53 protein-coding genes are annotated in these 57,373 nt (G+C 62.4%); 32 read left to right on the top strand and 21 right to left on the bottom strand.

The window, feature by feature from the left end:
* Window positions 1-79 precede the first annotated feature (79 nt).
* Window positions 80-898 carry a sugar phosphate isomerase/epimerase family protein gene (locus J2857_RS26665; RefSeq protein WP_210013112.1) on the top strand — a complete coding sequence of 273 codons (819 nt, stop codon included), beginning with the start codon at window positions 80-82 and terminating at the stop codon, window positions 896-898.
* Between the two features lie 39 nt (window positions 899-937).
* Here the strand turns inward: J2857_RS26665 and J2857_RS26660 are convergent, their stop codons facing one another.
* Complete coding sequence (locus tag J2857_RS26660) at window positions 938-1,630, bottom strand: GntR family transcriptional regulator (RefSeq protein ID WP_210013111.1); 693 nt, start codon at window positions 1,628-1,630, stop codon at window positions 938-940.
* 247 nt (window positions 1,631-1,877) lie between these two features.
* Between J2857_RS26660 and J2857_RS26655 the strand changes: the two genes are divergently transcribed.
* Window positions 1,878-3,155: a cysteine desulfurase-like protein gene (locus tag J2857_RS26655; protein WP_210013110.1), complete on the top strand. Its 1,278-nt coding sequence runs from the start codon at window positions 1,878-1,880 to the stop codon at window positions 3,153-3,155.
* Between the two features lie 145 nt (window positions 3,156-3,300).
* On the opposite strand, the gene J2857_RS26650 is transcribed toward J2857_RS26655, so the two are convergent.
* From J2857_RS26650 to J2857_RS26640, 3 genes are read right to left on the bottom strand one after another with little or no spacing between them, the layout of a single operon-like run.
* On the bottom strand, window positions 3,301-3,810 hold the full coding sequence (locus J2857_RS26650; protein WP_210013109.1) for a flavin reductase: 510 nt from the start codon (window positions 3,808-3,810) through the stop codon (window positions 3,301-3,303).
* Window positions 3,807-4,901, bottom strand: a complete 1,095-nt coding sequence (locus J2857_RS26645) for an LLM class flavin-dependent oxidoreductase (protein WP_210013108.1) — start codon at window positions 4,899-4,901, stop codon at window positions 3,807-3,809. The genes J2857_RS26650 and J2857_RS26645 overlap by 4 nt, the downstream gene beginning before the upstream one ends.
* Complete coding sequence (locus J2857_RS26640) at window positions 4,898-5,605, bottom strand: GntR family transcriptional regulator (RefSeq protein WP_210013107.1); 708 nt, start codon at window positions 5,603-5,605, stop codon at window positions 4,898-4,900. Before J2857_RS26640 ends, J2857_RS26645 begins: the two co-directional genes overlap by 4 nt.
* A 195-nt stretch (window positions 5,606-5,800) precedes the next feature.
* Here J2857_RS26640 and J2857_RS26635 point away from each other — a divergent pair, with 195 nt between their 5' ends.
* Together J2857_RS26635 and J2857_RS26630 are read left to right on the top strand one after the other, a co-directional pair.
* Window positions 5,801-6,556 (top strand): HpcH/HpaI aldolase family protein, encoded by a 756-nt coding sequence (locus J2857_RS26635; RefSeq protein WP_210013106.1) that lies wholly within the window; start codon window positions 5,801-5,803, stop codon window positions 6,554-6,556.
* Between the two features lie 28 nt (window positions 6,557-6,584).
* Window positions 6,585-7,511, top strand: coding sequence for an NADP-dependent oxidoreductase (locus J2857_RS26630; protein WP_210013105.1), 927 nt, complete (start codon window positions 6,585-6,587; stop codon window positions 7,509-7,511).
* A 6-nt stretch (window positions 7,512-7,517) separates the two neighbouring features.
* On the opposite strand, the gene J2857_RS26625 is transcribed toward J2857_RS26630, so the two are convergent.
* On the bottom strand, window positions 7,518-8,324 hold the full coding sequence (locus J2857_RS26625; protein WP_210013104.1) for an aspartate/glutamate racemase family protein: 807 nt from the start codon (window positions 8,322-8,324) through the stop codon (window positions 7,518-7,520).
* 98 nt (window positions 8,325-8,422) lie between these two features.
* Between J2857_RS26625 and J2857_RS26620 the strand changes: the two genes are divergently transcribed.
* Entirely contained in the window at window positions 8,423-8,965 is a 543-nt protein-coding gene (locus J2857_RS26620; RefSeq protein ID WP_210013103.1) for a winged helix DNA-binding protein, read from the top strand.
* On the opposite strand, the gene J2857_RS26615 is transcribed toward J2857_RS26620, so the two are convergent.
* The 6 genes from J2857_RS26615 to J2857_RS26590 all read right to left on the bottom strand — a co-directional run bounded on the left by J2857_RS26615 (window position 8,944) and on the right by J2857_RS26590 (window position 14,700).
* Window positions 8,944-9,735 carry a cyclase family protein gene (locus J2857_RS26615; RefSeq protein WP_210013102.1) on the bottom strand — a complete coding sequence of 264 codons (792 nt, stop codon included), beginning with the start codon at window positions 9,733-9,735 and terminating at the stop codon, window positions 8,944-8,946. The two genes, J2857_RS26620 and J2857_RS26615, sit on opposite strands and share 22 nt — an antisense overlap.
* Entirely contained in the window at window positions 9,732-10,976 is a 1,245-nt protein-coding gene (locus tag J2857_RS26610; RefSeq protein WP_210013101.1) for an SDR family NAD(P)-dependent oxidoreductase, read from the bottom strand. Before J2857_RS26610 ends, J2857_RS26615 begins: the two co-directional genes overlap by 4 nt.
* Window positions 10,973-12,151 (bottom strand): thiolase family protein, encoded by a 1,179-nt coding sequence (locus J2857_RS26605; RefSeq protein WP_210013100.1) that lies wholly within the window; start codon window positions 12,149-12,151, stop codon window positions 10,973-10,975. The genes J2857_RS26610 and J2857_RS26605 overlap by 4 nt, the downstream gene beginning before the upstream one ends.
* Entirely contained in the window at window positions 12,151-12,576 is a 426-nt protein-coding gene (locus J2857_RS26600; protein ID WP_210013099.1) for an organic hydroperoxide resistance protein, read from the bottom strand. Before J2857_RS26600 ends, J2857_RS26605 begins: the two co-directional genes overlap by 1 nt.
* Window positions 12,577-12,647: 71 nt before the next feature.
* Entirely contained in the window at window positions 12,648-14,261 is a 1,614-nt protein-coding gene (locus J2857_RS26595) for an AMP-binding protein (protein ID WP_210013098.1), read from the bottom strand.
* Window positions 14,262-14,271: 10 nt separating this feature from the next.
* Window positions 14,272-14,700 (bottom strand): hypothetical protein, encoded by a 429-nt coding sequence (locus J2857_RS26590; protein WP_210013097.1) that lies wholly within the window; start codon window positions 14,698-14,700, stop codon window positions 14,272-14,274.
* A 402-nt stretch (window positions 14,701-15,102) separates the two neighbouring features.
* On the opposite strand from J2857_RS26590, the gene J2857_RS26585 reads away from it, so the two are divergent.
* The 5 genes from J2857_RS26585 (at window position 15,103) to J2857_RS26565 (ending at window position 21,662) form a co-directional block, all read left to right on the top strand.
* Entirely contained in the window at window positions 15,103-16,638 is a 1,536-nt protein-coding gene (locus J2857_RS26585; protein ID WP_210013096.1) for an ABC transporter substrate-binding protein, read from the top strand.
* Window positions 16,639-16,714: 76 nt separating this feature from the next.
* Window positions 16,715-17,731 (top strand): ABC transporter permease, encoded by a 1,017-nt coding sequence (locus J2857_RS26580; protein ID WP_210013095.1) that lies wholly within the window; start codon window positions 16,715-16,717, stop codon window positions 17,729-17,731.
* Between the two features lies 1 nt (window position 17,732).
* Entirely contained in the window at window positions 17,733-18,608 is an 876-nt protein-coding gene (locus J2857_RS26575; RefSeq protein WP_210013094.1) for an ABC transporter permease, read from the top strand.
* 1 nt (window position 18,609) lies between these two features.
* A complete protein-coding gene (locus J2857_RS26570; RefSeq protein ID WP_210013093.1) occupies window positions 18,610-20,487 on the top strand; it encodes a dipeptide ABC transporter ATP-binding protein in 1,878 nt (625 codons plus the stop codon).
* A complete protein-coding gene (locus J2857_RS26565; RefSeq protein WP_210013092.1) occupies window positions 20,484-21,662 on the top strand; it encodes an alpha-hydroxy acid oxidase in 1,179 nt (392 codons plus the stop codon). The genes J2857_RS26570 and J2857_RS26565 overlap by 4 nt, the downstream gene beginning before the upstream one ends.
* 16 nt (window positions 21,663-21,678) lie before the next feature.
* On the opposite strand, the gene J2857_RS26560 is transcribed toward J2857_RS26565, so the two are convergent.
* Window positions 21,679-22,383 carry a hypothetical protein gene (locus J2857_RS26560; protein ID WP_210013091.1) on the bottom strand — a complete coding sequence of 235 codons (705 nt, stop codon included), beginning with the start codon at window positions 22,381-22,383 and terminating at the stop codon, window positions 21,679-21,681.
* A 377-nt stretch (window positions 22,384-22,760) separates the two neighbouring features.
* Between J2857_RS26560 and J2857_RS26555 the strand changes: the two genes are divergently transcribed.
* Entirely contained in the window at window positions 22,761-23,558 is a 798-nt protein-coding gene (locus tag J2857_RS26555) for an ABC transporter substrate-binding protein (protein ID WP_210013386.1), read from the top strand.
* 79 nt (window positions 23,559-23,637) lie between these two features.
* Complete coding sequence (locus J2857_RS26550; RefSeq protein ID WP_210013090.1) at window positions 23,638-24,312, top strand: amino acid ABC transporter permease; 675 nt, start codon at window positions 23,638-23,640, stop codon at window positions 24,310-24,312.
* A gap of 17 nt (window positions 24,313-24,329) precedes the next feature.
* On the opposite strand, the gene J2857_RS26545 is transcribed toward J2857_RS26550, so the two are convergent.
* Entirely contained in the window at window positions 24,330-24,842 is a 513-nt protein-coding gene (locus J2857_RS26545; protein WP_210013089.1) for a MarR family winged helix-turn-helix transcriptional regulator, read from the bottom strand.
* Between the two features lie 436 nt (window positions 24,843-25,278).
* On the opposite strand from J2857_RS26545, the gene J2857_RS26540 reads away from it, so the two are divergent.
* The 3 genes from J2857_RS26540 to J2857_RS26530 all read left to right on the top strand — a co-directional run bounded on the left by J2857_RS26540 (window position 25,279) and on the right by J2857_RS26530 (window position 28,254).
* Window positions 25,279-26,061 (top strand): cyclase family protein, encoded by a 783-nt coding sequence (locus J2857_RS26540; protein ID WP_007758445.1) that lies wholly within the window; start codon window positions 25,279-25,281, stop codon window positions 26,059-26,061.
* Between the two features lie 64 nt (window positions 26,062-26,125).
* Window positions 26,126-27,715 (top strand): phytoene desaturase family protein, encoded by a 1,590-nt coding sequence (locus J2857_RS26535; protein WP_210013088.1) that lies wholly within the window; start codon window positions 26,126-26,128, stop codon window positions 27,713-27,715.
* A gap of 29 nt (window positions 27,716-27,744) precedes the next feature.
* Window positions 27,745-28,254, top strand: coding sequence for a MarR family winged helix-turn-helix transcriptional regulator (locus J2857_RS26530; RefSeq protein ID WP_210013087.1), 510 nt, complete (start codon window positions 27,745-27,747; stop codon window positions 28,252-28,254).
* Window positions 28,255-28,259: 5 nt separating this feature from the next.
* Here the strand turns inward: J2857_RS26530 and J2857_RS26525 are convergent, their stop codons facing one another.
* Together J2857_RS26525 and mprF are read right to left on the bottom strand one after the other, a co-directional pair.
* Window positions 28,260-29,630, bottom strand: a complete 1,371-nt coding sequence (locus J2857_RS26525) for a virulence factor family protein (RefSeq protein ID WP_281068652.1) — start codon at window positions 29,628-29,630, stop codon at window positions 28,260-28,262.
* Window positions 29,627-32,209, bottom strand: coding sequence for a bifunctional lysylphosphatidylglycerol flippase/synthetase MprF (gene mprF, locus J2857_RS26520; RefSeq protein WP_210013086.1), 2,583 nt, complete (start codon window positions 32,207-32,209; stop codon window positions 29,627-29,629). The genes J2857_RS26525 and mprF overlap by 4 nt, the downstream gene beginning before the upstream one ends.
* Here mprF and J2857_RS26515 point away from each other — a divergent pair.
* Window positions 32,185-32,451, top strand: coding sequence for a hypothetical protein (locus J2857_RS26515; RefSeq protein ID WP_210013404.1), 267 nt, complete (start codon window positions 32,185-32,187; stop codon window positions 32,449-32,451). The two genes, mprF and J2857_RS26515, sit on opposite strands and share 25 nt — an antisense overlap.
* 80 nt (window positions 32,452-32,531) lie before the next feature.
* Window positions 32,532-33,179 (top strand): hypothetical protein, encoded by a 648-nt coding sequence (locus J2857_RS26510; protein ID WP_210013085.1) that lies wholly within the window; start codon window positions 32,532-32,534, stop codon window positions 33,177-33,179.
* Between the two features lie 80 nt (window positions 33,180-33,259).
* On the opposite strand, the gene J2857_RS26505 is transcribed toward J2857_RS26510, so the two are convergent.
* The gene (locus tag J2857_RS26505; protein ID WP_210013084.1) at window positions 33,260-34,807 is read right to left on the bottom strand and encodes an indolepyruvate oxidoreductase subunit beta family protein; all 1,548 of its coding nucleotides are present in this window, start codon (window positions 34,805-34,807) and stop codon (window positions 33,260-33,262) included.
* A gap of 3 nt (window positions 34,808-34,810) precedes the next feature.
* Entirely contained in the window at window positions 34,811-36,967 is a 2,157-nt protein-coding gene (locus tag J2857_RS26500) for an indolepyruvate ferredoxin oxidoreductase subunit alpha (RefSeq protein WP_210013083.1), read from the bottom strand.
* 385 nt (window positions 36,968-37,352) lie between these two features.
* Between J2857_RS26500 and J2857_RS26495 the strand changes: the two genes are divergently transcribed.
* The 15 genes from J2857_RS26495 (at window position 37,353) to J2857_RS26425 (ending at window position 54,260) form a co-directional block, all read left to right on the top strand.
* Complete coding sequence (locus J2857_RS26495) at window positions 37,353-39,701, top strand: bifunctional salicylyl-CoA 5-hydroxylase/oxidoreductase (protein ID WP_210013082.1); 2,349 nt, start codon at window positions 37,353-37,355, stop codon at window positions 39,699-39,701.
* A gap of 10 nt (window positions 39,702-39,711) precedes the next feature.
* Complete coding sequence (locus tag J2857_RS26490) at window positions 39,712-40,509, top strand: SDR family NAD(P)-dependent oxidoreductase (RefSeq protein ID WP_210013081.1); 798 nt, start codon at window positions 39,712-39,714, stop codon at window positions 40,507-40,509.
* 44 nt (window positions 40,510-40,553) lie between these two features.
* The gene (locus J2857_RS26485; protein ID WP_210013080.1) at window positions 40,554-41,000 is read left to right on the top strand and encodes a cupin domain-containing protein; all 447 of its coding nucleotides are present in this window, start codon (window positions 40,554-40,556) and stop codon (window positions 40,998-41,000) included.
* Window positions 41,001-41,059: 59 nt separating this feature from the next.
* Entirely contained in the window at window positions 41,060-41,902 is an 843-nt protein-coding gene (locus J2857_RS26480) for an enoyl-CoA hydratase family protein (RefSeq protein ID WP_210013079.1), read from the top strand.
* Window positions 41,902-43,077 carry an acyl-CoA dehydrogenase family protein gene (locus J2857_RS26475; protein ID WP_210013078.1) on the top strand — a complete coding sequence of 392 codons (1,176 nt, stop codon included), beginning with the start codon at window positions 41,902-41,904 and terminating at the stop codon, window positions 43,075-43,077. The genes J2857_RS26480 and J2857_RS26475 overlap by 1 nt, the downstream gene beginning before the upstream one ends.
* An 8-nt stretch (window positions 43,078-43,085) precedes the next feature.
* Window positions 43,086-43,517, top strand: a complete 432-nt coding sequence (locus tag J2857_RS26470) for an acyl-CoA thioesterase (RefSeq protein WP_210013077.1) — start codon at window positions 43,086-43,088, stop codon at window positions 43,515-43,517.
* Window positions 43,495-43,890, top strand: a complete 396-nt coding sequence (locus J2857_RS26465; RefSeq protein ID WP_210013384.1) for a RidA family protein — start codon at window positions 43,495-43,497, stop codon at window positions 43,888-43,890. Before J2857_RS26470 ends, J2857_RS26465 begins: the two co-directional genes overlap by 23 nt.
* A 7-nt stretch (window positions 43,891-43,897) precedes the next feature.
* The gene (locus J2857_RS26460) at window positions 43,898-45,859 is read left to right on the top strand and encodes a 3-hydroxyacyl-CoA dehydrogenase NAD-binding domain-containing protein (protein WP_210013076.1); all 1,962 of its coding nucleotides are present in this window, start codon (window positions 43,898-43,900) and stop codon (window positions 45,857-45,859) included.
* A gap of 319 nt (window positions 45,860-46,178) precedes the next feature.
* Window positions 46,179-47,786 (top strand): ABC transporter substrate-binding protein, encoded by a 1,608-nt coding sequence (locus J2857_RS26455; protein ID WP_210013075.1) that lies wholly within the window; start codon window positions 46,179-46,181, stop codon window positions 47,784-47,786.
* On the top strand, window positions 47,786-48,940 hold the full coding sequence (gene argE, locus J2857_RS26450) for an acetylornithine deacetylase (RefSeq protein WP_210013074.1): 1,155 nt from the start codon (window positions 47,786-47,788) through the stop codon (window positions 48,938-48,940). The genes J2857_RS26455 and argE overlap by 1 nt, the downstream gene beginning before the upstream one ends.
* A gap of 13 nt (window positions 48,941-48,953) precedes the next feature.
* Window positions 48,954-49,922, top strand: a complete 969-nt coding sequence (locus tag J2857_RS26445; RefSeq protein ID WP_245363934.1) for an ABC transporter permease — start codon at window positions 48,954-48,956, stop codon at window positions 49,920-49,922.
* Window positions 49,919-50,863: an ABC transporter permease gene (locus J2857_RS26440; protein WP_210013072.1), complete on the top strand. Its 945-nt coding sequence runs from the start codon at window positions 49,919-49,921 to the stop codon at window positions 50,861-50,863. The genes J2857_RS26445 and J2857_RS26440 overlap by 4 nt, the downstream gene beginning before the upstream one ends.
* A complete protein-coding gene (locus tag J2857_RS26435; protein ID WP_210013071.1) occupies window positions 50,860-51,849 on the top strand; it encodes an ABC transporter ATP-binding protein in 990 nt (329 codons plus the stop codon). The genes J2857_RS26440 and J2857_RS26435 overlap by 4 nt, the downstream gene beginning before the upstream one ends.
* The gene (locus tag J2857_RS26430; RefSeq protein WP_210013070.1) at window positions 51,846-52,853 is read left to right on the top strand and encodes an ABC transporter ATP-binding protein; all 1,008 of its coding nucleotides are present in this window, start codon (window positions 51,846-51,848) and stop codon (window positions 52,851-52,853) included. Before J2857_RS26435 ends, J2857_RS26430 begins: the two co-directional genes overlap by 4 nt.
* Window positions 52,854-52,871: 18 nt before the next feature.
* Window positions 52,872-54,260 (top strand): M20 family metallopeptidase, encoded by a 1,389-nt coding sequence (locus J2857_RS26425; RefSeq protein WP_210013069.1) that lies wholly within the window; start codon window positions 52,872-52,874, stop codon window positions 54,258-54,260.
* A gap of 17 nt (window positions 54,261-54,277) precedes the next feature.
* Here J2857_RS26425 and J2857_RS26420 read toward each other — a convergent pair whose 3' ends face one another.
* The 4 genes from J2857_RS26420 to J2857_RS26405 form a co-directional block, all read right to left on the bottom strand.
* Window positions 54,278-54,994 carry an anti-sigma factor gene (locus tag J2857_RS26420; protein ID WP_210013068.1) on the bottom strand — a complete coding sequence of 239 codons (717 nt, stop codon included), beginning with the start codon at window positions 54,992-54,994 and terminating at the stop codon, window positions 54,278-54,280.
* Window positions 54,991-55,533, bottom strand: a complete 543-nt coding sequence (locus J2857_RS26415) for a sigma-70 family RNA polymerase sigma factor (RefSeq protein ID WP_210013067.1) — start codon at window positions 55,531-55,533, stop codon at window positions 54,991-54,993. Before J2857_RS26415 ends, J2857_RS26420 begins: the two co-directional genes overlap by 4 nt.
* A gap of 156 nt (window positions 55,534-55,689) precedes the next feature.
* Window positions 55,690-56,913: an MFS transporter gene (locus J2857_RS26410; protein ID WP_210013066.1), complete on the bottom strand. Its 1,224-nt coding sequence runs from the start codon at window positions 56,911-56,913 to the stop codon at window positions 55,690-55,692.
* A gap of 162 nt (window positions 56,914-57,075) precedes the next feature.
* Complete coding sequence (locus J2857_RS26405; protein WP_245363909.1) at window positions 57,076-57,288, bottom strand: DUF899 family protein; 213 nt, start codon at window positions 57,286-57,288, stop codon at window positions 57,076-57,078.
* Window positions 57,289-57,373 lie beyond the last annotated feature (85 nt).

Below are 57,373 nucleotides of genomic sequence, written 5' to 3'. Positions count from 1 at the left end.
TTCTGACATGGAGGCCTGTGCGTGGATTTTCTTCCGGCGCATTCCCCTCCCCACATTTCTTTGTTCAATGGAGTTTTCCATGTCCTCCCTTCCCGTGATCGGCGCCGCCATGACGCTTGGCGAGCTCGAAATTCACCGCAACTGGCTTTTCGACAAGCAGCGCGATCTCGAACTCCAGGATTTCACCACGGGTGACGTTCTGAACGGCGACTGGACGCCGCTAGCCGAGCGCGCCAGGAAGCTGCTGGATGGTTTTGAAGGCCGTCTCGGCATCCACGGTCCGTTCTGGGGCTTCACCATCGCCTCCCAGGATCCGGATATCCGCGCCGTCGTTGCCAAGCGCCTGAAGCAGGGCCTCGACGTCTGCGCCTCGATCGGCGCGACGCAGATGGTCGCCCACAGCCCCTACACGACCTGGTCCTACAACAATCTCGACAACAACAAGGGCGAGGGCGAGCGCCTCATCGAGCACGTGCATCTCACGATGCGTGATGCCGTCAAGCAGGCCGAGGATATCGGCGCCGTGATCGTTCTGGAAAACATCGAGGATATCGACCAGCATATCCGCGTGGCGCTCGCCGACAGCTTCAATTCGCCGGCGGTCGCCGTGTCGATCGATACCGGCCATGCCCATTACGCGCATGGCTCCACCGGCGCTCCGCCGGTCGATTACTTTGTGAAGGCAGCAGGCAACCGCCTGCAGCACGTGCATCTGCAGGATGCCGACGGTTACGCAGACCGCCACTGGGCGCTCGGCGAAGGCAATATCCTCTGGCCGTCAGTCTTCCAGGCGCTCGCCGAGCTCACCAGCAACCCGCGCCTGATCGTCGAGATCAAGGACAAGTCGAAGATCCCGGCTTCGGTCGAATATCTCGCTTCGCTCGGCCTCGGCCAGTAAGCATTCCCTGGACGAAGACTCCGGCGCCCGGCGCCGGGGTCACCGCAATTCCGGGGACATCTCCCGCAGGTGCGATTGCGTGGCGAGGATATCCCCCACCATCATGTCCCGCGCGAGCGCGCCGTTGCGCTCGCGAAGTGCGGCGACGATCCGGAAGTGATAGGACGAGAACGGGTGCACGACGCCCTTGTCGAATTCCTTTTCCACATACTTGGTCAGCATCCGCATATAGGGGCCGAACCGCAGCCAGAGCATCTCGATATGCTGCGGCAGCACTTCGGAGCGCGACGCTTCGTAGATGCCGAAATGGAACTCCTGGTTCTTGCGCAGCATCCCATAGACGTCGCCGGCCTTGCCGGTTTCCTCGTGCTCCCGGGCAAGCGCCTCCGAACGGTCGATATCCTCGTCAGTCATGTGGACGGCCGCAAGTTCCGTTGCCAGGCCCTCGAGCGCGATGCGCGCCTGGCAGAGATCGTCGAGCCGCTCGCGGGAGACTGCCGGCACGCGGGCCGAACCGTTATGGCCGATCTCCAGCCCGTTTTCCGCCGCAAGCCTTCTCAGCGCCTCGCGCACCGGCATGTGGCTGGTACCGAACTCGGTTGCCAGCGACGAAATGGTGATCGCCTGCGATGGCGCAAACGAACCCCACATCAGCGCCCGGCGCAGCTGTTCGTAGACCGTGTCCTGAACGGTCACGCGCGACGTGACCTTCAAAAGCCCGCTATCCGCCATCCTTGCCCTCAGATCCCATTCAAATCACAACCAGGCCTCGCATAACGGGCCGCGCTCTTCAAGTCTCCTCGCGTCGGGTCATCCACTGCTTCCGACGCAATTCCCCTTGATCAAATGCCGACCGCACAATAGAACATTTGAAAGTTTGATCAAATGCTCATTTGGCAGCTGGGCCAAACATAAACACGGGGAGGCTCGTTGTCACCTGCATCCCTCCTCATCAATCCACGACATCTGGGAGAAATCCATGAACACGCATGTGACGGCAGGCGATAATCTCGCCAAGGCTTTTCCGGTCGATGAACTCAGGCTGAAATTTCCGGCTCTCCAGAAATACAAGGACTTCATCTTCTTCGAAAACGCCGGCGGCGCCCAGGTGCCCCAGGCCGTCGTCGATGCGGTCGCGGCCCATCTCGTCGATTGCAACGTTCAGCGCATGGCGCCCTATCTGCACAGCCAGGGCGTCGATCGCACGATTGCCGAAGCCCGCGTTTCGGTTGGCCTCTTGGTCAACGCCTATCGTCCGGAGGAAATCTCGTTCGGCCTCAATGCCACGTCCTTCATTCGCCTCGTCAGCCTGGGCATCGCCAAGATGCTGCAGGAGCGCAACGAGATCATCGTCACCGACATGGACCACGACGCCAACATCGCCACCTGGACGGCGCTGGAAGCCGACGGCGCCAAGATTGTCTGGTGGAAGATGCGTGAAGACGGCATGCTGCATACCGACGACCTGAAGCCGCTCCTGAACAACAAGACCCGCCTCGTCGCCTGCACCGTGACAGCCCATTCGATCGGCACGATCGTCGACGTGGCGACCGTGGGCAAGCTGGCGCACGCGGCCGGCGCCGAAGTCTTCCTCGACTGCGTGCATTACGGCCCGCACGCGCTGATCGACGTTCAGGCCTGGGATTGCGATTATCTTGTCTGCTCCGGCTACAAGAACTTTTCCCCGCATATGGGATTCCTCTGGGGCCGCTATGATGCGCTCGTAAAGCTCCCCACCTTCAAGGAAGACTTCATTCCGGACGTTCCGCCCTACAAGATCGAGGTCGGCACCTTCACCTATGAAAACGTCGCCGGCATGAACGCCGCCGTGCTTTACCTCGAGGACCTCGGCCGCAGGTTCCTTCCCGAAGGCGAGCATTCGCGCCGCAATGCGCTTGCCGCTGCCATGGGCGCCATCCGCGCCTACGAGCAGACGCTGTCGAAGAAGATGCTGTCGGTGCTGAAGAAGCACGGCGCCACGATCTACGGGGTTTCGGACGAAGCCCAGGTGGAAAAGCGCGTTCCGACCATCTGCTTCAGCATTCCGGGACTGACGCCGCAATATCTCTCGGCCGAGCTCGGCAAGAACGGCATCGGCAGCCGCGACGGCCACATGTTCGCCCCGCGCCTGATGAAGCGCCTCGGGCTGACCATGGAAACCGGCTGCATGCGCGTCTCGATGGTCCACTACAACAAGGTGGAAGAGATCGACCGTTTCGACACGGTGCTCGGCGAGATCATCGCCAAGGCGAAGTAGACGAGAAGCCTCCGCCAGAGGCCAGTTGATTTCTCGACGTCATGCTCGGACCTGTCCCGTGCATCTGCCGACATCAACGTTTGCAGATGCTCGGCACAAGGCCGAGCATGACGAGCGAACAATCAAGCTCGGCTATCAAGCCAGCTCACTTGAGACGATGATAGCGGCGCCGGAAATAGACGAGCGCCTCTTCGTCCTCCGGACCATGGGCGATCCCGACGACCCGGCAGAACAGCACGTGGTGCGTGCCGCTCGCGACCGCATTTTCCACTTCGCAATCGAACGAGACGATTGCATCGGTCAGCCTCGGCGATCCCGTTGCGCCAAGTACCCAGTCACCCGCCGCAAACCGATCGTCCTGCGGCGTCGAACCGCCGAACAGTCTCGACATCGCTTCGTGATTGGAAGCGAGCGTGTTGACGCAGAGCACCCGGTTCCTCTCGAACATGCCGGCAACCGAGCTCGACCGGTTGAGGCAGACGAGAAGCGTCGGCGGCCGGTCCGTCACGCTGCACACGGCAGACGCGGTAAATCCCGCAAGTCCGCCCGGCCCGTCGGTGGTGACGATATTCACCGCCGCCGCCAGCCGCGCCATGCCTTCCCGGAACGCGAGTCGCGTCGCTTCCCCTTCGTCGTTCAGCATATCCACCGTCATTCCACCCTCAGTCCCGCTTCTCTCAACAAAGGCATGACGCGATCGCAGAAGAAAGGCAGCTCATAGGTGTAGTTCACGAAGGACATGGCAATACCGGAATACCCCTGTTCGGATATGGCGATCATGTCTTCGACGATTTTTTCGGGCGTGCCGATCAACGGATAACCGCCCGCGCCGCCTGCAAACCGCTTGCGGTAGAGATCATAAGCGCTCTTATCATGCGATTGGGTGAATTCCTTCTTGCCTGCCATATGCGCGTCGACCGCAGCGTGATCGGCCATGGTCACCGCGTAACGCTCGTAATAATCCTCCGCCTCCTGTTGGGTTTCGCGGCAGACGACATGGCAGACCGTATAGGCCCCGACATCGCGGCCGAGTTTTTCCGCCCGGCCCTTGATATCCTCGACGTGTTTTCCGGCTTCGGCAATCTCGGTGAAGGTCGTGAACAGATATTCGCAGTTCCTGGCCGCGAAATCCCGGCCCGGCCCACCGAAGGCGGCGTTCATGGTGACCGGCCGCGGCGATTGCAGGCTGGCGGGACGGCTTACGACATCCTTCAGCTTATAATAGGTGCCGTCATAGTCGAATGGCGCATCGGATGTGTAGGCCCGCTCCATGATCTCCAGCCATTCGTCGGCCTGGTCGTAGCCTTTTTCGACCAGCGGCACGCCGAACATGCCGAATTCCTTCGGATTCCAGCCGCAGACGATGTTGAGACCAGCCCGGCCGCTGCTGATATGGTCGACGGTGGCGAGCGCCTTTGCGGCATAGAGCGGGTGCACGAGCGGCACATGCACGGTCATGAACAACCCGATCCGTTCGGTGACCGAGGCGAGGCCCGCCGCCCAGGTGAAGGTCTCGAACGACCATTCGCGCACCCGGTTCTTGCCGCCGAACCCCTTCCATCGCGCGATCGGCAGGAAGAAATCCAGCCCGCCGCGATCGGCGATCTGCACCGCGTTGAGATTGTCTTCCCAGCGCGCCTGCCAGCGTTCCGGCACGTCGGTAATCGCAAGGCCCCCGTCTGCATTCGGCGAAAACACGCCGAGTTTCAGTTTGCTGGGACCTTTCAGCGGATGCGGCTTGATCATGCTGTTCCTCTCTTTCGTGTTCTTCTGCGGGCGGGGCGCGCAGTCTCCGCCTCTTCCAACTGGCGCCGCCGCACGGAGAGATAGGCCTCCTCCGCTGCGAACATGAAAAGCGTCATGCGGTCCTGCACCATCAGCGGATCGTGCGCCAGGAATGCCGCGTGAATGCGGGAGAGACCGTCGATATACTGATAGACGGCGCCCGGATCGGCGAACGTGCCGAGCCGCACCGACTGGAAATAGTCGATGAAGCGCGAAATCGTTGCCGCCATATGCGGATTGTTGACCGCCTTCAACCAGGCATTGCGGAAATCGACATTGGCCGCCAGCAGGGCCGGAATGTCGCTTTGGCTCAGCGCCTGCTCCACCCGGTTCATCGCCGCGGTAATTTCCGCCTCGATCTCGGGCGTCATGTCGCGGGCGGCACAGGCCGCCGCCCGGGGCTCCAGCTGACGGCGGACCTCGAAAAGTCCGGAAATATCGTCGAGCGACAATTCCCGCACCGCAAAGCCGCGCGTCGTGCCAACGAGATAACCCTCCGAAACCAACCGAAGCAGCGCCTCGCGCGCCGGCATGCGGGAAATGCCGTGGGCGTTGGCGATCTCGGTATCCACCAGGCGATCGGTCGGCGAAACGGCACTCCGCTGCAGCTTCAGCCGCAGATCGGCATAGATCGCATCCACCAGATTGTCGCTCGGCTTTAACATGGAAATCTCCTACGCAAACGGTATACTGATTTCATCGATCTTCAAGAGTATTTTTGAAAAAACCTTTTGAGATGGCTGAGCATTGGCATTTTTAGTATACTGTTTTATTCACTTGCGGCGTCAAGAATTTTAGGCTTAAACTTTAATTTGGCGCGTGCTCCGAAGCCGCGCCGGGCAGATTACAAAGGCACCCCGATGAGCGACTTCCGCAAAAAATGTATCGGTCATGAACGCGTCATCGGCACATTCGCCGCGATCCCTCATCCGGTCGCCATAGAGGTGACCGCCGCGGCCGGTCTCGATTTCATCTGCATCGACGCCGAACATGCCCAGATCGGCCGCGAACTCATCGAAAACCTCGTTCGTGCCTCGGATGTCCAGCGGGTGCCCGCGATGGTGCGTGTCCCGGGCCACGCGCCGGAATCGATCGCCGGCGTGCTGGATGCCGGAGCCGCCGGCGTACTGGTGCCACGGGTCTCAACCGCCGCCCAGGCCAAGGCCGCCGTTCTGGCGACCCGCTATCCGCCGATCGGTGAACGCGGCGTCGGACCGGGACGTGCCGCAGGTTACGGCTATCGCATTCCCGATTACCTTCAATCAGCGAATGAAAGCCTCGTACTGGCGATCCAGATCGAGACTGCCGATGGTCTCGCCAATGTCGACGAGATCGTCGCCGTCGAGGGCGTCGACGTGATCTTCATCGGCCCGGGCGACCTCTCGGTCTCCATCGACGCGATGGGGCCGGAAGGAGCAGCAAAGCTCGACGCGGCCATTCTCAGGATCACCGAAGCCGCACGCGGGGCCGGCAAGGCCGTCGGCATCTTCCGACCTTCCGCCGACGATGTCGGCAAGTGGTCGCAAGCCGGCATCAGCTTCTATCTGCTCTCAAGCGATACGAGGTTTCTCGGCGCCGGCATCGCGGCCGACGTCGCCGCCGCGCGCTCCGCATAAGCCGCATCAACTTTCCAAGGGTGAAGACGTGAAGGCAATCCAATACAGCGAGCACGGCCCGGCCGATGTGATGCACTATGTCGATCTGCCCGAGCCGGTTGCCGGACCGGGCCAGATCCTGGTGAAGCTCGAGGCCGCCAGCGTCACGCCTTTCGACTGGAAACTTCGCGCCGGTTATCTGCAAAGCCATTTCACCCTGCCGATGCCAAGCGTGCCAGGGCGCGATGGCGGCGGCACGGTGATCGCGGTCGGCGACGACGTCACGGAATTCAAGGCGGGAGACCGGGCCGCAGTCATGGCCGGCGTCTTTGCCCAGGGCGGTTATGCGGAAATGATCGCCGTCGATGAAAAGCATGCTGTCAAGATTCCGGACAGCCTCTCCACCGTCGAGGCCGTGGCGCTGACCAATGCCGGCCTCAGCACCTGGATTGCGGTGCGAACCGCGGAAGTCAAATCCGGAGACAAGGTGCTCGTCCATTCCGGTTCCGGTGCGGTCGGCGGATTGCTGGTCCAGCTCTGCCACCACCTCGGCGCCCACGTTACCACCACCTGCCGCTCGACCAATCGCGACTATGTGCTCGGTCTCGGTGCCGATCGCATCATCGCCTACGACGAGGAGGACTTTTCCGAGCTCCTCACCAATCAGGATATCGTCTTCGAGCTGATGGGCGGCGAAGTCCACGACAAGTCCTACAAGGTGCTCAAGAAGGGCGGCCATATGGTCTGGCTGGTCGCCGATCCGATCAGGGATCGCGGCGAGGAATTCGGCATCAAGGTCACCCGCGCGATGATCACCGACGACAAGTCGGCGCTTCAATCGATGATGGATCTTGCCGGCGCCGGACTGCTCAAGCCCCAGATCGCCCGCACCATGCCCCTGTCGGCGGCGGCGGAAGCTCACCGCCTGATGGAAGAAGGCGCCATCTCGCGCGGGCGCCTGATGCTGACGATGTGACGTTCTTCAGGAGTCGCTCGGAAACAGCGGCGCCTGACGGCCATTGGCGACGAAAGTCCGGAAATCCTCGATCGCATGCTCGTTGGCGAGCGCGCAGAACGGCCCGCGGCTTACCTCGATGCCATTGATCTTGTGCAGCCGGACATCCATCTCGGCGCTCTTCAGCGTCACCGCCGCCGTGTTGACGACAGGCGCATGCAGGACCTTGAACCCGTACTCCCCGCCGACCAGGAGACCCGGCAGTACGCCCGCCGGCACCACGACATCGGCACCATCACGCACCAGCGGCTCCGCGCAGGCGGTGAAGCTTTCAAGCATCCGCCACCGCGCCTCGTCGTCGCCCGCAAAGGCTGCGCTGAAATCCGAAGGCTCGCAATTCATGCCGACCACGTGCTTCACCCGGCTGCCAAGGCCATAGAGATCGGCCTGCTCGTAGTGCCAGACCTGAAAGACGTCGTCGAGGGTGACGAGCGCAATGCGCCGCCCGAGCCGTGCGGCGTAATGCATGCAGACCTCGCCGGCGCCGATCACCGGAATGGTCAGCGCCGACTTGAGCTCGTAGAGACCGGGATCCTGGAAATGGCCGATGACGACGGCGTCGTAGCCGCGGCTCGCCGCCTCCAGCCCGTTGTCGATTGCGATCGCAGCGCAGCGGAACTCAGCCAGCCGCCCGAAATGCCGGTCCGGCGGGCTGATGCCGAAGACGTCCACCGTCGTGCCCGGCTCGGCAATTTTATTCAGATAATTCGAGAGCCGCTTCATATAGGCGGCGCTTGACGTAGCGTCGATGAAGCTTTGCCAGAAGATGCGCATGTTCCCCTCGTTTTGTTCGTTTGCCCGTGCGATTTTGCGCTCGTCAAAACACCAATTTAAAGCTTTACTCCCGTTGCAGAAACCGCCCGGAGAACCGCATGACTTCACCGACCACGCCCGAGAACCCGCTGAGCGACACGGCCGTCGAGATGTCGGAAGCCGCGCTGACGGAGTTCGAATGGTCGCTCTGGCGAATCTCCGCCGCCTTCCTGCGCTGGCAGGCGGAGTGCTCGAGCGAGCTTGCCGGCGCCGGCCTGAGCGGCCTCGACACCGCCATCCTGCACACGATCCGCTATCGCAACAAGCCGAAAGGGCTTGGCGAAATCTCGAGGCTTCTCGGCCGCGACGACACCGCCAACATTCAATACGCCATCAAGAAACTGCAGACCCTGCAGCTCATCGAACGCGTCAAAGGCCGGTCGCGCAAGGACACGCTCTACACCCCGACCCGCAAGGGCACCAAGCTCACCCAGGATTATCGGGCTCTGCGCCGGCATCTGCTGATTTCGCTGATCCAGAAGATGGACCATGCAGAAGAGGGACTTGGCGGGGCAACGGAAATGCTGGAACTGTTGACGAGCTTCTACGACACCGCCGCCCGGCGGGTGGCGAGCGGGTCTCATCCGGTCGAGCGCTCCTGAACGAGCGCCAATACGCGCAGCGGGCTGCCCGAACCATTCTGGATTTTGAGCGGGGCGGCGACGATCATCGCACCCGTCGGCGGCAGCTGGTCGAGGTTGGTAAGGCACTGCAGCCCATAGCGGCCGGCGCCGTGAAGGTAATGGTGGGCGGGATAGGGCGGCGAGAAATGCCCGGCTTGCCCGGCATCCGTGCCGATCGTTTCCGTCCCGAAGCCGATAATATCCCGTTCCGCCACCAGCCAGCGCATCACCTCGGTATCCGGCCCTGGCGTATGGGCGCCATCCGCTCGCAGATTGGCATAGCCGGCGCCTGACTTCTTCGACCAGTCGGTCCGCAAGAATACCCAGGATCGCGCCGGAATGCGGCCGTGCTGTTCTTCCCAGGTCATCACATCGGCAACAGTCAGCAGGAAATCCGCATCCCCGGCCGCCTGCTGCGAACAATCGATCACGCAGGCCGGCGCGATCATATCGGCCGGCGGCAGGGTATCGACGGAATTGAGCGGCAGATCGCGGCCGGTATACCAATGGATCGGCGCATCGAAATGGGTGCCGGTATGCTCGCCGAAGGAGAGGTTGTTCCAGTACCACGCAGGCCCGCCGCCATCGTAGCGGGAAATCCTCTCCATGCGGAACGGCGCGGATTGCCCCAGTTCCGGCGGCATGACAATGACCGGAAAGTCAGGCGACAGCGTATGGGTGAGATCGACGACCCGGACTGCCCCGCTCGCTAGGGCTTCGGCGAATTTGCCCAGAATATCGTCGCTCATTGGCCAGCCTCCCGCTCGACGGCTTTCGGATTGTCGAACAGCCGCGCCTCGATATCCTTGGCGACATCCCCGACATAGATATCTTCCAGACCGCGCTTCAACCCGTCGAGAACGGCGTCGGCCACGGCCTTTGGCGCCACCTTCGGCGGTGGCACCGTCTGGAACCATTCGGTATCGAGCGGCCCGGCGAACGCGTTGATGACCCGGATACCGCCTGGCTTAAGCTCGGTGCGCAGCCACTGCGACAGTGACAGGCAGGCCGCATGCGCGGCGGAATGGACGCCGAATTGCGGCGCATTGCTGAGCCCGTGGACCGAAAGCACGTTGACCCAGGCGACGGCTCCGGCCGCGCCGTCGGCGCCGCGCGAGCGCATCACCGGCCCAAAAGCCTGGGCAAGTCGCATCAACCCCATCACGGTATGGTCCATCGCCTCGCGCACCGCATTGGCCGCGCCCGCATCGAAGAGACGCGCCGGCCGGACATGATCGGCCGTGTTGATCAGGATCTCGACCTTGGCGCCGATATCCATCGCCAGATCCTGCACGGAACGCTCGCTCGTCAGGTCCAGATCGACCAGTTCGATCCCCTCGATCGCCTCCAGCGACGCCTGCTCGTCGAAAGGTTTCCACCGGTCGGTCACGCCGACGAAAATCCTGGCCGCTCCGGCTTTCTTGAGAACCTGCGCCAGCGGCAATGCAAGCGGGCTGCGCCCGTCGGTGATCAGAACCCGCCGATGCTTCGGGTCGGCAGTCATTTCCCGCCATTGAGGATCGTCTTCCATGTGCGGCACCTCCGAAACGGATTTGGCGAAGAACACGGCCTGTCCGGCCCGGTCCAGCTGCAAGGACAATGTGAGCCGGCTACCGGGTTCGCCGCAATCGCCATGCAGATGCACAACGGCAATTGGCCCACAATCGAGCTGAACCAGCCCTGTCCGCCAGGGCATGTGCTCGCGGAAATAGGGATCACTGGTAACTTCGATCCGGGTTTCCGACAGCAGCGAACCGCCGGTCGGCGCATCCTTGAACGCCAACTCGGGCGAAAGGCAGTTCGGGCAGGCCTCGCGCGCCGGATAGGTGTAGCGCCCGCATTCGCCGCAGCATTGCAGCATGAAGCGGCCGGTCGCGGCAGCAAGCGTCAACCCGTGCGCCTTGCGGCTGCGGGCCGAGGGAGGCAGCAGCGGTTGAGTGGTGCGGGCGAGCGGGTTCTTGCGCTTTGGCTTGAGGAGGGGCTCGGTCATGATGCCCTCGCCAGGATGGCGGCTGCAGAAGCGAGCCCGCGGTCGTAGTTGATCATGCCGAAACCTGAAACCAGCCCGAGCTTCGCATCCTCGACCTGCCTACCCTCGGCCGTCCCCAAAAGCTGGCGCATCGCTTCGGTAAGCCCAAGATGCCCGCCCGCGGCCCCCGCCTGACCGACCGAAAGCTGGCCGCCGGAGGTGTTGTGCGGGAAGGATCCGTCCACCGTGAACGTGTGCTGGCGCACGAAATCCGGCCCCTCGCCCTTTGCGCAAAAACCCAGATCCTCGAACTGCATCATCGAGATCACCGCATAATCGTCATAGGTCTGGACAAAATCCACATCACCCGGCGCCGCACCGGCCATGCCGTAAAGCTCGTCGCGATCAACCACCCAGCCGCCGCGCACCTGCACCGGATCCTCGGCAAACGCGTTGTGCCTCTCGATGGCCGACAGCAGCCGGACGAAGGGAAGCCCTAGCGAAACGGCCGTCTCTTCGCGCATCACCAGAAAGGCTTCCGCACCGGCGCAGGGCATGACGCAATCGAACAGATGGAAGGGCTCGGCGATCGCCCGCGCCGACATATATTGCTCCAGCGTCAGCGGCTTCTTCATCAGCGCATAGGGATTGCGAAGCGCATTGTCGCGCTGGGCAACGCAGAGCTTGCCGAAATCTTCCCGCGTCGCACCGTAGCGATCCATGTAGTGGCGGGCGATCAAAGCGAAGCTCGCATTGGGGCCGCCGGCGCCGTAAGGATAGGAAGCGTCCTGCGCGAAGCGGGAGAAGTTGGCGAGTGTCTTGCGGAACGTATCGACCTGATTGGTGTCGGCCGCCACGCAGGCAACGATATCCGCGTCGCCCGCCTGCACCGCCCGCGCCGCCCGGCGAAGCGAGACGATACCGGCAGCCCCACCCATCGGCACGTGGTCGATATGGCGCGGCGACAGCCCGAAATGCTGGGTCAGGCCGACCGCGACATCCGGCCCCATCGTGAAGCTAGAGACCGAAAAACCATCGAAATCCCGATGGCTGATGCCGGCGCCTTCCGCCAGCGCCCTGAGCGCCTTGCCCATCCACCAATGCGCGGTCTCTATGGAATAGCGCTGGTAGGGCACCGTCACCGGTACTGCCAGAACCACGCCCTCATAGGATTGCCGCGCACGGGAAAAGGCCATCAGGCGACCGTCAGCTTGACGTCGACATTGCCGCGCGTCGCATTCGAATAGGGGCAGCGCTCATGCGCACCTGCGACGATCTCTTCTGCGACCGCACGTTCGAGGCCCGGCAAGGACGCTACAAGCTCGACCGCCAGTGCGTAGCCGACCGGCACCGGGCCGATGCCGACCTTTGCGGTGATCGAAACGTCGTCCGGCAGCGCGATCTTGCTGGTGCGCGCCACGAGCTTCACCGCGCCGAGGAAGCAGGCCGCATAACCGGCTGCGAAAAGCTGCTCCGGGTTGGTCCCGTCGCCACCCGGTCCGCCGAGTCCCTTCGGTACCGAGAGATTGACGGCAAAGGTGCCGTCCGTGCTCTGCGCTTTTCCTTCCCGGCCGCCGTGAGCGATGACGGACGTTTCGTAGAGGATCTTTTCCGGGGTCATGCACGCCTCCATATCAGGATTTAAGCTGTGATTTATGGTATAGCAGAAAAGATGAAGAGCCGTAAGCGAGTTCATCCCGCCTTTCGGATGGATGCCTTCAGCTTCCTGAGGTCGATCGCCGAACCGTCCTCCACCGCCTTTGCCGCCATCGTCTTGATCTCGCCGCGCTGCAGCTTCTGGGTCGAACTCACCGGCAGCCTGTCGACAAAGACCACGTAGCCGGGCAGTTTGTGATAGGCGATATGCGCGCCGGCTGCCTCGATGACCCGCTTCGCCTTCTCGACCGGCTCCGCCGAGCCAGCGGTTTCGCCTTCAACGATGAATGCAAAAACTTCCTCGCCGCGCAGATCGTCCGGCACCGGCGTTACCGCAGATGCCTTGATTGCCGGATCCTTGGCAAGCGCGGCTTCCACTTCCAGCACGGCGATGTTTTCGCCGCTGCGCCGCACGATGCTCTTCTTGCGGTCGAAGAAATAGAGAAGCCCCTTGTCGTCGGCATAAACGACGTCGCCGGTATGGAACCAGCCGCCTTCCCAGGCCTCCTCGGTCGCCTTTTCGTCCTTCAAATAGCCGCTGAAGAAACCGTCGCGCGGGTTCGCGCCTTGGGCGCGCACCAGCAGTTCCCCGGGCTTGCCGAGTTCCGCATCATTCCCCGCATCATCGACGATCCGAAAATCCATGCCGGCACGCGGCCGGCCGATGCAGCGCAGGCCCGGTGTATATTCGTCCGCCGCTGTGGTGGTCACGGCTCGGCCGCCGGTCTCGGTCATCGCCCAGGCTTCGACGATCGGGATGCCGTAACGCGCCTCGAATTCGATCTTGTGACGGGCATCGACACCCGGCCCAAGCGCGAATTTCACCTTGTGCGCCCGTTCCGCTTCAACAGTGGGAAGTTGCAGCAGGATCGCGGGAATGACGCCCAGGCAATGAATGATGGTCGCGCCGGAATCGGCGATCGAGGCCCACCAGCTGCTCGAATGGAACCGGTCGAGCGGCGCGACCGCGCCGCCCTTCATGATCATGCCGACCGCCGTGCAGCCGAGCGCATTCATGTGGAACATCGGCAGCGGCGTCAGCGCCACTTCGGTTCCCTCGCCCATCTCGGCGATGCCGCCCTGCGTCGTGTACCATTCGGCGATGCCGATGAAATAGACGTTCGAGAGAATACAGCCCTTCGGCTTGCCGGTGCTGCCGGACGTGAAGAGCAGCGCGCATTCGGCATCCGGGCCGCCGGGTCGCGCCTCGCGCGTTTCCGGCGAAGGCGGAATGTCGTCACCGGCAGCGATCACCGTCACCTTGCCGGGCGAGATGGCCCGCAGATCATCCAGCCGCTCGCGGACGACCACCATCAGCGGAGTCTCGGCCATGTCCAGCTGGAACAGCAGCTCGTCGCGGCGCAGATCGGGATTGACCGGCACGATCGAGACGCCGATTGCGTTGAGTGCCAGCCAGTAGTCGAAGAATTCCGGACGGTTTTCGAGGAGCAGCGCGACGCGGGCTCCGATCCCGTATCCTGCCGCCGCGAACTTCTGCTTCAGAAGACCGACGCGAGCGAAAACCTCGCCATAGCTATAGCGAAAGCCTTCCGGCGCATAAGGCAGCTTTGCGCTGGCCGGCGCGATCAGCATCGGCGCGCCCGGTTTTTTCAGCGCCTGGGCCTCGAACAGCAGATAGGGAGAATGCATGACTCTATCCTTATGCCCGTTCCAGGATGCCCTTGATCAGGAACATCTCGGCCTCGTGGATCGTGCCGAACTGGATCCATTCCGCATCCGTCTGCGTCTCCAGCCGCCAGGTCAGCAACGTCACCACGCACTTGTCCGGCCCCATGCGCAGGAGTTCGCCCGGAATGACGCGAGACATATTGCGGAATTGCATGGTTTCCTTGGCCGCGCCGACTTCGTAATCGACCTGGAAACGCGCACGGTCGACATTGAGCCGCACGAATGTCTGTTTTCCGGTAAAGGTCGAAGTGCCGCAGAAGAGGCCGGGCTCGACCTCGGTGCGATTGAGGCTGCCCCAGGCCCACTGCCCCTGTTTCAGCCCGTCCGACATGAGTTCAAAGGCGACCGCCGCCGGGCGCTCCACCATGATGCTGCTGGAATGACAATGCGGATCGATCATGAGCGTCCCTCTTTCAGTCGCGTTGAGGCGTCATTTCCCTAAAAGGCATTTTAAGCATAAAATAATTGGAAAGGACGTCAACGGATTTTTACGAGGCCGGCTTTTGGTGGCCCCTTTGGTGATCCCCGCCCATCGGGTTCTCAACCTGGGGGCTGACAAAAGCCCAGCATTTCCGGCCCTCTACACGCAGAAGTCGACGGGATTCTCAATTTCTCACGATCGGAAATTTTAGGCTTGAAGTAATTTATACCTCGTTCTACGATCCCCTCAATTGTTAAGGGGACAACCGCGAAAAGCGGGTCAAAAGAAAAATCGAAGCCCCTGGCAGGATTGCAGGCTTGCGTTCACCAACCGCCGCAGGTCCGTCGGCCGCGATCGACGGGCAGAACCAGAGGGATCGTCATGACTTTTGAAATCGACCGCAGAAATCTCCTGCAGATGCTCGGCCTTGCCGCGGTCAGCGGCTCCGTGCTCTCGCAGGCCACAATCGCCTTCGCTGCAGATACTGACAACGTCACCATCGGCTGGCCGTCCGACGTGCCGTCCTGGGACCCGAACCTGCGTTTCGTTCCGGATGCGCAGCCGCTCTTCAAGATGGTTTTCGACCAGCCGCTCGATCAGTCGCCGGACCTGAAGCTCATCGGCAATCTCATCACCAAGTGGGAACTGAAGCCGGATGGCCTTTCGATGCCCTTCGAGATCCGCAGCGACGTGAAGTTCCACAACGGCGATCCGATGACGATGGAGGATTTCAAATATACCTTCGTCGACCGCATCAAGTCCGGCCTGAAGCTCGACATCGCCAATTCCTGGCGCACGCTCACCGACATCGAGATCCTGTCGCCGACATCGGGCGTGATGAAATTCTCCGCCCCGACCCCGACCGCGCCGCAATGGCTGGCTTTTCTCGGCAGCTATCTCGTGCCGAAGAAGTATATCGAATCCGTCGGCCCGGAAGAGTTCGCCAAGAAGCCGGTCGGCACCGGCCCCTATAAACTGGTCGATTACCAGATGAATTCCCGCATCGTGCTGGAGCGCAACGACGATTATTTCGGCACCAAGCCGAAGATCAAGCGCGTCACCATCGACATCATCAAGGATCCGTCGGCCCGTACGGCCGCCATCCAGTCCGGCCAGGTGGACCTCACCGTCAACATCCCGGTCCGTGAAGCCGAGCGCCTCGGCAAGACGGAAGGCCTGACGGCCGAGATCAACCCGTTCACCCGCCTGATCCTCCTGCAGATGCGCAACGACAAGGGCTTCACGGACATGGCCGTCCGCCTTGCAGCCCATCACGCGATCGACAAGGCAGCGCTCTCCAAGGCCTTCTACGGCGGCGCGGCCGTGCCGCTTTCGGTCCCGGCCACGCCCGGCACGCCCGGCTACCTGCCCGACTATAAGTTCGCCTACGATCCGGAATTGTCGAAGAAGCTCTTGGCGGATGCGGGTTACACGGCGGACAAGCCGGCGACCTTTACGCTTGCCGCCACCAACGGCCAGTTCCCGAGCGATTTCGATATCGCCAGGGCGCTGGTGCAGATGTGGCAGAAGGTCGGCCTGAAGGTCGAGTTGCAGCAGATCGAATATTCCAAGTATTTCGAACTGAACCGCGGCGGCCAATTGCCGGAAGCAACGCTTTACAGCTTCGACAATGCCACCGGCGACCCGGAAATCTTCTCCGGCTACCTGATGAACCCGAAGATGCCGTTCGGTGCGTGGAAGGGTCCGGAAATTGGCGACAAGATCCTGAAACTCTTTGTCGAGCCGGTCTACGAGAAACGCATCGCCGGCTATAAGGCCGTCGCGCAGGAGGCCGTCGAAACGGGCGCCAATATTCCGATCCTGCAGAGCGTTCAGACGCTGGTCAAAAAGAAGAGCCTCAACTACGTCAAGTACGGCAATGCCTGGGTCCTGGGCAGCACCATGTCCTGGTCCTGATACCGGCTGACGTCGCCATCCAGGGGTCCGGGTACGCCCGGACCCATTCTTTCACATCGTCATACGGGGCATGCGCATGATTGCGACCATTGCCAAGCTCTTGGTAAAGCGTGTGCTCACCGCGATACCGATCCTGCTGCTTGTTTCTGCGCTTCTCTTCTGCATCCTCCGCATTCTGCCGGTCGATCCCGCTGCAATGTCCCTGCCACCCAATGCGACGGTCCAGGAAGTCGAGGCCATGCGCACGGAAATGGGGCTCAACCTGCCGCTCTACCAGCAATACGGCATCTGGCTGAACAAGCTCTTCCACGGCGATATCGGCCGCTCCATCCATTTCCGCCAGGATGTGACCAGCCTGATCGGCTCAACCCTGCCCGCCACCATCGAGCTTGCCGTCATCGCCATGATGGTTGCCACCGTCTTCGGCCTCGCGGGCGGCCTCTTCCTCTTTTATGTCCGCGGCACTCGCGCCGAAGCGGTGATGGATTTCGTCTCCATCCTGCTGCTCTCGCTTCCCGAATTTCTTTGGAGCCTGTTCCTGCTGCTGATCTTTGGGGTCTTTTTCGAAGTCCTGCCCTTCACCGGGCGGCTGAGCCCTGGCTTCGAGCGCCCGGTCGTCACCGGTTTCCTGCTGCTCGACAGCCTGATCACCGGCAAGATCTCGACCTTCCTTAACGCCCTCCAACACATGATCCTGCCGTGCCTCGCGCTCGGCATCGCACTTTCGCCATCGCTGATGCGCGTGCTGCGCTCGAGCCTGCTTGATGCCTATCAGGACGACTACATCCAGCAGGCGCGCCTGCGCGGCCTGTCCGAAAAGCGCATCCTCATCCGCCACGGCCTGAAGAACGCCATCCTGCCGACGCTCAGCCTGATGGGCGTGCAGTTCGGCTTCCTGTTCGGCGGCACGCTGCTGGTCGAGATCATCTATTCCTACCCGGGCATGGGCAACCTGATGGTCGACGCGATCCGCAACGCGGACCTGCCGATCATCCAGGGTGCTGGGCTCACCTATTGCGTCGCCGTTCTGGTGATCAGCATCGTGGTCGACAGTCTCTACCTGATCCTCAACCCGAAACTGAGGGTGCGCTGACATGCAACAGCACGCTAAAGGGCGACCGGTTCCGCTCTGGCTGAAATCCGGCCGCGTCCAGACAGGCCTGGTGATCATCTTCATCCTCGCCGTCTGCGCGATCTTCGCGCCCTATCTGGCGCCCAACGATCCGAACGAACAGAACCTGCTGTCAATCCTCACCCCGCCCGTCTGGGCCGATGGCGGCGATGCGATGTTTCCGCTCGGGACCGACAGCCTCGGCCGCTGCGTTCTCTCCCGCCTGATCTTCGGCGCCCGCGTGGCGCTCACCGTGGCGTTTACCGCCTCGATCGGCGCGATGATCATCGGCGCCTTCTTCGCCCACGTCGCTGGTTATTTCGGTGGCTGGGTCGATTGGGTGATCGGCCGCATCGTCGAGATCTGGCTCTCCTTCCCTCCGGTCATTCTATCCCTGATCCTGATGGTCGGCCTGGGCACCGGGCTGCGCAACGTCGTGCTTGCCATCGTCCTGGTCGACTGGACCCGCTTCTGTCGCGTGCTGCGAAGCGAAGTGATCGTCCTGCGCCGACGAGACTACGTCTCTGCCGCGCAACTCATCGGCTTTTCCCACTGGCGCACCATCACCCGCGAAATCCTGCCCGGCACGCTGCCGCTGCTCATCACGCTGATGAGCCTCGAAATGGGCGTCGCCATCATCGTCGAGGCGATCCTCTCCTTCGTCGGCATGAGCGTCGGCTCTGAAACGGCCGCCTGGGGCCAGATGATCGCCGATGCGCGCCAGAACATCTACGAGGCGCCGTTCAACCTGATCGCCCCGATCTTCGCGATCTTCTTCGCGGTCTTCGGCTTCAATATCCTGGGCGACGGCCTGCGCCGCACCCTCGACACGCGCCTGACCCAGACGGAGCGCACCTGACATGGCCATTCTCCCAACCAGAAATCCCATTCTTTCCGCGCAGAACCTCTGCGTCGAATCGGTAGGAGCCAAGGAAAGCTTCCCGGTGCTCACCGACCTCAACTTCTCGCTGGAGCCCGGCAAGATCCTGGGCCTGGTCGGCGAATCCGGTGCCGGCAAGTCGATGATCGGCCGTACCATCTCACAATACCTGCCGAAGGGTTTTGCGGTCACCAAGGGCACGCTCGCCTTCGATGGCGAGGACCTGGTGAGCATGCTGCCCGAACGCCGCCGCAACCTGCTCGGCCGCGATATCGCCTTCATCCCGCAGGAGCCGCTTTCCGGCCTCAACCCGGTCTTGACGGTCGGCCAGCAGATCAAGGAACACCTTCTGCGGATCGGCCTTGCCCCCGGTGAGAACTGGCGCGAGCGGGCGCTGAAGGAGTTCGAATCCGTACATCTGCCGCATGGCGCGGCGCTGCTGGAAAAATACCCGCACCAGCTTTCCGGCGGCATGTGCCAGCGCATCCTGATCGCCATGGCCTTTGCCAGTCGCCCGCGCCTCTTGATCGCCGACGAACCGACCACCGCGCTCGACGTCACCATCCAGGCTCGCATCGTCAAGCTGATCGCCGAGATGCAGAAGCGCGATGGGACGGCGGTGATCTTCATCACCCACGACCTGCGCCTCGCATCCCAGATCAGCGACGAGATCATGGTGCTCTACGCCGGCCGGCCGGCCGAGCGCGGCCCGGCAAAGCAGCTTTTCTCGTCCCCGGCGCATCCCTACACGCGGTGCCTGCAGCTCGCCAACCCGAACATATCGGGTCCGCGCCGCGGCCTCTTCATCCTGCCGGAACGCATGCCGGGCCTGCGCGTATTGAAGGAGCTGAAGGGCTGCCGCTTCGCCTCCCGCTGTCCGAACGCGATCGAGGCCTGCACCCAGGCCGAACCGCCGCTTGCAGATATCGGCCCGAACCATATCGCCGCCTGCATCCGCACCGAGAAGACGCCGGACATCGTGCCGCCGCCGATGGCGCCTGGCCGCGAGATCGCATCGGCCAAAATCCATCTCAACGGCGAGAAACTCACGAAGGCCTATACCACCGCCTGGAGCCCGTTCGCCAAGCGCAGCAGCTTCAAGGCGGTCAACAGCGTCGATTTTTCACTCGGCGAGGGTGAGTTCGTCGGCATCGTCGGCGAAAGCGGCAGCGGCAAGAGCTCTCTCGCCCGGCTCGTCGTCGGACTCGACACCCCGACCGACGGCAGGATCACGCTGGCCGGCCGCGACGTTACTGGCAACGGCAATGCTGAAAAGGCCTATCGCCGCGAATACATCCAGATGGTCTTTCAGGACCCGCAATCGGCGCTCAACCCGCGGCGGCGGATCGGCAGCATCGTCACCCAGGCGAACGAGGCAAGCGGGCTGCACAACAGCACCCGCGAACGCATGGACCGCGCCGCCGAACTCTTGAAGGAAATCGGCCTGCCGCCGGATGCGGCGATGCGGTTCCCTTCGCAGCTTTCAGGCGGCCAGAAGCAGCGTGTCAACATCGCCCGTGCGCTTTGCACCCTCCCGCGCATCCTCGTCGCCGACGAGATCGTCTCCGGCCTCGACGTCTCGGTGCAGGCGCAGCTTCTCGACCTTCTGCTGAAACTCCGCGATGAGCATGGCTTCTCGATGCTGTTCATCAGCCACGACCTTTCCGTCGTCCGTTATCTCTGCGACCGGGTAATGGTCATGTATCGCGGCGAGGTGGTAGAATCCGGGCGGACGGAAACCGTCTTCGCCGATCCGCAGCATGCCTATACCCGCAGCCTGCTCGCCGCCGTGCCGCCGGATGACGTCAACGCCGAATGGTCGCCGGTATTGGCGGAAGCCGGCTATCAGGTCGAATGATGGCGATCGCCGGACGGAGATACTATAGCGGCAGGGATGTCGGCCGCGCCGTCACGATCGCCGACCTCCAGGCGATGGCACGCAGCCGCCTGCCGGCCTTCGTCTTGGAATATCTCGAAGGCGGCGCCGAGGATGAATGGACGCTTCGCCGCAACCGCGAAGTCTTTTCGGAAATCGAGTTCCGTCCCTCGACGCTGACCGGCGTCGGGGTGCCCGATCTTTCGACCACGATCTTCGGCCGCAAGATGCGGCTGCCCTTCATCATCGCGCCGACGGGCTTCAACGGCCTCTTCCAGTATCGGGGGGATCGGCTGCTGGCTGAAGCAGCCGCCAAGGCTGGAGTCATCTTCACCCAAAGCACCGTCTCCAACATGCGGATCGAGGAGCTTTCCAACATCCCCGATCTGAACCACTGGATGCAGCTCTACGTCTTTCGCTCCCAGACCTTCATGGACGAACTGGTCGGCCGCGCTGAAAAAGCCGGCTGTCAGGCGCTGATGGTGACGACCGACGCGGCGACATTCGGCAACCGCGAATGGGACCGCCGCAATTACCGCTCCGGCATGGACCCGACCCTCCGCCACAAGCTGGATATCCTCTGCCATCCGCGCTGGGCACTCTCGGTCATGGCCCGCGGTATTCCGCCCTTCGGCAATCTGCTCGATTTCCTCCCCGCGGATCAGCAGACCTTCGCCCGCACGGCCATCTGGTCGCGCGAGCAGGTGGAGCCGGACCTTCACTGGAGCCACATCCGCCACCTGCGGAAAATCTGGAAGCGTCCGCTGATCGTCAAGGGCGTCATGACATTGCGCGATGCGGAACTGGCCGTCGATGCGGGAGCTGACGGCATCGTCATCAGCAATCACGGCGGACGCCAGCTCGACGGCGCACCGTCGCCGATCACCATCCTGCCGAAGATCGCCGGCAAGCTGAAAGGCAGGATCACCATTCTCGCCGATAGTGGCTTCCGCCGCGGCACGGATATCGTCAAGGCCCTGGCGCTCGGCGCCGATGCGGTCATGACCGGCCGCGCCACGCTCTACGGACTTGCGGCCGGCGGCGAGGCGGGTGCGGCTCGCGCCATTACCATCCTCGAAGAAGAAACCCGCCGCACCATGGCACTTCTCGGCTGCCGCTCGGTCGCGGATCTCGACCGCGACCATATCAAGCTCTAAACGGCCTCATCGTCCTTCAGGGGACGATGATCTTGGTTTCCATCGGAAAATGCGAATTGCCGCCTTCGAAAGGCGGGAAGGTCTTGAAGTCCTCGCGCATGGCGATGCGCGCCGGCGACTGCAGCGCTGCCTGAAGAGCTGCCGGGCTGTCGAACATCACCCGGTTGCGCTGCATGTGGTTGACCCGCTCCCACGGCAGGAACCCGCACCAGTCGATCCGCGACAGGACCTCGATCTTGCGGATCCCCGGGAAGGTTCGCATCACCTGTGGATGATGGCTGACATAATGGTGCATCCAGACGTTCAGGTCCTCCGCCGGACCGGTATAGTGCACCACGTAGGAACAGGGATTGCCGTTCTTTTCCATATCGAGCCTGGCATCGTCGACCGGAAAATGCCGCGCATACATGGCCTGTTGCGTGCCCTTGGCGCCGCGGATGCTCGAAAGCACGCCGGAGGCCGCGAGCTGATGCAGGTGGCCGGCTGGCGCCATGGCGTCTTCCAGATCGGTCAGGTCGTTGAAATAGAGCTGCATGCCGAAGATCGGCGATTGCTCGTCCTTGTTGTACATGTCCTTGGTGACTTCAGGCGTGTAGAGATTGGCCGCGGTCAGCCCGGGGGTCAGCTTGACGATCTCGGCAACGGTCTCGACATCCGCCTTGCTCACGGCGAGCTCGCTGCCATCGGTGTTTTCGAAAAAGGCGAAATAGGCAAAACGCATGGCTTGGTTTCCTGCTTCTATGATGGGACCGCAACGATTGCCGGCGGCCTCTGTTCCCCGGTCATGACCCACTATCGAACCGCCGTCGGCGAAAAACAAGTTTATACCTAAACTATTTTTTGCCCCGTTTGCTGACCAAAAACGAACCGCCACGACATGATTTAAGCTTCAATCTTTCCGCTTGAATCTTGCCGGATTTTCGATCACGATCCGCTCCCATGCGCGTTGAAAGAGGATATGAGACGCCACCGGATCGCTCTTGGGAGAGGGCTCGCGTCACGTCGCTCCATCTGCCAACCATCAAGAAGAATTCACATCCGATCCGGCAGGGAAAAACACCCGCCGGTCGCCAGAACAGAGGGAACGCAATCATGACCATGAGCCTTTTCCGCCGCGCCTTTCTGAGACTCGCGGGTGCCGCCGCGCTGTCCGTCGCAAGCGCCGGTTTGGCCTCCGCCGCGGCGCTTGCCGTCGGCTCCTATCCGAGCAATCCGCCCTTCGAATACAAGACGGCCACCGGCACGTTCGAAGGTTTCGAGGTCGACATCGTCAATGAAGTGGCAAAACGCCTCGGCATGACGGTCGAGATTTCCGACCTCGGTTTCCAGGCGCTGTTCGCCGCCACCTCCTCCAAGCGCATCGATGTGGCGATCTCCTCGATCACCATCACCAAGGAACGTCTCGGCAGCCAGTCCTTCACGCAAGCCTATTATGACGCCGACATGGGCATCGCCACTCGCAAGGAAGCGACCGTTTCCAAGGTCGAGGACCTGAAGGGCAAGGTCGTCGGCGTGCTGGCGGGCTCCACCGGCGACAAGTGGGCCAAGGACAACAAGGAAAAATACGGCATCAGCGACATCAAGAGCTACAATGCTCAGCAGGATCTGCTGATGGATCTCTCCGCCGGCCGCGCCGACGTCGCCGTCAGCGACGTTCCGGGCATGGAATATGCCTTCCTCAAGATGAAGGACCTTGCCGTCAAGGTGCGCATCAAGACCGGCGAACAGTACGGCTTGATGATGACCAAGGACCATCCGCTGCTTGCCAAGGCGAACGATGCGATCACCGCCATGAAAAAGGACGGCACGCTGGCCGCGATTCACAAGAAGTGGTTCGGCTCGGATCCGGCCGCCGGTTCCGCATCCGCAGTCGAACAGCCGCTGCCTAAGCCCTGAGCCGGCTACCGATCGCACGCCCCCCAATCATGCCGGCCGGCGACGGCCGGCTTTTTCGTGAGCTTAGAGGCACCAGGAAATGACCCTCCTCGATACATTCTTCAACCTCGGGGTTCTCGGCGACGCGTTTCCGGCGCTGCTGCGCGGACTGATCAACACCTTCCTGCTCGGTGTGGCGGGCATCGGCATCGGCATTCCCATCGGCCTGGTGATAGCGCTTCTGCGCCTCTACGGGCCGAAGCCGGTGCGTTATCTGACTGTGTTTTACATCGACATCTTTCGTGCGGCGCCGATGCTGGTGGTGCTGATCCTCATCTACTACGCGCTGCCGTTCGTCGGCATCCGCCTGTCCTCCTGGACGTCCGCGGGCCTTGCCTTCTCGATCGTCATGGCCGCCTATTCCGCGGAGATCTTCCGTTCCGGCATCGAGGGCATCCCGCGCGGCCAGTTCGAGGCGGCCGCGGCTCTCGGCCTGCCCTTCTTCGTCACGCTGCGCAAGGTCGTGCTGCCACAGGCAGTCCGCATCGTCATTCCGCCGATGACCAACAACTGTGTCTCGATGTTCAAGGATACGTCGCTTGCCTCCACGGTCGCGCTGCCGGAACTCCTCAAGGAAGCGACGGACGCCCAGGCGCTTTATGCCAACCCGACGCCGCTGATCGGAGCTGCGCTGATCTACATCGCTTTCCTCTGGCCGATGGTGCGGCTGGTCAATCTTCTCGAACAGAGGTTCAACAAGGAAAAGAAGCGCTGATGCCGGAGGCGGCGAGCCTATTCGAAGGCGGCGGCGAGATGGTTGTTGGCGGAGGTCTTGACCGTGCCTATCTCCGACCAGAGCGCCGTAACCGCATGAGGGTCGATATCCGCCATCATGTCCTGCAGCCAGCCTTCGTGCGCCGCGGCCATCGCAGCAAACAGTATCACACCCGCCTCGGTGAGTTTTGCGACCGTCACGCGCCGATCGCCGTCCGGCGTCACCCGCTGGACATAGCCGTCCGCCTCCAGCCTTTCGACGAGCCCGGTGACATTGCCGTTGGTGACCATGGTGCGCTTGGAAAGCTCGCCAAGCCGCAGCCCGTCCTTTTCCCGATAGAGCTGCGCCATCAGGTCGAACTGCGGCAGCGTCGCGCCGAATTCGGCGCGCAGGCGGCGGCGGATTTCCTGGCTGATCAGCTTGGTCGTGGACAGCATCCGCAGCCACAGGCGCAGCTCGGGCTTCGATCGCCCGTGGGCGCCCTGGACGATGATCTCCAGATCGATATCGATCGCTTCCGCTTCTGCCATTCCGAATGTTATCCCTGCAACCGATGCACCGTCTAGAAGCAGATATTTGAAATGTCAAAGGTCGCCACCTGATCGATGCCGCTCGCAGGGTCGTTATGGCCGCCCGCCGCCGTGTCAAAAGCCGCCCTCACTCGTTCCCATGATTCATCCATATGCATATATTCTCCGAAGAGGGCGGCAAGGACGGGCGGGATATCGGCAAGTGGACCACCGGTCGCGCTCGTCCTCAATCGAGTCGGAAACAGGCGACTGCCGGTGAAATGCCCGTTTTTTATCGGCATCCCACCAACTTAAATTTGCGCGATACAGCCCAGCCCGATTGCTTGCATCCTCATATTTTCTGCAATAGGCTCCATCATCGGTTAGCGGCACCCGGAGAGGAAAACCGGCTGCTGCCCGGCTCACGAAACCGGTCATTCAAGGGGAACCCGGCACCATGTCTTCCAGTACACTCACCAGTCTCGCTTCCGCTCTTCTCTCCGGCTCGGTCAAGGTCGTCGACCTGACGGCGCCGCTTGGGCCGGATACTCCCGTTCTCTACCTGCCGCCGCAATTCGGCAAGAACACCCCCAAGGTCGCCGTCCACACGATCTCGGAATACAACGAGGATGGTCCGTTCTGGGCCTGGAACTGGCTGGAGCTCGGCGAGCACACCGGTACCCATTTCGATGCGCCCTGTCATTGGATCACCGGCAAGGACAAACCGAACAACACGACCGACACCATCCCGCCGCAGAATTTCGTGGCTCCGGTCAATGTCATCGACCGGTCCAAGGAAGCCGCGGAAAACCCGGACTACCTGCTGACCGTCGACAGCATCAAGGAGTGGGAAGCCGAGCATGGCGCGATCGAAGCCGGCAGCTGGGTGCTGATGCGCTCCGACTGGTACAAGCGCAACGGCTCCACCGAAACCTTCCTGAATGCGGACGAGAACGGTCCGCACTCTCCAGGCCCGACCGCCGAAGCCATCCAGTACCTGATTTCGAAAGACATTATCGGCTGGGGCCAGGAAACCATCGGCACCGACGCCGGCTCGGCCGGCGGTATGAACCCGCCCTTCCCGGCCCATAACCTCATGCACGGTGCCGGCAAATACGGCCTCGCATCGCTGTCGAACCTCGACCAGCTGCCGCCGAAGGGCGCCGTGCTGATCGCCGCACCGCTGAAGCTCGTCAAGGGCACTGGCTCGCCGGTCCGCGCGCTGGCGCTGATCGCCTGATCCAATCGAAGGGCCGGACCGGAAGGTTCCGGCCCTTTCTGTATCCAGCAGAAAGACGGGCGGCATGGCGGATTTCGACTACATCATCGTCGGCAGCGGTATCAACGCGCTGGTCGCCGCCGCCATGCTCGGCAAGAAGGGCAAGAAAGTTCTCGTCCTAGAGCGCAACGACCGCATAGGCGGCTGCCTGCGCACGGAAGAAATTACCGCGCCGGGCTTTACCCACGACGTGATGGCCACCACCATGGTGCTGTTCCTCACCTCGCCCGCCTACGGCGCGCTCGGCAAGGATCTCGAAGCCCGCGGCCTTGAATTCGCGCATGCGGACCTGCCGACCGGCGTGCTGCGCCCGGACGGCTCCTCCGTCATCCTCTCTAAGGATCGCCAGCGCAATATCGCCACCTTCGAAGCGCTCGCAGCCGGTGACGGCAAGACGTTCGACAGGCAAATGAATGCGCTCGGCGCCGACGCCGCCTTCCTGTTTTCACTTCTCGGTGGCGCGCTCTGGTCCGGCACGACGCTGAAGACGGTCGCCAAACAGGGCTGGGGCAAGGGCCTGCGCAAGCTTGCCGCCTGGTTCGGCGATGCGCTGACGCCGGCGCGCGGTTATCTGGAAACCACCTACAAGTCCGAAGCCGCCCACGCCTTCTGGGCGCCCTGGGTCCTGCATTGCGGTCTGGCGCCGGAAAGCGCCTATTCGGCCGAAATGCTTAAAGTCATCGGTTTTGCGATCGAACTTGCCGGCTGCCCGATCGTCAAGGGCGGGGCGGCCAACCTTGTCAGGGCGTTCGAACGGCTGATCGCAGATCAGGGCGGCGCGATCCGCACCGGTGCGGATGTCGAACGCATCCTTGCCGGCCCGGGCAACAAGGCTGCCGGCGTGCGGCTGGCGAGTGGCGAGACGCTCAACGCCACGTCCGGCGTCGTCTGCTCCACGACGCCGAACCAGATCTACGACCGGCTGCTGACGGACTGGCCGCAACCGGCACCCACCGAAATCCGTGAAAGCGTTGCTCGTTACCGCTACGGCAAGGGCAATATGCAGATCCATTACGCTCTCTCAGCCCAGCCGCGCTGGAAGGGCAATCCGGACCTCGCCAAGGTGGCGCTTCTGCACCTGGCACCCGGCCTGGACGGTGTTTCCCGTGCCACCAACGAATGCGAACGCGGCCTGCTGCCCGCAGAGCCGACCGTCTGCGTCGGCCAGCCGGCCAGCTTCGATCCTTCGCGCGCGCCGGAGGGCAAATCCATCCTCTGGCTGCAGCTCCCAGAAGCACCGCGCTTTATCAAGGGCGATGCAGCGGGTGAGATCGCCATACCCGCCGACGGCCGCTGGACCGATGAGCTGCGCGAACTTTATGCCGACCGCATCGAGGCGCTGCTTTCCCGCCACATCGAAAACTTCGCCGAGATCAAGCTCGCCCGCCGCGCTTACTCGCCGGCCGATCTCGAAGCGATGAACATGAACCTCGTCGGCGGCGATCCCTATGGCGGCTTCTGCGGGCTCGACCAGTTTTTTCTCTGGCGGCCCTTCAAGTCGTCTGTTAACCACCGCACCCACGTACCGGGCCTATATCATATCGGCGCCTCGACCCATCCAGGACCGGGGCTTGCCGGCGGCTCCGGCTTTCTGCTCGCATCGTCGTTGCGTTGAAACGACGTGGCCTAGGAGACATGGATTTCATGGCAGAACGGTTTTCAGGCGTGGTGCTGCGCTGGCATCAGGAGGGCGATCCCGAAAGTCGGCCGACCATGGGCGAAATCGGCCTCAACCATTTCGCACCCTACCTGATGAACCGCATCATCTCCCGCTGGAACTCCAACATGGCGGAGGAGCTGCGCGAATACGACCTGTCGACCGCCAAGATGCGCACGCTCGCGGTCCTCAGCGTCTCCGCTTCGCTTACCATCAACGAGCTTTCCGTCTTCGCCGTCATCGAACAGTCGACCATGAGCCGCACACTCGATTCCCTCGAAGACCAGGGCTACATCCGCCGCACGCCGCGCGCCGATGACATGCGCATTCGCGACGTGACGATCACCGAGGAAGGCCGCACGGCCTTCGGGCGCTTCTGGCCGACCATGTATGATTCACTCCTCAGAATGTTCGACGGCATCGATGAGGAGGAATACCGGGCCTTCACCGGCACGCTCCACAAGATCCTCCTCAACATCCGCAAGCACGAGATCTGATCGGTCTATTTCGTCAGCCGTGTCTGCAGGCTGTCGCGGATGCGCTTGCCGAGCGCCTGGTAATTCTCGTCGAAATGATGCCCGCCTTCGATCCGCACGACCTCGACGCCCTTGTCCTTCAGCGTCGGGCAGGGATCGTCGTCCTCGTCGGTGCCGTAGACACACTGGATGATCTTCGGATCGATCTTGACGACATCCGTCATCGGATCGCCCCCCTTGCCGTCGCCGGCGACGCCAAGCCAGCCGGTCACGGAAATTTCGTAGTCCACTTCATGCGACAGGCCGAGCAGCGTGATCTGCTTCACACGAGCCCGGTCTGCGGCCGGCAAGAGGTTGTAGGTCGCGGGCAGCACATCCGCGCCGAACGAATAACCGACCAGCAGCACGTTCTGGACGCCCCATTGCCGGCGATAGTGTTCGATGATCTTCGCCAGATCGTCCGCGGTTGCCTGTGGTGTGCGCTCCGACCAGAAGTAGCGCAGCGAATCCAGCCCGATCGTCGGAATGCCCTGCGATTGCAGATAGCCGCCCACCTCGCTGTCGAGGTCGCGCCACCCGCCATCGCCGGAAAAGATCACCGCCATCGTGTTCATGGCCGGTTTCGCGTCGAGCACGTTCAACGGCAGGTCGAGCGGCTGGTTGGTCCTTCCGGCAGCCGCGATGCGGGTGGCAAGCACTTGCGACAGCGCCACATCCGGCGCCTCGCCGGAATTGACCAGCTCGATCTCCGGATGATCCTGCTTCAGGCGCTGACCATGCGCCTTGCCGGCGGCATCCGCGGAAGGCGTGAAAACGATCGTTACCGCGGCCGGCAGCGCGCCGTCGTCAAATCCATAGACCGTGCGATCGCCGACCTTCTGCTTGGAAGCGGGGGTGCAGAGTTCCTTGGCAAGCGGAATGCCGGCCAGCGGATCGACCGCAATCGCCTCCTCGATCGTCGCGTTGGGGCTCTGGGAGATCATCGCAAGCGCCAGCGCACCGCCCTCGCCGATGCCGGCGACGATCGGGTGGCGATACTGCGGATTGCCGATCCGTCGCTGCACCTGCTGGGAGACGTCCTCGATATCGGACACCATGTAGATGCACTCACCGTCATCGGCGCCAAGCGATTTGACATAGGTGGGGAAATCGATGCCGACCACGGCTGAACCGGCGGCGAGCAGCTTCTGCGCCTCGGTATCCTCCCGAGCCCCCCATCCCTGGCCGCCGGAAATCAGGAAGACGATGCCCTCGAGCTCGCTGCCATTGTTCGGCACGAGTATGCGCGGCTGCGGGATCAGGCCGGTATGATAATCCTGCTGATCCTGGGCAGCAGCCATCGGGACGCCCGACAGCAGCGTTGCAAACACGATAACAAGAGAACGCAGATACATCATTTACCAACCACTCCCCTCAAGCCGCCGCCGATCAGGAGCGTTGCGTCCATCATGACGATGGCGGGGCTAACGCCCCCTGCCACAGCCAGATAACGCGGCTCCCAGGCGGGATGAAACTTCGACTTGAAAGCTTTCAGCCCTTTGAAATTGTAGAACCGTTCACCGTGCTCGAAAACAACGCTGCCGATCCTGTCCCAGGCGAGTGCTGCCTCGCGTGTGGACATGCCGGAAAGCGGCGCCATGCCGAGATTGAAATGTGCATAACCGTCATCGCGAAGATATTCCATAATCTTCACGAACAGGAAATCCATAGACCCTTTCGGCGCATCCGGCATGAAGCGCATCAGGTCGACGGTGCCTTCATACTTCGTGTCGGTCAGCGACAGCGTCGCGAAGGCGACGACGCGGCCCTCCTTCCTGAGGACCGCGACCGGCTGGGCACTGACATAGTCATCCCGGAAAGCGCCGAGCGAGAAGGTCTTCTCGCGCGTGTTGTGATCCTCGAGCCAGGCATCCGAAACGCGCCGAAGTTCTTCGATATGTGCCATCACATCCGGCTGCTCGATGACCGAAAACTCCAGCCCCTCGCGCACACCCTTGTTGACGGCCTGGCGAAGCCCGGCCAGCCGGCCGCCCTTGAGGTCGAAGCTGGACAGGTCGACGATCGCCAATTCACCGAGCTTGAAGGCCCTGAGCCCTGCATCGGCGCAATGCGAAAGGAGGCTGGGCGAAATCTGGTAGAGCACGGCGCGGCCGCCTCGAGCTCGGGCTTCCTCGACGAAACGCCAGACGAGATCCGCTGTCTCCTCCTGCGGCCCGACCGGATCGAAAAGCGCGATCCAGGAGCGGCCCTGGATGCCGTACATGATGAAGGCATTGCCGCTCTCGGAGAACATCAGCCGCTTGTCGCCCATCCGGACGAGGTTGGCGTCGGCATTGTCCTGGGCCATGACGAGCTGGATTGCCCGCTCGAGATCGTCCGCCGTGGACAATGCCGAACGGCGGGCCGCCGGCCGCAACAGGCTGAACACGGAAATCGTCGCCGCAAAAATCGCAAGGCCAAGGACCGCACGCAGTCCGCGCGGGGCTTCCTCGGAAAACTCGAACTGCCACCACAGCTCGCGGCTGTAATCCACTTCGCGATAGACGAAGAGCAGCACCGTGATCGCCGCGACCACGACGATGAACATGGCGGCGATCCAGCTCGGCGTCAGCACCTGCCCGAACAGCGACGCCCGGCGCTTGAACTGCTTGGCACTGAGGAACAGGCTGACCAGCAGAATGATCAGGAACGTCGCTTCGAAAAGCGCTATGGCCCGCATGAAGGCGAAAACCAGCGCCAAAGCGGTGCAGACCATGGCGGTCCACCACGCCCCGTCCAGCCGCTGTCCAATGCCGCGCGCTGCAACGAACAGCAGGAGACCGAGGATGCTGGAAAGGAAATGCGCACCTTCGAACACCGGCAGCGGCAGGTAGTTGCCAAGAAAATTGATGTCGGAATCCGGCGTCGGCGTCACGCTCGAGAAGATCAGCATGGCGCCGGCGATCATCGAGAAGGTCGCCAGAAGCGGCGGCGCGAGGCGGAATTCAAGCTTTCGAAGCGTCGATGCAATAGGGTGATGGGCAAGCTGGCGAATTTCGACGCCGATCACCACTAGCGTGGCGATGAGCAGCGGCAGGACATGATAGATGACGCGGTAAAGAACGAGACTGCCGAGTACTTCATCGAGGCTGACCGTATTGCCGAGTGCCGCGACGATCACCGTCTCGAAGACGCCGAGACCGGCCGGTACATGGCTGAGGACACCGAGGCCGACGGCGGTCGCATAGATCGCCAGGAAGGACGGCCAGCCGATTTCCGTCTGCGGCAGGAGCACGTAGAGAACGGAGGCTGAAGCGGCGACATCAAGCGCCGTGATCAGGAATTGCTGCGAGGACGTCCGGCTGTCCGGCAGGCGGATGCTGAGGCTTCCGAGAGAGACCGTCCGTCCCTCTCGCCCGAGGATCAGAAGAGCGGCGAGCACGATGATGATCACGATGGCGCCGGCCCGAACCCATGTGCCGTCGATGTCGAGGATTACGCCGATCCTCGGTGCCGTGACCAGCGATGCAAGCGCTGTGACTGCCAGAAGTCCGATGCCGAAGGCAAGCGTCACGAATGCGATGACGCGACCGATATCGTCCGGCGAAAGTCCCAGGCGCGAATAGGCACGGAACCGGATCGCCCCGCCGCTGAGTGCTCCGAAACCGGCCGTGTTGCCGACCGCATAGGCGCTGAAGGCCGTTATCGCCACAGGTGCGAAAGGCAACGAGCGACCGATATAGGTGATCGCATTCACATCGTATCCGACCAGTGCCGCGAAACTCAGTGCCGTGAAGAACACCGCAAGGCCGATCGAGGACCAGCGCGTGTTGGCGAGCGCCTCGATGACGTCGTCATAGCTGACCTCGGTCGTGAGGTTGTAGATGGCAAATGTCGTGAACGCGAACACCGCCAACGCCGCCAAAGCGATGAGGTAGGGACGATACGTCTCAAGGATGTCTCGAAAGCGACTTGGCTGACGATCCGTGGATTCCATGTGTGCTGCCGGTGCTGAAAACTATGCATCTACTGTGGTCAGATGCGCAGCAAAAGCAACGGGATCGCGGCTATAATGTGTCTGTATGCTTAAAACCGGAACGTGGCAGCGCCTGGAGCGGGCTCTGCATACGGCCGGGCCAGGCGAAGGAGGCACCTCTAAAAATGGCGCCGCAGGCAATGAGTGCTTTCCAAGAATATGTAACTTTTGATTGCAAAACAAAAATTCTTAACGCACATTAACATCCGAGGCATCCAGGGGTCACCCGGAAGGGTGGAGGTGCCGACGCTGGCGGCGATGTTGCCGCGTGGGGATTGGGGACATGTTTGGCAAAATCTGGGCTGCCGCACTCGCGGCGGCGTTGGTAGGTTGCACCTCCGCGAATGAAAGCGTGCAGCACGCCGACATCGGTGGCACCAAGTCTTTGGTCATGACCGGAAATTTCAGGCTCATCACCGAACGTAAAAGGCTGGGCTATCCGATTATCTGTAGCGAACCGAGCCCGGATTATACGGTTGCTTTCGACAAGTCCGCAAAAGCGACTGTCAAGATCACCAGCTCCACTGGAACGACGACCGAAATCGCCCCGGATGCCGAGACGGATGAGAGTGTGGAAGAAGGAGAGGGCCGCGCCGGTGCTGTGCTGGCCCTTCGCGACGGTCTTTATAGAGCCTGCGAAGCTTATGCCAACGGCTTTATCGGCCATGATGCCTATTCCATCATCCTCAGCCAATACGGCAATCTTCTGGTCGCTCTGGTCGGGCGATCCATCGTCGGCTCGGACGGCAACCCGATAGCCACTCCGAGCGGAGCCATCAATCCACGCCAGGCCACGCTGTCGGCACTGGTGGTCGCCTGCATCAGCGGGCAGGACCCCACCAGAGCGCCGATATCCCAAAACCCTTTGCTGAATTTGAACTTCTGCAGCAAGGTCCTCAACACGGCGCTTGCGACCGCAAGCAGAGGATAGATACAGGCGCAGACGACCGCTGTTCGGAGCCAGATCGAGGCGCCGCCGCGAGACCGCGCCCGGGCTAATTCAAGCCTCGCTCAAAGCGTCGACACGGTCTTCAGCGCACCATCCAGAGCAATGCCGCTTTCGTCCAGCAGCGCCGCCTGACGCAGGCGCTTCATCCAGGCCGCGCCATCGTCGCGATCCGTCAGAATGGTCAGCGCCGACATCACCCGGTCGAACTTCGAAAGCCCACGTGCATGGGTATCTGAATAACCTTTCACCAGCCGACGATTGTTGATCACCTCGACGGCGAGATCATAGTTCCGCGGGAGCAGCGAGCATGCCGCGTCGAGCCAGGCTTCGCGATGCTCGGTTTCGCGTGAGTGACGCAGCGTGCCGCGACGGGTGCGGCGCAAGGCTGCCAGCGTGTAGAGCGTCATGAACCAGAACAGCGTGCCGGTCTGCACCCGGCGGCCCTTGTTGATACGTCGGTCGAGCCAGGCGAAAACCTTGGGACGGTCTTCAATCCAGAGGCCGAGCGCCTTCGGCATGGTGCCGCAGACCTCTTCCATGCGCGGATGCATATATTCGGTCATGTAGAGGATCTGGTCCTGCTTGACGCCGACTTCCTTGGCGACGCGATCAAAACGCGTGCCGCGGGTCTTCAAGTCTGCAACGCGGATCACATCGTCATAAGCCATGGCGACGGCGACATATTTGGCTGCCTGGATGGTGAAGGCATGGTCGTGCTCTTCGCCGCCATTGGCACGATCAAGCGCATGAAGCCTGCCGACCCGATCAAGATATTCGCCGGCATAAGCCGTATCCTGGAAATCCGTGAGCTTCTTGACCCCGGCAAACAGCAGCGGCCAGGCGGTTTCCGGAAATTCGGCGCGCATGCGGTGGACGAGACGGTCGAGTTCCGGATGGCCGGCGGTTTCAGGCATCGCGTCGAAACGCTTCGGCGGCAGCGCGACCACTTCATCGCGCGGCTTGGTTTTCGCCCGCTCATAAGCGGCATTGAAAGCCCTGAGGCTGGGCTCGACGCCCTTGCCGCCGCCGCGAATGGTCGCCTCGAAGGCTTCCTTCGGGAAAGGCAGCACGTCAGCCGCTGCAAGCGCGCCGAACATCGAGGCGGAGATCACGCTGCCGTTTTTCGTCGCCAGGGTATCCATGTCGAAGGCAATGGTGCGCCTGGCGGCGAAATCGGTCGCGCCGACCACCACGGTCGGATCGCCGATGCCATCGCCCGGCTTTTCCTTTTCGCCGACCGCAAAGGAGCGATGCGTCGAGGCGATCAGCGTGGTCCTGTCCGGCGTCACGAGGCCGCGCAGCACGGAGCGGCCGGCTTCCATCAGCTCGGCGGCCAGCACGACATCCACATCGCCCGGCGTCGGCATCAGCGAGAAGATCGGCGACACGCCGTCGCGGGCCGGCAGCATCTCGATATAATAGATCGTCGCGCCGGTGCGCTGGGCAACGCCCGGCACCGAGGTGGACTGCGCCATCCAGCCCTGCTCTTCGGCAAGGCCGACGATCCAGTCGGCCAGCACGCCGCCGCCCTGGCCGCCCATGGCCATGATCGCCAGCGTCAGCGGCTTGTCGGAAGCGTAGAGCGTCTTCAGGTTCACGGTCTCGTTCATCGATCAGACCTCCGCGAACACGACGCGGCCGGCAGCCCGGCGGGCCTGCAGCCAGCCGATCACCGAGGCGCGGAATTTCGAGAGGAACTTGTCCCAGCCGGTCGGATTGTGAATGATATCGGCGCGATAGAACGAAGGACAGAGAATGGCGGCCTCGGAAACCTCGCCGCAATTGCCGCAGCCGACGCAGCTATTGTCGATCGCCGCGACCGGATCGTCCTTCAGCGGATCGTCCGTGTGCTTCACCGAAAGCGACGGACAGCCGGAAAGACGGATGCAGGCGTGATCGCCGGTGCAGACGTCCTCGTCCACCCCGAAACGCTCCTTCACCATGCGCTTGCCGTCCTTGACCGCCTGGTTGAAGAGCGGTTTTACACGGCGCTGCTTGTTCAGCATACATTCGGAGGAGGCGACGATGATCTTCGGGCCTTTCTCCTTGGTGGTCAGCGCTTCCTTCAGCGTATCGCGCATCTTGGCCACGTCATAGGTGCGGTCGATCTGGCGCACCCAGGTGGCGCCGATGCCCTTCACCGCATTGACGATCGAGTTGTTGGTCTTGCGGTTCGGATTGATGGCCCGTGACGAGAGGATGTCCTGCCCGCCGGTCGCCGCCGAATAGAAATTGTCGACGACAAGGATGACGCCGTCCTGCTTGTTGAAGACGGCATTGCCGACCGAGGTCGCAAGGCCGTTGTGCCAGAAACCGCCATCGCCCATGACGGCGATCGAGCGCTTGTCCGCCTCGACATTGAAGGCGGAAGCGGAAGCCGGACCGAGGCCGTAGCCCATCGTCGTACCGCCGATGTTGAACGGCGGCAGGATCGAGAACAGGTGGCAGCCGATATCGGCCGAGACGTGGTGTTCGCCGAGCTCCTTTTCGACCAGCTTCATGGCCGCAAAGATCGGCCGCTCGGGACAGCCGGTGCAGAAGCCGGCCGGGCGCTGCGGCACGACTTCGGCCAGCGCCTTGACCTTCGGGTCGTTGAGAATAGGCGTCGGATCCGGCACCGGCGGCTGGTTGCCGAGCAGTAGGCGATCGTACATCTCGATGAAGGTCTTCAGCCCCTTCATCATCACCGGCGCCGTATATTCGCCGCCGAGCGGCAGGATGTCCTTGCCGTGCAGGCGGGTCTGGATGTCGCGGCGGCGCATCAGTGTGTGGAGCGACTGCTCGATATATTCGGGCGCGCCCTCCTCCACCATGATCACTGCCTTTTTGCCGAGACAGAAATCCACGACTTCGTCGTCGATCGTCGGATAGGCGACGTTCATCACATAGATCGGCACCGAGGAATTGCCGTAGACATCGGCCAGGCCAAGCTGCTGCAGACCGCGCATGACCCCGTTGTAGAGGCCCCCAAGCGTGATGATGCCAATTTCGCCTTCTGCGGGGCCGAAATGCTCGTTGAGCTTCCTTTCCTTGATGAAGTTGACGGCGGCCGGCCAACGGCGCTCGATCTTGTCTTTGTCCTGCGCAAAATTCGCCGGCGGCAGGACGATGCGGTTGACGTCACGAACGGGATTTTCGAGCGCCTCGCGCAGCGTGAACTTTGGCCGCTGGTTATCCTTGGCCACAAACTGACCGTGCACATGACAGGCACGGATGCGCACTTCCAGCATGACCGGCGTATTCGACGCTTCGGAAAGCTGGAAACCGTCCTCGACCGCCTGGACGATCGACGGCAGATTCGGCCGCGGATCGAGCAGCCACATCTGCGATTTCATCGCGAACGCATGGCTGCGCTCCTGCATGATCGACGAACCCTCGCCGAAGTCCTCGCCGAGAATGATCAGCGCGCCGCCATTGACGCCACCGGAGGAGAGGTTGGACAGAGCATCCGACGCCACGTTGGTGCCGGCGGTCGATTTCCAGGTGACTGCGCCGCGCACCGGATACATGACGGAGGCCGACAGCATCGCGGCAGCGGCCGCCTCCGACGCCGACGTCTCGAAATGCACGCCGAGATCTTCCATCATGTCCTTGGCGTCGGCCAGCACGTCCATCAGATGCGAGATCGGCGAGCCCTGGTACCCGCCGACATAGGAAACGCCGGACTGCAGCAGCGCCTTGGTGATAGCGAGAATGCCTTCCCCTCGGAAAATCTCGCCCTCTCCAAGCTTGAGATCCTCGACTTCGCGCGCAAAAGATCGCTCGGCCATGGCAGTTCCCCTTCGCCTTTTCGGCTTCAATCTATAATCATTTGCAAAAGCATATTTTCGAGATCAGCCACTTGTCAATTCACAAATGCCGCGAGGACAATAGGCGGCACTTCAGCTGAACGGCGGCATGGCAGGACAGCGAACAGCAGGAACCAATATATATGCTTATGCATATTATTTGCTCGATCTGGCGCGAACTCGCTGGCGTTGCCGCAAATCATCCTCGCCACCTTGGAGGGGTACGCCCCTTGGCGCCGAACCGACGCCTGAGCCGGCGACCTGATAAAACCCCAAATCACGGGAATTATCCGCTTGACGGGTCGATCAAACGCCATATAGTTTAAACTTAAAATAATGAGCGACCGAACGTCAGGAGGACTTGGATATGCGCATCGTCTGTATCGGTGGCGGCCCGGCCGGTCTCTATTTCGCGCTCCTGATGAAGAAGCTGCATCCTGAGCATTCCATTTCCGTCGTCGAACGCAACAAGCCTTACGACACGTTCGGCTGGGGTGTTGTCTTCTCGGATGCCACCATGGTGTCGATGAAGGCGTGGGACCCGGAGAGTGCGGCAGAAATCGAGGATGCGTTCAACCATTGGGACGATATCGAGCTGCTCTTCAAAGGCACGCGCCAGCGCACCTCCGGGCACGGCTTTGTCGGCATCGGGCGCAAGAAACTGCTCAACATCCTGCAGCGCCGCTGCGAGGCGCTCGGTGTCGAGCTTGTTTTCGAAACCGATTCCAATGGCGATGTCGATTATCCGGACGCGGACCTGATCATTGCGTCGGACGGTTTCAACTCGAAGATCCGTAACCGTTATCCGGAGGTTTTCGAACCGGATCTGGTCGTGCGTCCGAACCGCTATATCTGGCTCGGCACCAACAAGCTTTTCGACGCCTTCACCTTCGATTTCCGCAAGACGGATCACGGCTGGTTCCAGGCGCATATCTACAAGTTCGACGACAAGACCTCGACCTTCATCGTGGAGACGACGGAAGAGGCCTACGAAAAGCACGGCCTCGGCCAGATGGACCAGCAGGGCTCGATCGATTTCTGCCAGGAGCTGTTCTCAGAAGTCCTCGAAGGCTCCGAACTGATGACCAACGCGCGTCATCTGCGTGGCAGCGCCTGGCTCAACTTCAACCGCCTGATCTGCGGCAAGTGGAGCCATTTCAACGGTAACTCGCATGTCGTACTGATGGGGGACGCCGCCCATACCGCCCATTTCGCGATCGGTTCCGGCACCAAGCTCGCGATCGACGACGCGATCGAACTCAGCAACCAGTTCAACAAGCTCGGCCATTCCAAGGACAAGATCCCGGCAGTCCTCGAAACCTACGAGGAAATCCGCCGCGTCGATGTCGCCCGCATCCAGAATGCGGCCCGCAACGCCATGGAATGGTTCGAAGTGGTCGGCCAGCGTTATGCCGATACGCTGGAGCCGGAACAGTTCATGTATTCGATGCTGACCCGCTCGCAGCGCATCAGCCATGAGAACCTCCGACTGCGCGACCCGAAATGGCTGGAAGGTTACGAGCGCTGGTTCGCCAGCAAAAACGGCATCGACGTCAGCGGCAACGGCCGCACGCTGCCGCCGATGTTCACGCCCTATTCGCTGCGCGAAACCCATCTGCCGAACCGCATCGTCATGTCGCCGATGGCCATGTATTCCGCCAGGGATGGCCTGCTGGACGATTTTCATCTCGTCCATCTCGGCTCCCGCGCGCTCGGCGGCGCCGGCCTCGTATTTGGGGAAATGACCTGCGTCTCGCCGGATGCCCGCATCACCCCCGGCTGCCTCGGTCTGTGGAACGCGGAACAGGCGTCGCAATGGAAGCGGTTCGTCACCTTCGTCCATGAGAATTCCGCGGCAAAGGTCGGCATCCAGATCGGTCATGCCGGCCGCAAGGGCTCGACCAAGGTTGCCTGGGAAGGCATCGACCAGCCAGTCGAGCAAGGCGGCTGGGATCTGATCTCCGCCTCTGCCCTGCCCTACCTCAAGACCAGCCAGGTTCCGAAGGCAATGGACCGCACCGACATGGACCGGGTCATCGCCGACCATGTCCGCTCCGCAAAGTTCGCGGCGGAAGCTGGCGCCGACTGGCTGGAACTGCATTGCGCCCACGGTTATCTTCTGTCGAGCTTCCTTTCGCCGCTCACCAATATCCGCACCGACGAATACGGCGGCAGCCACGAGAACCGTGCGCGTTATCCGCTGGAAGTCTTCAAGGCGATCCGCGAAGTCTGGCCGGACAACAAGCCGATTTCCGTGCGCCTGTCCTGCCACGACTGGTTCGAGGGCGGAAATACGCCGGAAGACGCGGCGATCTACGCGCAGATGTTCAAGGATGCCGGTGCCGACCTGATCGACTGTTCGTCCGGCCAGGTGTGGAAGGAAGAAAAGCCGGTCTACGGCCGCCTCTTCCAGACGCCCTTCTCCGACAAGATCCGCAACGAGATCGGTATTCCCACCATCGCCGTCGGCGCGATTTCGGAAGCCGACCATGCGAACTCGATCATCGCCGCCGGCCGCGCCGATCTCTGCGCCGTCGCCCGCCCGCATCTCGCCGATCCGGCCTGGGTACTGCACGAGGCGGCCAAGATCGGCCTGACAAACATCCCGTGGCCGAAACAGTATTATTCCGGCAAGGCACAATACGAGACCAACCTCGCACGCGCTGCGGCCGCAGTTACCCCTCCGGTTGCCGGTCCGACGGCAGCGGCGAAATAAGGATCGCGTCATGAGCGGAGCGACTTCGGCCAAGCTTGCCAATCGTCATGCCCTCGTCACCGGCGCGGGCTCGGGCATCGGCGCGGCGGTCGCGACGGCGCTGGTGGAAGCCGGCGCGCGAGTGACCCTCGCCGGCCGGCGGGCCGACCCGCTGGAGGCGCTTGCCGCAACGCTCGGCAACGACAGGATCTTCGTCGCGGCCGGTTTCGACGTCACCGACGAGATTGCCATCGACAAGGGGCTGAAGGCGGCGCGAGCGGCGTTCGGCCCTGTCGACATCCTCGTCAACAATGCCGGGGAGGGCCCGAGCGCGCCCTTCGAAAAGACCTCGCTGGAGATGTGGAACCGCGTCATGTCGGTCGATCTCACGGGCGTCTTCCTCGTGACCCAGTCCGTGCTGTCGGATCTCAAGGCTTTTGGCAAAGGCGCCCGCATCATCAATATCGCCTCGACCGCGGGGCTCACCGGCTATGCCTACGTCTCGGCCTATGTAGCCGCCAAGCACGGCGTCGTCGGCCTCACCCGCTCGCTGGCGCTGGAGCTTGCCAGGACCGGCATCACCGTCAACGCCGTCTGCCCCGGTTTTACCGATACGCCGCTGATCGCCCGTTCGATCGAGACGATCGTCGCAAAGACCGGGCGGACGGAAGAACAGGCGCGACAAGAATTTACCAGGAGCAACCCGCAGGGGCGGCTGGTGAAGCCGGAGGAAGTCGCGGACACGGTTCTGTGGCTGGCATCGCCGGGAGCGGCGTCGATCAACGGACAGGCAATCGCGGTTGCCGGGGGAGAAGTCATGGCAGGCTAGTCAGCCTCGACATGAGACCAGGGAACGAAAACCGGGAGATCAAGATGGAACTGGAAAAGGGCATAACCGAGAACGGTAGCGGATATAACGGCACCAGCTGGAATATCCTGGGCCAGGTCTATTTCCCAAAGGCGGTCTGCGACGACACCTTCGCCTTTGAGACCAATAGCCTGCCAGGACAGTTCGTGCCTGTGCATATCCACCCGACCCAGGACGAATTCATCCTCGTACAGGAGGGAGAACTCGATCTGAAGCTCGACGGCCAATGGGTCAAGGCGAAGGCCGGGGATCTGGTCCGCATGCCGCGCGGCATACCTCACGGTTATTTCAACAAGTCCGACAAGCCGTGCCGTGCGCTGTTCTGGGTCTCCCCTGCCCGCAAGCTCCAGAAGCTTTTCGAAGAGCTGCACGAAATGACCGATGTGGAGGAGATCGTGAAGGTTTCCGCAGCACACGAGGTGGATTTCCTGCCACCCTCCGCCAACGACTGACCCGGGAGAGGTCCTGCCGCCCGGAAAGGGACGGTCGATGAAAAGGAGAGGAGACGAACATGAGTGACGTGATGAAGGACATGAGGCACAGTTTTCGCGACTACCAGCCGAAACATTTCCTCTGGGAAGTGAGCGAAAACGGCCGCGTCGGGACGGTTCGCCTCAATCGCCCGGAGCGCAAGAACCCGTTGACCTTCGAAAGTTATGCGGAATTGCGCGATCTTTTTCGCGATCTCGTCTACGCCTCCGATATCCGCTCGATCGTCCTGACCGGCGCCGGCGGCAATTTCTCGTCCGGCGGCGATGTTTTCGAGATCATCGAGCCGCTGACCCATATGGCGATGCCGGACCTGCTCGCCTTCACCCGCATGACCGGCGATCTCGTCAAGGCGATGAAAAAGTGCCCGCAGCCGATCGTCGCTGCCGTCGACGGCATCTGCATGGGCGCCGGCGCGATCCTTGCCATGGCTTCCGACATCCGGCTGGCGACGCCGGAAGCCAAGACCGCCTTCCTCTTCACCCGCGTCGGCCTCGCCGGGGCGGACATGGGGGCCTGCGGGATCCTGCCGCGCATCATCGGCCAGGGCCGTGCCGCCGAACTTCTGTTCACCGGCCGCACGATGAATGCCCGCGAAGGCGAGGCCTGGGGTTTCTTCAATACCATCCATCCCGGTGACGTTCTCGAAGCCGAAGCGGTCAAGCTCGCCCATTCGCTGGCCGACGGCCCGTGGTTCGCCCACACGATGACCAAGACCATGCTGAACCAGGAATGGGCCATGGGCATCGACGAGATGATCGAGTCCGAAGCCCAGGCCCAGGCCGTCTGCATGGCCACCAAGGATTTCAGACGCGCCTTCGAGGCCTTTGCCGAAAAGCGCAAGCCGGTCTTCGAGGGAAACTGATGGCCGCTCCCACCAACCTCAAGGGGCCGGCACGCGATTTCCTCGACTGGCCGTTCTTCGACGAGAGTCACAAGGCGCTTGCCGAAAAGCTGGATGCCTTCGCGGCTTCCGGCGCGCTGAGCCATATCGACCATTCGGATACGGACGGCGCCTGCCGCGCGATCGTCAAGGCGCTCGGACGGGCCGGCCTTCTGGATGCCGCGACCGGCGCCGGCGGCAGCCAGCCGATCGACAGCCGCGCCGCCTGCCTCACTCGTGAAACGCTGGCTTGGCATGATGGATTGGCAGACTTCGCCTTTGCCATGCAGGGCCTCGGCACCGGCGCCATCGGCTTGTCCGGCTCTGAAGAGCTTCGCGGAACGGTCCTTCCGAAAGCTCAGTCGGGCGAATGGATCTCGGCCTTCGCGCTGTCGGAAAAGGAAGCCGGTTCGGATGTCGCCGCCATGGCCTGTGCCGCCCGCAAGGACGGTGGCCACTATATCCTCGACGGCGAGAAGACCTGGATTTCCAACGGCGGCATCGCCGATGTCTACACGGTCTTCGCCCGTACCGGCGAGGCACCCGGCACGCGTGGCATCTCCGCCTTCGTCGTGTTCGCCGACGATCCGGGTTTCTCGATCGCCGAGCGCATCGACGTCATCGCCCCACATCCGCTGGCAACGATCCGCTTCGAGAATTGCCGCATCCCGGCTTCGCGACTGCTGGGCGCGCCGGGTGAAGGCTTCAAGATCGCCATGCGCACGCTCGACATCTTTCGAGCGTCTGTCGCAGCGGCGGCACTCGGGTTTGCCAAGCGCGCGCTCGACGAAGCCGTCGCCTATGCCAAGGCGCGGCCGATGTTCGGCAACCACCTTTCCGACCTGCAATTGACCCAGGCTGCCTTCGGCGACATGGCGGCGCAGATCGATGCCGGCGCGCTCCTCACCTACCGCGCCGCCTGGCGCCGTGACGTACAGGGCCTGCCGACCACCAAAGAGGCCGCGATGGCCAAGATGGTGGCGACGGAAAACGCACAGAGCGTCATCGACCGCGCCGTGCAGATCTTTGGCGGGCGCGGCGTGAAGAGCGGGGAGATCACCGAGAGCCTCTACCGGGAAATCCGGGCGCTGCGCATCTATGAGGGCGCGACCGAGGTCCAGAAGCTCATCATCGCCCGCGAACTGTTGAAGGCGTGAGGGCGATCATGGCTTACACGACCTCCCGCCGATTGAATTTTGGAGATTGCGATCCGTCCGGCATCGCATATTTCCCCTCCTACCTGAACATTCTGGTGGGGGTCTGCGAAGAATTTTTCGGCGCGATCGGCGCGCCATGGCCGGACATGATCAACCGTCGCAAGATCGGCGTGCCGACCGTGACGCTGGACGTCGCGTTCAAGAGCCCGGGCTACCACGGCGATATGATGGATTTCACCATCAAGGTTATGCGGATCGGCAACAGTTCTGCCGATCTCGAATACGAGGTGCGGGCCGGGGATCGGCTGCTTTGGACCGCGAAACAGCGGCTCGTCGCCACCTCGCACGAAACCCACAAGGCCCTTCCCTGGCCCGACGATATGCGCGCCGCGCTGACACAGCATTTGGAGAACGATGATGCACACGATTCTGCAGCCTGAAGGCTGGGCAAAACCGATCGGTTACGCCAACGGCGTCGCCGCCACCGGCCGCCAGATCTTCGTCGGCGGGCAGATCGGCTGGAATGGCCAATGCCAGTTTGAGACCGACGATTTCGTCGGCCAGGTCAAGCAGACGCTGCAGAACGTCGTCGCCGTGCTGGCCGAGGCCGGCGCCGGCCCGCAGCACATCACCACCATGACCTGGTACTTTACCGACAAGGCCGAATATCTCGGCAACCTCAAGGGCATCGGCCAGGTCTACCGCGAGATCATCGGCAAGCATTTCCCGGCAATGGCCGCCATGCAGGTCGTGGCGCTGGTGGAAGACCGCGCCAAGATCGAAATCCAGGCGACCGCCGTCATTCCGGCCTGAGGCAGTCATGAGCAAGACGATCGAATTTTCCGCCACGGTTTCAGCCACGACCCGCAACGGAGTTCTGGTCGTCACGATCGACAACCCGCCGGTCAACCCCACGTCCGTCGATGTCCGCGGCGGGCTTGAGAAAGCGCTCGCCCATGCCGAAACGGCAGACAATGTGACCGGAGTCGTCATCACCGGTGCCGGAAAGACGTTCGTCGGCGGCGCCGATATCAAGGAATTCGGCAATCCGGCCATGGAACCGACCCTGCCGGCCGTCATCGAGAGGATCGAAGGCCTGTCGAAGCCCGTCGTCGCAGCGCTCAATGGCGCAGCACTCGGCGGCGGTCTCGAAGTAGCGCTTGCCTGCCACTATCGCGTCGCCTCGCCGGCAGCACAGGTCGGCTTGCCCGAAGTCAAACTCGGCCTCGTACCCGGCGCCGGCGGCACGCAACGCCTCCCGCGCCTGATCGGCATCCCGGCGGCACTCGACCTGATCACCTCGGGGCGTTCCGTGAAGGTTGACGAGGCTCTGAAGCTCGGGATCGTCGACGAGGTGGCCGCAGACGATCTCGTCGAGGCCGCGATATCCGCAGCAATGGCATTGGCCGGCAAACCTCTCCGCCGCACGGGTGATCTGACCGTCGCCGCTGTAGATCCAGCAGAGATCGAAAAGGATTCAGTCAAAATTCTCGCCAAGGCGCGCGGCCAGAAGGCGCCCGCGGAAGCGGTCCGGCTTGCCACCTCGGCCAATCGCCCGCTCACCGAAGGTCTGGCGGACGAACGTGCCACATTCCTCGCGCTCCGCGACAGCCGCGAGGCCGCGGCACTTCGCCATGTCTTCTTCGCCGAACGGGAATCTTCCAAGGTCGAGGGACTGGAAGGCGTCGAACCTCGCCCGGTCAAGACGATCGGCATCTGCGGCCTTGGCCTTATGGGCAGCGGCATCGCCGTCGCGGCCCTCGGTGCCGGTTATTCGGTGATCGGCCTCGATCAAACGTCGGAAGCCGCCGAAAAGGGCCGCGGGCGCATCATCGGCCTGCTGGAACGCAACGTCGCCTCGGGTCGCCTCGACCAGGCCGGTTTCGAAACCCAGAAGGCGCGGCTTTCCGTGACTGCGGAAGATGTCGATCTCGCTCCCTGCGATCTCGTCGTCGAAGCCGTGTTCGACGATCTCGCCGTCAAGACCGATCTCTTCCAGCGTCTCGACAAGGTCATCCGCCCGGATGCCGTGCTGGCGACCAATACCAGCTACCTGAACCCGGACGAGATCGCCACTGCAACCGCCCACCCGGAACGGGTGCTTGGCCTGCACTTCTTCTCGCCCGCCCATGTGATGCGCCTCCTGGAAGTCGTACGTTGCGCCAGGACGGCGCCGGACGTGCTGGCGACGGGGCTGGCGGTCGCCAAGAAACTGCGCAAACTGCCGGTCGTCACCGGCGTCACCGAAGGTTTCATCGGCAACCGCATCTTTTCCGCCTATCGCCGCGAAGCCGAGTTCCTGCTGGAAGACGGCGCCCTGCCGCACGAGATCGACGCCGCACTGGAAGACTACGGTTTCCCAATGGGCCTGTTCGCTGTCTACGACATGGCCGGTCTTGAAATCGCCTGGGCACGCCGCAAGCGGCAGGAAGCGACCCGCGATCCTTCGGGGCGTTATGTCGAGATCGCCGATACGCTCTGCGAAGCGGGCCGCGTGGGCCAGAAGGCTGGCCGCGGCTGGTACACCTATCCGGATGGCAAGCGGACGATCGATCCCCAAGTGACCGCCATCATAGAAGCCGCCCGGGCTAAAAAGGGCATCACCCCCCGTGCATTCTCGAAGGATGAAATTCTCGAAAGAATGCTTGGTGCTATGGCTTTGGAAGGCGAGGCCCTGCTGACGGAGGGGATAGCCGCGCGAGCCAGCGATATCGACCTGGTGATGATCAACGGCTACGGTTTTCCGGCCCACAAAGGCGGTCCGATGTTTGCCAAGGCCTGAGCGTCTCAAGGCAAGGCAGCGAGCCTAACATATTGAAATAGTTATGATGTTCCAATGCGCCTGGCGTCTCGGAAGTGCTTCCGTGCGCCGGTGATTTGCCCACCCAAAAGAGTTACGCTCATTTGATCAAACATGCTTGCATGTTTCCTTAAATCGCCTATTGTTTGCCCAAGCCTCGCAAGTAGGCACCAAAAACAACGACAGGGAACGCTGCATGCTCACAATCCAAGAGCTGACTCCGTCTAGATATTTTAACCATAAAATATCTGCCGCATCGTTGTACCGTATTCCGACTGTCTCGTGGCGCGCTTAGGAGATCATGATGTCTTTCTCGTTTTCCGCATTCAAACGCAAGATGCTGCTGGGCACCATCGCCGCAGCCGCGCTGGCCGCTCCGCTCGGCGGCATGGCTGAGGCAGCGGACTTCAAGTTCGCCGGCCCGCTCGATGCCTATACGCTCGATCCGCATGCGGTTTCCAACACGCTGATCTTCGCCGTTCTTGCCAATGTCTACGAGCCGCTTGTGCGCCGTAACGCCGAGCAGAAGATCGAGGGGGCACTTGCGACCGACTGGAAACAGATCGACGGCACGACCTGGGAATTCAACCTCCGCAAGGACGTGAAATTTTCGAACGGCAATGCCTTCACCGCCGATGACGTGGTCTTCTCGCTGACCCGCGGCCAGGCCGGCGGCATCAAGGCGAACCTCAATTCGATCGCCTCGATCGAGAAGGTCGACGATTACAAGATCCGCATCAAGACCCGCGCCATCAACCCGATCCTGCCGAACCAGATCACCAACTGGTACATCATGGACAAGGAATGGGCCGAAGCGAACAACACCGTGCAGCCGGGTGCCGCCAACAACGCGACCGAGACGTTTGCCAACCGCAATGCCATGGGCACCGGTCCCTACGTCATCAAGGAACGGGATCCGGGCGTGAAGACGGTCTTTGCGCCAAACCCCGGCTGGTGGGACAAGAAGACCGGCAATGTCGACAACGCGACGTTCTTCGTCATCCCCAACCCGTCGACCCGCGTATCCGCACTCATCTCCGGCGAAGTCGACATGATCGACGGCGTGCCGCCGCAGGATGCCGAGCGCATCGAGAACGATCCCAAGCTGCACATGCAGGCCGGCCCGGACCTTCGCACCATCTACATCCAGCCGGACGTCGCCCGCGACAGCCTGATCTTCGGCAGCGAAAAGACCAAGAACCCCTTCAAGGACCTGAAGGTCCGCCAGGCCATGGAACTGGCGATCGACACCGGCGCGATCCAGAAGCGCATCATGCGCAACTTCTCGGTCCCGGTCGGCCTGCCAATCGGCAAGGAAGTCAACGGTTTCGACGCAGCCCTCGGCGCACCGGTAAAGCCCGACGTCGACAAGGCCAAGGCGCTGATGAAGGAAGCCGGCTACGAAAACGGTTTCTCCGTGACATTGGATTGCACCAGCGACCGGTTCATGAACGACGAGGCGACCTGCCTTGCGGTCGCCGCCTCGCTCGCCCGCATCAACATCAAGGTCGATCCGCGCGCCCAGCCGACCGCCAAATGGGCGACCCAGGTCAACCCGCCGGAATACAATACCAGCTTGGCCATGCTCGGTTATTCGCCGGCAACTTATGACGCCCACATCTTCCTGACCTCGATCGCCGCCACCCGTGACGCCAAGAGCGGCCTCGGCGCCTTCAACATCGGCGGCTATTCCAATCCGGAAGTCGACAAGCTGATCGACCTGATCGGCAAGGAGACCGACCAGGCAAAGCGCACCGGCTATATCACCCAGGCCTTCAAGCTCATGAAAGCCGACGTCGCCTTCATTCCGCTCCACCAGTTGAACATTCTCTGGGGCGTGAAGGACAATGTCACCGTCGTCCAGCCGGCCGACCTTGCCTATCCGCTGCGTTATTTCACGGTGAAGTAATGACGATTGCATCCGACATCTCGCGCCAGCTTGCCGGCCTCGTTGCTTTCCCGACTGTCAGTGCCGTTTCCAACCTCGACCTGATCAAATATGTCGAAGACCAGACCGCCCCCTTCGGAGGGCGTGTCCGGCGCTTTGCCAATCCCGAGGGCGACAAGGCAAACGTGCTGATCACGATCGGCCCGGAAGCGCCCGGTGGCATCATCTTCAGCGGCCACACGGACGTGGTGCCGACCGAGGGGCAGGCCTGGACCGGCGATCCCTGGACGCTGAGAGAAGCGAACGGCCGCCTGATCGGTCGCGGCGCCACCGACATGAAGGGCTTTCTCGCCTGCTGTCTGGCGGCCGTGCCCGGCATCGCCTCGAAAAATCTCAAGAAGCCTGTCCACCTCGCCTTTTCCTATGACGAGGAAGTCGGCTGCACCGGCGTCGGCTCCATGGCCGAATGGGTGGGCCAAAGCGACCTGAAGCCACGCCTTGCCGTGATCGGCGAAGCGACCAGCATGGACATGATCGCGGCCCACAAGGGCGGACTGATCGGCTGGTGCCGCATCAAGGGCAAGCCCGGTCATTCCTCCCAGCCGGACCGCTATGTCAACGCCGTCATGGTCGCCGGCGACATGATCGCCGAGATCAACCGCATCCGCGAGGACATGCGCAACGGCCCGCGGTTCGAAGGGCTCGACCCGCCCTATTCGACCACCCAGGTCACCGTCATCAGGGGCGGCCTGCACGGCAATATCGTCTCGGAAAACTGCGAATTCTTCTGGGAAATGCGCCTCATCCCGGGTCAGAACACCTATGAGGTTCTGGACCACATGAAGCGTTTTGCCGCCGAAAAGCTCGAGCCGGCCATGAAGGCGATCGATCCGTCCTGCGGCATCGTCTTCGACGTCCAGGCCAGCATCCCGGGCCTTAAGCCCAATGATGATCCGGCGCTCGACGCTGAACTGTTGGGCCTTCTCGGTCGCACCGAACCCCGCTATGTTTCCTATGGCACGGAAGCGGGCATTTTCCAGATCGCCGGCGTCCCATCGGTCGTCATCGGCCCGGGCGATATTGCCGACGCCCATCAGCCGGACGAGTCGGTCGCCATTTCCGAGCTCGAGAAATGCACCGCTTTCCTCGACCAGCTCGGGGATAGCTGCTGCTGAGGAATTAGCTGTGCTGAACTATGCCGCGTCACGGATCGTGCAGACGGTCATCGTCCTGCTCGTGATCAGCTTCATCGCCTTCCTGCTGGTCGCCAATATCGGCGACCCGCTGGCGGCCCTCCTCTCCGCCGACGCGACCGTCAACGAGCGGCTGGAACTGATCGCCAAGCTCGGCCTCGATCAACCCCTCTGGACGCGCTTCCTGCATTTCATCGGCAACATGCTGCAGGGCGATTTCGGCTTTTCCTATCGCACCCAGGATCCGGTCGCCAACCTGATCGCCGAACGCCTGCCCGCGACGGTCGAGCTCGCCTTCGTCAGCCTGCTGATCACCATCGCGGTCGGCGTGCCGGCCGGCATCTATTGCGGCGTCAACCCGAACTCGTTGTTCGGCCGCTTCATCATGCTGATCTCGACGGCCGGCATCACGCTTCCGAACTTCGTCGTCGGCATCCTGTTGATCGCAGTGTTTTCGGTCCAGCTCGGCCTGCTCCCCTCCTTCGGGCGCGGCACGGTGGTCGATCTCGGTTTCTGGAAGACCGGGCTTCTCAGCGTCTCCGGCTGGCGGGCAATCCTCCTGCCGGCAGCCACCCTTTCCACCTTCCAGGTCGCCTTCATCATCCGCATGCTGCGCACCCAGCTGATGGAAGTCGGCCAGAGCGAACACATCCGCTTTGCCCGCGCCCGCGGTCTGTCGGAAGCGCGCATCTGGTATGTCTACGCAATCAAGAACACGCTGCTGCCGGTCATCACCATGCTCGGCCTGCAGCTCGGCAATATCATCGCCTTCTCGGTGGTCACGGAAAACGTCTTCGCCTGGCCGGGTCTCGGCTCGCTCTTCCTGCAATCGATCCAGGGTGCCGACATTCCGGTCATCGCCATCTACCTGATCTTCGTCGGCCTGGTCTTCATGGTCATCAATCTCATCGTCGAACTGCTTTATCCGCTGATCGACGCCCGCGTGTTGAGGAGGCAAACATGACGCCTGTCGTCAACACTCCCGCGGCCGGCCCCGTTCGCCGCAGCAGAAGCACCAAGCTTCTGCGGGCCATCCGCAAGGCACCCGGCCCAACGCTCTGCGCAATCATGATCTTCGCACTGCTCATCTACGCCTTCGTCGTGCCGCTGTTCTCGGCGAACCCATTCGAATTCTCCGGAATGTCGGTGCTGGACAGTTTCATTCCGCCGGCATGGATGGCGGACGGCTCTCCGGATTTCCCGCTCGGCACCGACGACCAGGGTCGCAACCTGATCACCGCCATGGCCTATGGCATGCGCACCTCTATCATCGTCGGCTTCCTGTCGGTCACCATCGGCCTCGTCCTCGGCGGCAGCCTTGGCCTGATCGCCGGCTTCGTCGGCGGCAAGGTGGACGCCTTCATCATGCGCGTCGCAGATGTGCAGCTTGCCTATCCCGCGCTGCTGCTGGCAATGATCATCGATGGCGCCGCCCGTGCCGTGCTTGGCACCGAGCGCAGCGTGACCACCGCGATTACCATCGTCGTGATGTCCATCGGCATCGCATTCTGGGTCCAGTATGCCCGCACGATCCGCTCGTCCGTGATGATCGAGCGCGATCAGGACTATGTCTCGGCCGCCCGCATCACCGGTCGCAGCAATCTCGCGATCATCGTCCTGCATATCCTGCCGAATGTCATGGCACCGGTTCTGGTCATCGCCACCATCAATCTCGGCATCGCCATCATCACCGAGGCGACCTTGAGCTTTCTCGGCATCGGCATTCCGGTCACCTCGCCGTCGCTCGGCACGCTGATCCGCAACGGCAACAACTTCCTGCAGTCGGGCGAATGGTGGATCTCGGTCTGGCCCTGCCTGATTCTCGTCCTCTTCGTCGTCTCGGTAAACATCCTCGGCGATCACCTGCGCGATGTCTACAATCCGCGCCTGCGGGGCCGCTCATGATCACCTCAACCGCCCCACTCCTCGACGTCCGCGACCTCACAGTCACCATCAACCGCGATGGCCGGCTGGTCACCGCGCTCGACAAGGTGTCCTTCTTCGTCAATCCCGGCGAAGTGCTCGGCATCGTCGGCGAATCCGGCGCCGGCAAGTCGATCACCGGCGCTGCGATTATCGACCTCCTGGTGCCCCCGCTGAAACGCACCGGCGGCACTATCACCCTTGCCGGCACCCGGCTCGACCAGCTTTCCCCGAAAGCGATGCGCAGCGTGCGCGGCGGCCGGATCGGTTTCGTCTTCCAGGACCCGATGACCAGCCTCAACCCGGTGATCACGATCGGCCAGCAGCTCTGCGACACCATCCAGGCTCATCTGAAGCTGGGCGGCAGCCAGACGAAAAAGAGGGCGCTCGACTGGCTCGATCGCGTCGGCCTGCCCAATCCGGATGTCCAGTTCAAGCGTTTCCCGCACCAGCTCTCCGGCGGCATGCGGCAGCGCGTGGTGATCGCTCTCGCGCTCTGCGCCGACCCCGTGCTGGTCATCGCAGACGAGCCGACCACGGCCCTCGACGTCTCCGTGCAGGCCCATATCCTCGAACTGCTGCGCGACCTGCATCGTGAGAGCAATGTCAGCATGATGCTGATCACCCACGACCTCGGCGTCATCGCCAAGATGGCCGATCGTGTCGCGGTGCTTTATGCCGGCCGCGTCGCCGAGATCAGCCCCGTCGGCGAGCTCTTCAGCGCGCCGAAACATCCCTATACGCGTGGCCTCATCCGCGCGACGCCGATGCCGTCGGCCACCGGCGAGATGCGGCTCGACCAGATCCCCGGCGCCATGCCGGGGCTCGGTGCGGTTCCGCCCGGTTGCGCCTTCAACCCGCGCTGTTTCCGCGCGCAAGGCGATTGCCGCGCGACCATACCGCCGCTCCATCACGAGAAAAGCTCCGCCTTTTCCTGTTTCCATCCGCTGGAAAGGGTGACCGCATGAGCGCTTCCGATTTCCTCATCCTCAACCATGTCAGCAAGGTCTATCGCCGCAACCAGAGCCTTCTCGAGCGTCTGAAGAAGAGCGAGAGCGGCGGCACCAAGGCCGTCAGCGACGTCAGCCTCACCGTCCGCTACGGCGAGACCATGGGCCTGGTTGGCGAAAGCGGCTGCGGCAAGTCCACGCTGGCGCGCCTTGTCTCCGGCCTGATGGCGCCGACATCCGGCGAAATCAGTTTCCCGCCGAACGCATCAGGCAACAAGCCGCGCCTGCAGATGATCTTCCAGGATCCCTATTCCTCGCTCAACGGCCGCTGGACGATCGAGGACATCGTCGCCGAACCGATCCGGGTGCATAAGCTGCGCAACGGCCGCGCCGCCATCCGCGCTCGTGTCGACGAATTGCTGGTCCAGGTCGGACTTTCTGCCGCGGATGCGGAGAAATATCCGCAGGAATTCTCAGGCGGCCAGCGGCAGCGCATATGCATTGCCCGGGCGCTGGCCGGCGAGCCGGAATTCCTGATCCTCGACGAACCGACCTCGGCGCTCGACGTGTCGGTACAGGCGCAGATCCTCAATCTGCTCCGCGACCTGCAGAAGAACCTGCACCTCACCAGCCTGTTCATTACCCACAATCTCTCGGTCGTGCGCATCATGGCCGACCGGATCGGCGTCATGTATCTCGGCGAGTTGGTCGAGGAGGCGACTTCGGAAGAACTGTTCCGCAAGCCGCGCCATCCCTATACGCGCCTGCTGATCGACGCGGCGCCGGACATGGATACCAGCGATCGGTCGCTGCATCCGATCGCCGGCGAGCTGCCGAACCCGGCCTTCCCGCCCTCCGGCTGCCGTTTCCACACCCGCTGTCCCTTCGCGCAGGATATCTGCCGCAACACCTTGCCGCCGCAGAAGGCAACCGAGACCGGCAGCATGTTCCGCTGCCATTTCGATCTCGACCTCTCCAACGCATCGGTCTTCCCGCCCGCCGCGAAGGTCAAGACCGCCTGAATGTCCAAGGATGCCCCGATGACGACCGCCTCCCGCCAAGCAACGATCGACAAGGCCGTCGGTTATCTGGATAACGGCTCCTTCGAGGAAACCTTGCGCAGGCGCGTGGCGATCCCTTCCGCCAGCCGCGTCGCCGCCAACAAGCCGGATCTCTGGCGCTATGTCACCGAAGACATGCAGCCCTTTTTCGAGCGCCTCGGCTTCACTACGAAGATCTACGAGAACGACACGGCACCCGGCCCGTTTCTGGCTGCCGAACGCATCGAAGACCCGAGCTTCACTACCGTCCTGCAATATGGCCATGGCGATGTCGTTGCCGGCTTAGACGGCCAGTGGGAGACAGGCCTCTCGCCCTTCGAGATGACCGAAAGGAATGGCGCCTGGTACGGCCGCGGCACGGCCGACAACAAGGGCCAGCACGCCGTGAACCTCGCCGCCGTCGAGGCACTGCTGGCGACCAAAGGTTCGCTCGGCTTCAACCTCAAATACCTGATCGAGATGGGCGAGGAATCCGGCTCGCTGGGCCTGGAGGAAATGTGCGCGGCCCATCGGGACGAGCTGAAGGCAGACGTCTTCATCGCCTCAGACGGCCCGCGCCTCGCTCTCGACCGGCCGACCATCTTTCTCGGCGCCCGCGGCGGCATGTCCTTCCACCTGGAAATCAATGCCCGCGAAAGCTTCCAGCATTCCGGCAACTGGGGCGGCATTCTCTCCAATCCCGGCATCGAACTCTGCCACGCGATCACCGCGCTGGTCGGCCGCACCGGCCAGATCAAGGTGCCCGAGATGACGCCGGGTTCGATCCCGGAAAATGTCCGCGCCGCCTTGAAGGATTGCCACATCGCGCCCGCCGCCGGCGATCCGCCGATCGAGCCCTGGTGGGGCGAGCCGGACCTGACGCCGGAAGAAAAGGTCTTTGCCTGGAGCTCCTTCGAGGTGATGGAAATGGAATGCGGCAACCTTGCCCAGCCGCTCTACGCCATCCCGCCAAAAGCCCGCGCCCGCATGCAGCTTCGTTTCCCGGTCGGTGTCGATCCGGATGCAGTCGTCCCTGCCGTCCGCAAGGCACTGATTGATGCAGGTTACGACCGCGTCGTGGTCAAGGACCCGACCGACGCGATCTTCCTCGCCAGCCGCCTCGATCCCGATCATCCATGGGTCAGACGCGTCGTAGCCTCGATCGAAAAGACGCTCGGCACTCCGCCGGCGATCCTGCCCAATCTCGGCGGCTCGCTGCCGAACAACATCTTTTCCGATCTGCTCGGCCTGCCAACGATCTGGATCCCGCATTCCTATCCCGGCTGCCTGCAGCACGCGCCGAACGAGCACCTGCCGATCTCGATCGTCCGCGAAGGCCTCGCCATGATGGCCGGGCTTTATTGGGATATCGGCGAGACCGCGGCCTGAACCTTCAGTTTTCGGCGTCAAGGCCTGCGGGCAGCGCCGCTTGCCAACACCGGACCGGTCGGCAGACCGGTCGGCGAGCCGCCGAACGGTTCGAGGCTGACGGCAAGCGTCGCGCCCTCAGCCATGTTGCGACGCAGATCCGCCGGTATCACGAGCTCTCCCGCCTGATCCGGTTCGAACACGCCGAGAGACCGCGGGTTGCCGCTGCCGGGCACAAGCCAGAGCTCCAGCGACTTTTCTTCCCGTCCGCCGGCGGCGACCGGCACGATCCGCAAACGGCCGTTTCCGGCGTCATAAGAGGCCAAAAGGTTGATCTGGTTGTTGGTGGAGGACAATTCCGCCACCAGCGGAGCGGATCCCTGCGGCCCTGGGATCACCCCCAATGCATAGACGACGGCCACAACCGCAACCGCGGAGGTGGCAAGTGAGAGCCATCGCCAGAACAGCGCGGAATCCCACAGACCCCATGTGGATGGAGCAACCCGGGCGGGGCCGAAAAGACGCGTTTCGATCCGGCCGAAGACCGCCTGGCTCGGCGCCACCTCCTCATAATCGTCGTTGAATGAGGCAAGGTCCGCCTGCCACCGTTCGACGATCCGGGCAAAAGCGCGATCGTTGGCCATCCGCTGCTCGACGGCACGGCGGGCCTCGAGCGACAGGACGCCGAGCACGTACTCGCCGGCCAGGATCTCGTCCTGCGGCCGCCTGCCCTGACTTTGTTCGCCCGACGTCATCGCTCCATGCACTCTCTCAATTTCAGAAGGCTCCGGCGCAGCCACGTGCGCACCGTATTCAACGGCACCTTCAATTCTTCCGCCAGTTCAAGATAACTCAAACCTTCCACATAGGCACGTCGAACCGCACGCGCATGCACGGAGTCGAGCTCCTGCATGCACCTGTCGATGCGACGGCCTTCATCCGCATTGGCCACCTGCTGTTCGGGATCGAGCGTGCCGTCGTCGGCAAGGTCGTAAACATCGTCAAGGTCCTCTGCGACAGGCTTCCTGGCCCGGAGGAGGTCGATCGCGTGGTTGCGCGCGATCGCCGCCAACCAGGCGAGGGGCGAACCGGTATCCACGGCGAAAGTCCTGGAGCGCTGCCAGACCCTGACATAGATTTCCTGGAGCGCTTCTTCCGCGTCTGCCCTGTCCTTCAAGATACGCAGGCAGATCGAAAATAGTTTCGGGCTCGTCGAATTATACAACGAGGCGAACGCTTTGCGATCACCCATCGCCACGCGATTGACCAGAGCTGCGATCTCGTTGCTTTGCATTCGGAAAAAACCTCGCCGCCCTGCATCTATAGAGAACGCTGAGTTCAAAAAACAAGACGCGACCTTGGCAAAATCCGGAGCAGGCCTTCTATCTCCTCGCGGCTGATATCCCGCGCTGCCTTTGCCTCGTCAGGATCACTGCTGCTCGCCGGGGCATCAGGCGGCGTCAAAGGCGGGCACCGCCCGTCGACCCTTCGCAAAAGGCTTGAAGGTCAAGGCGATCAGGAAGGCGCCGATCCCGATCCCCCAGGAGCCGACATAGAGCCATGTGTAGCTCGCGAGCGAGTCGTAGATCAGTCCTCCGGCCAGAGGGCCGGTCGCCATGCCCAGGCCGCCGGCCATTGCCGTTCCGCCGATGACGGTGCCCATCATCCGCATCGGGAAATTCTCGCGGGCGATCACCGCATAGAGCGGCATGACGCCGGCATAGATGAAGCCGAACAGGGCGGCGACCGTATAGAATGACCCGAGGCCTTGAGCGAAAACATAGGCCAGCGCCCCGAAAGCCTGGACCAGCAGACCGAGAACGAGAACCTGCTTGGCGCCGAACCGATCTCCAAGAATACCGAGGACGACGCGCCCACCCATGCCCGCCAGTCCTTCGATGCTATAGATCGACACGGCGGCGATCATCGGAATTCCGCAGGTCACCGCATAGCTCACGGTGTGGAAGATCGGACCCGAATGGGTTGCACAGCAGAAGAAATTGGTAAGCAGCAGGATGATGAACTGGGGCGACCTCACTACCTGCGCCGTCGACAGGGAGGACTGAAGTTCACCATCGGCCGGTGCAACGGCACCGCTTTTTTCAGGAGCCGGGGCACGCCGGACCAGGAGAGAGACCGGGATCATCATGACCGCGACCAGTATGGCGATGATCTGGAGGGATGTTCTCCAGTCGTAGATCGACACGAGCCACGCTGCGAATGGCGACATGGTCATCGGCGCCATTCCCATGCCGGCCGAAACCAGCGACACGGCGAGGCTTCGATGCGTGTCGAACCAGCCCGTGACGCAGGCCATCATCGGCGCAAAGATTGCCGCGATCGCCGTGCCGACGGCGAGTCCGAAGATGAGTTGGAAGGCGAGCAGCGATGACGTCAGGCTGGCCGATGCGAGACTGGCGGAAAGCAGGACCGAGCCGGCAAAAACGATGGGACGCGGTCCCCACCGATCGAACAGGCTGCCCCATGCGATGCTGGCGAATGCCATCGCGACAAAACCTATGGTCATCGCGCTCGAAACGCCGGTGACCGACCATCCGGTGTCGCGCGCGATGGGCAGGAGGAAAACGGGCAGGGAAAACATCGATCCGATGGCAAGGCAGCCGAGCAGGCCGCCGGACGCCACGATTACCCATCGATATTGAATATTGGTCATCTTCGTCTCCGTTTGCGGCACCCGGCAGCCAACCATCGCGGCAACGATGTTGCCCGCGCAGCCGTAAAATGCCGGCGTGTCAGAAAGTTCTATTGTCCGGACGGGTCCGCGATGGCCGGTTCCGGTTCCGATCGAAGCCTGCTTATTCTTCGGAAGCCTGCCTCAGTACTGATCGTGTCGGCGCAGCCACGCCATGGGGTAATCTAGGTCGTCCTCATCGCGGCCTTTCGGCACGAGATCCAGAAAATGGTAGGCGCCGTTGAGCATGTCGACGCCGCGCGAATAGCAGGAATAGGTGTGGAACACCTCGCCGCTCTCGCTCCTGCAGAAGACGCTGATGCCCACCTCTTCGGATGCGTTGCTCGGCTGGATCATTCTGTTCAGGCAACGACCGCGATAAACGGTCGCCTCAGCCGGGAGCCTCGACCGTTTGCGGTGGGCGTTTCACGCGATCTCGGGG

The organism is Neorhizobium galegae, from assembly GCF_017877055.1.
GTDB classification, from domain to species: Bacteria; Pseudomonadota; Alphaproteobacteria; order Rhizobiales; family Rhizobiaceae; genus Neorhizobium; species Neorhizobium galegae_D.
This window is presented reverse-complemented; position numbering and strand designations above follow the sequence as displayed.

Coding starts and splice junctions, on each gene's coding strand:
- J2857_RS26505 (WP_210013084.1), bottom strand. CDS start 34,807: ATGAACGAGACCGTGAACCTGAAGACGCTCTACGCTTCCGACAAGCCG.
- J2857_RS26490 (WP_210013081.1), top strand. CDS start 39,712: ATGAGCGGAGCGACTTCGGCCAAGCTTGCCAATCGTCATGCCCTCGTC.
- J2857_RS26665 (WP_210013112.1), top strand. CDS start 80: ATGTCCTCCCTTCCCGTGATCGGCGCCGCCATGACGCTTGGCGAGCTC.
- J2857_RS26495 (WP_210013082.1), top strand. CDS start 37,353: ATGCGCATCGTCTGTATCGGTGGCGGCCCGGCCGGTCTCTATTTCGCG.
- J2857_RS26640 (WP_210013107.1), bottom strand. CDS start 5,605: ATGTTAAAGCCGAGCGACAATCTGGTGGATGCGATCTATGCCGATCTG.
- J2857_RS26485 (WP_210013080.1), top strand. CDS start 40,554: ATGGAACTGGAAAAGGGCATAACCGAGAACGGTAGCGGATATAACGGC.
- J2857_RS26550 (WP_210013090.1), top strand. CDS start 23,638: ATGACCCTCCTCGATACATTCTTCAACCTCGGGGTTCTCGGCGACGCG.
- J2857_RS26475 (WP_210013078.1), top strand. CDS start 41,902: ATGGCCGCTCCCACCAACCTCAAGGGGCCGGCACGCGATTTCCTCGAC.
- J2857_RS26645 (WP_210013108.1), bottom strand. CDS start 4,901: ATGATCAAGCCGCATCCGCTGAAAGGTCCCAGCAAACTGAAACTCGGC.
- mprF (WP_210013086.1), bottom strand. CDS start 32,209: ATGGAATCCACGGATCGTCAGCCAAGTCGCTTTCGAGACATCCTTGAG.
- J2857_RS26655 (WP_210013110.1), top strand. CDS start 1,878: ATGAACACGCATGTGACGGCAGGCGATAATCTCGCCAAGGCTTTTCCG.
- J2857_RS26545 (WP_210013089.1), bottom strand. CDS start 24,842: ATGGCAGAAGCGGAAGCGATCGATATCGATCTGGAGATCATCGTCCAG.
- J2857_RS26465 (WP_210013384.1), top strand. CDS start 43,495: ATGCACACGATTCTGCAGCCTGAAGGCTGGGCAAAACCGATCGGTTAC.
- argE (WP_210013074.1), top strand. CDS start 47,786: ATGACGATTGCATCCGACATCTCGCGCCAGCTTGCCGGCCTCGTTGCT.
- J2857_RS26625 (WP_210013104.1), bottom strand. CDS start 8,324: ATGCGCATCTTCTGGCAAAGCTTCATCGACGCTACGTCAAGCGCCGCC.
- J2857_RS26585 (WP_210013096.1), top strand. CDS start 15,103: ATGACTTTTGAAATCGACCGCAGAAATCTCCTGCAGATGCTCGGCCTT.
- J2857_RS26510 (WP_210013085.1), top strand. CDS start 32,532: ATGTTTGGCAAAATCTGGGCTGCCGCACTCGCGGCGGCGTTGGTAGGT.
- J2857_RS26615 (WP_210013102.1), bottom strand. CDS start 9,735: ATGAGCGACGATATTCTGGGCAAATTCGCCGAAGCCCTAGCGAGCGGG.
- J2857_RS26600 (WP_210013099.1), bottom strand. CDS start 12,576: ATGACCCCGGAAAAGATCCTCTACGAAACGTCCGTCATCGCTCACGGC.
- J2857_RS26535 (WP_210013088.1), top strand. CDS start 26,126: ATGGCGGATTTCGACTACATCATCGTCGGCAGCGGTATCAACGCGCTG.
- J2857_RS26575 (WP_210013094.1), top strand. CDS start 17,733: ATGCAACAGCACGCTAAAGGGCGACCGGTTCCGCTCTGGCTGAAATCC.
- J2857_RS26540 (WP_007758445.1), top strand. CDS start 25,279: ATGTCTTCCAGTACACTCACCAGTCTCGCTTCCGCTCTTCTCTCCGGC.
- J2857_RS26580 (WP_210013095.1), top strand. CDS start 16,715: ATGATTGCGACCATTGCCAAGCTCTTGGTAAAGCGTGTGCTCACCGCG.
- J2857_RS26650 (WP_210013109.1), bottom strand. CDS start 3,810: ATGACGGTGGATATGCTGAACGACGAAGGGGAAGCGACGCGACTCGCG.
- J2857_RS26415 (WP_210013067.1), bottom strand. CDS start 55,533: ATGCAAAGCAACGAGATCGCAGCTCTGGTCAATCGCGTGGCGATGGGT.
- J2857_RS26590 (WP_210013097.1), bottom strand. CDS start 14,700: ATGATCGATCCGCATTGTCATTCCAGCAGCATCATGGTGGAGCGCCCG.
- J2857_RS26405 (WP_245363909.1), bottom strand. CDS start 57,288: ATGATCCAGCCGAGCAACGCATCCGAAGAGGTGGGCATCAGCGTCTTC.
- J2857_RS26530 (WP_210013087.1), top strand. CDS start 27,745: ATGGCAGAACGGTTTTCAGGCGTGGTGCTGCGCTGGCATCAGGAGGGC.
- J2857_RS26620 (WP_210013103.1), top strand. CDS start 8,423: ATGACTTCACCGACCACGCCCGAGAACCCGCTGAGCGACACGGCCGTC.
- J2857_RS26560 (WP_210013091.1), bottom strand. CDS start 22,383: ATGCGTTTTGCCTATTTCGCCTTTTTCGAAAACACCGATGGCAGCGAG.
- J2857_RS26425 (WP_210013069.1), top strand. CDS start 52,872: ATGACGACCGCCTCCCGCCAAGCAACGATCGACAAGGCCGTCGGTTAT.
- J2857_RS26595 (WP_210013098.1), bottom strand. CDS start 14,261: ATGCATTCTCCCTATCTGCTGTTCGAGGCCCAGGCGCTGAAAAAACCG.
- J2857_RS26440 (WP_210013072.1), top strand. CDS start 49,919: ATGACGCCTGTCGTCAACACTCCCGCGGCCGGCCCCGTTCGCCGCAGC.
- J2857_RS26435 (WP_210013071.1), top strand. CDS start 50,860: ATGATCACCTCAACCGCCCCACTCCTCGACGTCCGCGACCTCACAGTC.
- J2857_RS26410 (WP_210013066.1), bottom strand. CDS start 56,913: ATGACCAATATTCAATATCGATGGGTAATCGTGGCGTCCGGCGGCCTG.
- J2857_RS26525 (WP_281068652.1), bottom strand. CDS start 29,630: ATGATGTATCTGCGTTCTCTTGTTATCGTGTTTGCAACGCTGCTGTCG.
- J2857_RS26555 (WP_210013386.1), top strand. CDS start 22,761: ATGAGCCTTTTCCGCCGCGCCTTTCTGAGACTCGCGGGTGCCGCCGCG.
- J2857_RS26660 (WP_210013111.1), bottom strand. CDS start 1,630: ATGGCGGATAGCGGGCTTTTGAAGGTCACGTCGCGCGTGACCGTTCAG.
- J2857_RS26635 (WP_210013106.1), top strand. CDS start 5,801: ATGAGCGACTTCCGCAAAAAATGTATCGGTCATGAACGCGTCATCGGC.
- J2857_RS26455 (WP_210013075.1), top strand. CDS start 46,179: ATGATGTCTTTCTCGTTTTCCGCATTCAAACGCAAGATGCTGCTGGGC.
- J2857_RS26500 (WP_210013083.1), bottom strand. CDS start 36,967: ATGGCCGAGCGATCTTTTGCGCGCGAAGTCGAGGATCTCAAGCTTGGA.
- J2857_RS26480 (WP_210013079.1), top strand. CDS start 41,060: ATGAGTGACGTGATGAAGGACATGAGGCACAGTTTTCGCGACTACCAG.
- J2857_RS26570 (WP_210013093.1), top strand. CDS start 18,610: ATGGCCATTCTCCCAACCAGAAATCCCATTCTTTCCGCGCAGAACCTC.
- J2857_RS26605 (WP_210013100.1), bottom strand. CDS start 12,151: ATGGCCTTTTCCCGTGCGCGGCAATCCTATGAGGGCGTGGTTCTGGCA.
- J2857_RS26460 (WP_210013076.1), top strand. CDS start 43,898: ATGAGCAAGACGATCGAATTTTCCGCCACGGTTTCAGCCACGACCCGC.
- J2857_RS26430 (WP_210013070.1), top strand. CDS start 51,846: ATGAGCGCTTCCGATTTCCTCATCCTCAACCATGTCAGCAAGGTCTAT.
- J2857_RS26565 (WP_210013092.1), top strand. CDS start 20,484: ATGATGGCGATCGCCGGACGGAGATACTATAGCGGCAGGGATGTCGGC.
- J2857_RS26470 (WP_210013077.1), top strand. CDS start 43,086: ATGGCTTACACGACCTCCCGCCGATTGAATTTTGGAGATTGCGATCCG.
- J2857_RS26610 (WP_210013101.1), bottom strand. CDS start 10,976: ATGACCGAGCCCCTCCTCAAGCCAAAGCGCAAGAACCCGCTCGCCCGC.
- J2857_RS26420 (WP_210013068.1), bottom strand. CDS start 54,994: ATGACGTCGGGCGAACAAAGTCAGGGCAGGCGGCCGCAGGACGAGATC.